The organism is Caldanaerovirga acetigignens (assembly GCF_900142995.1).
GTDB lineage: Bacteria > Bacillota > Thermosediminibacteria > Thermosediminibacterales > Thermosediminibacteraceae > Fervidicola > Fervidicola acetigignens.
In genome coordinates this window covers 230,687-288,357 of record NZ_FRCR01000001.1, presented here as the reverse complement: position 1 = coordinate 288,357, position 57,671 = coordinate 230,687, and the positions used below count along the sequence as shown (strand labels likewise).

The following is a 57,671-nucleotide window of genomic DNA, read 5'->3' as shown; positions in this document are numbered from 1 at the left end:
ACCGCCACCTAAAAGGCAGCTTTCTTTACTAACCATGCGGCTAGCAAAGTCATCGGGTATTACCCCCGGTTTCCCAGGGCTATCCCCGTGTGGTGGGTAGGTTGCCTACGTGTTACTCACCCGTCCGCCGCTAAGGATGCCTCCAGCTTACACCTTCAGCATCCCCCGCTCGACTTGCATGTGTTAGGCACGCCGCCAGCGTTCGTCCTGAGCCAGGATCAAACTCTCAGGTTAAATCCTAATCCTTTAAAGTAAGCTCCACGCTTACTCTTTTACACACCTTTCGGTCAAAACTCTCAGGCGTGGCACTGTTCAGTTCTCAAGGTTCATACCCTCGGCGGAATTCTATTGTATCATCTTTTCCCCTTCTTGTCAACTATCTCATCTTCAGCTTCTTCCGCCGACAGTTCCTTATTATATCGCTCTCGCAGTTTTTTGTCAACCCTGTTTGTTTTTTTAAGACAGTAGTTTATCCTTTAGTTTCAGTGTTTTGTACTATACCATAAATATAATCCATCTGCAATTTAGAAAGATATTAATAAAAAACTCATTTATTAAAAAAAAATTAACATCCTTTAATTCTTCTTTGTTTTTCACAGGTTTAGCTCACTGTTTAAAGTCTAATATTGTTTGAGGCACAGAACCTATAATAATTGTTTCAGCTATAGGGACGCTAGTTTTTATCTCTACTTTTGAACTCAAAAGTGGCTGAACTATTCTTACCTGAGCCGTGATGTCCAGCAATATTTTATGTCTCGTTTGATTAATGCCAGCTTCTTCAAATGCTTCAGAAGTATCTACGTAAGCAGTTCCAACAGGATATAAAGATACGCTAATCGTGGGTCCCATATTTGATAATATTTTACTTCCAGTAATTAAACCTAGAGGTATTTTTATTTTTTCCATACTGATTTCCTTTAAGGTTTTTACTACTTCTAAAGAGGTTTCGGTTTCTATCCGGTTTATTTCTATCGTATTTATTTGGATTAACGTTACCTGGCCGTTGATATCTTTATGTATAGCAATGAGGTCAGTGTACTTAATATTTTTGGTTATCCTTTCCTTCACCGCTTTATTTATGGCCTCCGTTGCTATAATTCTGGCCCTAGCCTCTGCTAATGCCAAAAGGGTAGGTGCTATTTGCCTTTCAATAAATGCAAATATAATAAAATTTAGCATTACAATTAAAATGAGCATATAAGCACTTAGTTTTATAGGGCACCTCCTATTTCTTTTTGTTTTCAACCGTATAAACATAAAAAACCCCTCCTAATCAAAATATGCAGGAGGGGTTGAATTGGTTCATATATTATTTTTGGCATTGATAACTTTCACAAATTTTCGCTTTCCCACTTGTAAAATAAAGGGAGATCTTATCTCAACTTCTGTAGCGTCAATAATTTTTTCACCATTTATCTTTACAGCTCCTTGTTTCAACATCCTTAAAGCCTCACTATTGGACGATGAAAATCCTATAAGGGTTATTAACTTAGGTAACCATATTTTTTCCTCATTTACCTCGAATATCGGAATTTCATCCGGTAGATCTTTTTTTTGAAATATTCTTACAAAGTTCTCCTCTGCTTTCAAAGCTGCCTCACTACCGTGATAAAGTTTTACAATTTCTCTAGCCAGTCTCATTTTTAGATCTCTAGGATTTACTCTTCCTTCCTTTAAGCTTTCTGCTATTTTTTCCAATTCATGATTTTCTAAATCCGTAGCCAACTTATAATACTCAAGCATTATTTCATCGGGAATAGACATTACTTTTCCGTACATTTCATCGGGTGGGTCACTCACTCCTATGTAATTTCCAAGACTTTTGCTCATTTTTCGCTTGCCATCGATTCCGACGAGAATGGGCATGAGCACTGCCACTTGAGGCTCCTGTCCATATTCCTTTTGCAGTATTCTCCCCATTAAAATGTTAAATTTTTGTTCTGTTGCTCCTAATTCGACATCAGCATTAAGGGCTACCGAATCATAACCCTGCATAAGCGGATAGAAAAATTCATGTATAGAGATTGGCCTTCCCTCGGTAAATCTCTTGCTAAAATCCTCTCTTTCTAACATGCGGGCTACGGTGTACTTTGAGGCTAATTTTAATACATCTTCAAAAGTCATTCGACTCAGCCATTCACTATTAAAAACAATTTTTGTTTTATCCGGATCTAAAATTTTAAACACCTGCTCTTTATAAGTTTTTGCATTCTCCATAATTTCTTCCCTTGAAAGTTGTTTTCTCGTTTCTGATTTTCCCGTTGGATCTCCAACCATCCCGGTAAAATCTCCGATTATCAAGACTACTTCATGCCCTAACTCTTGAAACTGCCTCATTTTCTTCAATACCACAGCATGTCCGAGGTGAACATCCGGAGCAGTGGGATCCAAACCTAATTTCACTTTTAAAGGTCTTTTTTCTTCGTAAGATTTTCTCAGTTTATTTAATAATTCTTCCTCCGAAATTATTTCGGCTACATTTTGTCTTAAAAGTTCAAATTGTTCTTCAGGCCTCAATTTTTATCCCTCTTCCATGAAATGTTTTTATTAATTATAACACACTGATGCATTTTCTTCAAAGTTTATATTATATATGGTATAATAATTTAGACATGCTGTTTAATTGTCTAAGATGACTGAGGAGGTTAATTATGAAAATTCCGAGGAAAAAAAAGCTCTTTCTTGCAAAGAGCTTAATACCTTTTTTGATATTTGTTTTTCTTTTATCATGCGGCTCAGCTCTTGGATTGTTTTTATACTACGTAAAGGATACACCTCCGTTTGATCCTCAGAAATTAAAACCTAGCGAGACTTCTATAGTTTACGACTCAAAAGGCAATGTAATTGCCGAACTTCACGGAGGCCAAAATCGAATTCCAGTACCTCTAGATGAAATTCCAGGGCATCTCAAAGAAGCATTTATTGCCATTGAAGACAAAAATTTTTACAAGCATAAAGGTATCAATTTTAAATCCCTCATAGGCGCTGTATGGACAGATATAGTCACTGGAGGATATCGCAGGGGTGCAAGTACTATAACTCAGCAATTGGTTAAAAATGCCTTTTTGACCCATGAAAAAACTCTAAAACGAAAAGCCCAAGAGGCATGGCTTGCAATTCAGGTGGAACGTCATTTTACAAAAGATCAAATTCTGGAATTTTACCTGAACCATATATACTTTGGTCACTCAGCTTACGGCGTTGAAGCCGCTTCTCAAACCTTTTTTGGAAAAAGCGTAAAGGACCTCACCCTTGCAGAAAGTGCCATGCTCGCAGGTATAACCAAAGGTCCTTCAATTTACTCACCCTATATAAATTTCGAAAAAGCAAAGGAAAGGCAAGCCATAGTTTTGAACGAAATGGTCGATATGGGATTTATAACAAAGGAAGAAGCAGAGAAAGCAAAAAAAGAAGAGATAAAACTAGTAGGCCTTGAAAACGCAAAGGCAGACTACAAAGCTCCATATTTTACTGATTTTATAATAACGCAATTAGCAGAAGATCTTCAAAAAGAACTAGGACTTACCGAATCCGAAGCTTATGAAAAAATCTATAACGGAGGATTAAGAATTTATACCACAGTCGACCTAGAAATCCAAGAAGTGGCCGAAAAAGCTTTAGCGGACCCGAAAAATTACCCATATACAAAAAAAGACAAGAACGGCATTCCCCAACCTCAAGCTGCAGTCGTAGTTATAGACCCCCATACCGGGCATATAAAAGCACTGGTAGGAGGTCGCGAACATTATAAAAAGCTAGGTCTGAACAGGGCCTCGCAATCTTACAGGCAGCCTGGTTCTGCCTTTAAACCCATCGTTGTTTATACGGCTGCAATAGACATGGGGTATACAGCCGCAAGTGTCATCGACGATTCGCCGGTTTCTTACGGCAATTGGTCCCCTCAAAACTATACCAGAGACTTCAAAGGGCTCACAACCATACGGAAAGCCATTGCGGATTCAGTCAACGTGGTCGCGGTAAAAGTCCTCGAAAAAATTGGCGTGGACAGAGGAATTGAATATGCCCAGAAATTAGGTATAAAAAGCCTCGTTTTAGAAGGCCGAAAAAATGATAGACAGCTATCAATAGCACTGGGAGGTTTGACTAAGGGTGTTTCCCCTCTGGAGCTTGCATCGGCATACGGAACTTTGGCTAATCAGGGGATACACGTGGAGCCTGTGGCTATATTAAAAGTCGTTGACAAAAACGGAAGAACACTTCTTGAGAACACACCCACAAAGTGGACAGCCGTAAGTCCTCAGGTTGCCTTTATTATGACAGATATGATGCGAAGCGTTATAACAGAAGGAACTGCAAAAAGGCTTGCTGATTTTCCGTTCCCTGTAGCAGGAAAAACGGGAACTACATCGGATAACAAAGATGTATGGTTTGTAGGTTATACACCGTATTTAGTCGCAGCCGTATGGATGGGGCACGATGAACCAACCCCCATGAAGGGGGTCGCAGGCGGATATCAGCCGGCTTTGATATGGAAGCAAATTATGACCGTAGCTCATAAAAATTTACCTAAAGTCGGTTTTTCTAAGCCATCAGGAATCGTAGGACCCATCGCTGTCTGCGAGGATTCGGGCAAGATTCCAACAGAACTCTGCAACAATGACCCACGGGGCTCGCGGATTAGATATGAATATTTCATTAAGGGAACCGAACCTTCGGAATTCTGCGATGTCCACGTACAAAAACCGATAGATATAACTTCAGGATTGTTAGCAACACCGTATTGTCCTCCTGAACAAGTAAAACAAAAAGTTTTCTTGAATAGGCCCCCTTACAAAACATCTCCTGATGGCAAAATACCGTTAGATGCGAAGTATATGCCGCCGACAGAATATTGCAATTTACACACCCAGGAATCATCAAGCGGAAGCAATTTCGAAGAAGGGATTTTGCAACCTGTAGATAGCGGCACTCAGAACAATTCGTCAAATAAAAGCAGTGAAAACCAAGTTAACGGTGGCAGCAATAACACGGGAAATCAGGTGCCTTCAAAAAATCTCAATCAGTCTGAAGACAACGAAAATAGGGCAAGGGACTTCAGATAATGTTTAAAATAAAGTTAAGATAAAGGCAAACAAGGGGAGCGCCAAGCTCCCTTTTTTTGTTCAAAACTATTTTTGATATAAACCATATAATAAGTATTCATCCGAATCAATAACTTTTAATCCATAAGTCGCTAATAAAGCTGCCGTTACTCCCATCCCTTCTTTTAAAGTTCCATCAAATTTCCCATTATAGATAAATCTGCATCCGCAGGAGGGACTTTTCGATTTTAAGATTGCAGTATCGGCACCTATAAGCTCTGCCAATTTTAACATTTCTTTTGCCCCCCTGATAAAATATTCTGTCACATTCTTTCCATCTTTGGTAAGGACTACCGCCTTCCCTTTTATTACTGCAAAACCATCTTCTCCTATTATCTCTGCTGGCATTCTAGGTGTAGGCAATCCCCCGGCTTGCTCAGGGCAAAAAGGCACAGCTTTTTTAATTCTTATCAAATCCTCAAAAACCGCATTGCAACTATTTTCCCCATTGTATCTCGTATTAAAACCTGCAAGACACGCACTAATAATGATCACAGGAATTCCACCACCGTAACCCCAAGTCCGCCTTCGTTCATATTTCCTTGTCTAAATGATTTAATATCTTTTCGCGTCCGCAACATATCATGGATGCCTTTCCTTAGCACTCCCGTGCCCTTACCGTGAATGATAAATGCATTTGGCAACCCTGCAATGCTTGCGTCGTCCAAAAATTTTTCGACTTTCAGCAACGCCTCTTCCAACGTGAGACCCCTTATGTCTATTTCTTTCGAAACTTTCTTTGCCTTTTCCATCGCTAACAGCGAATACGCAACTTCTTTTTTCTCATTTCTTTCATCTTCAATCTTTACAAGACTTGCAAATGGCAAATTTATTCTCATAACTCCAATTTGAACCTGTGCAATTTTATCTTTTTCATCCACTGAAATTACATATCCTTCTTGATTTAGACTTTCTACTATCACCTTATCGCCCGGATGCAAAGGACCAGACATTATTTTTTTCTTTGTAACTTTTATCAGGGAAACTTCTTCATTCCCATAATCTTTTTTCGCCTGTTTTAAAGTCCTCCTAACTTCTTCTGCTATTTTATCTCTAATTTGTTTTGAATCTTGAGTTTCTAATTCCTTTAACCTTTCAAACACCTTTTCTGCTTCTTTCCTTGCTTTTTCAATAATATCTCTCGCTTTTCCCCTGGCTTTTTCTATCATCTTTACTTCCTTTTCCTTAAGCCTTTCCCTTTCTTTTTCGAGTTCTTTCAGTTTAGCAAAAACACTCTCCTTTAATTTTTCAAGTTCTTCTCTATCTTGTCTTATCCGCTTTCGCTCCAATTCGATTTCCTGGAGCAGATCTTCCATTTTTATATCTTCTACTTTTAAGAAGTTTTTTCCGGCTTTTATTATCTCTTCTTTTAATCCCAATCTCTTTGCAATTTCAAACGCATTGCTCTTTCCTGGAATACCTATTGACAGCCTATAAGTAGGGCTTAGAGTTTCAACATCAAATTCTACACTGGCATTTTCCATTCCGCCTCGGGAAAATGCAAATGCTTTCAGTTCGCTATAGTGAGTTGTCGCTATCACTCTAGCTCCTATTTTCAAAAAGTAATCCAATATAGCCATTGCCAGTGCTGCACCTTCTGTGGGGTCCGTCCCGGCCCCTAGTTCATCCAGCAATACCAAGCTTTTCGAATCCGCTCTGTCCACTATCTCTTTTATATTTTTCATGTGCGCTGAAAAGGTGCTGAGTGACTGCTCAATGCTTTGCTCATCGCCAATGTCTGCAAAAATATTGGTAAACACAGACATTTCAGTTCCTTCTTCGCATGGAAGGTGAAAACCGGATTGCGCCATCAGTGCAAACAAACCTACGGTTTTTAACGAAACGGTTTTTCCACCGGTATTAGGCCCGGTTATAACCAATATCGTAAATTCATTCCCCAGATGAATATCGATTGGAACAACTTCTCCTTTCAACAAAGGATGCTTGCCTTTTTTAATGCTAATATATCCTTTCGTATTAAATTGGGGTTCGACACCTTTTATTTCAATGCTGAATTTGGCTTTAGCCAGGATGAAATCTAGGCGTATTACAGCTTCAAAGGTCTCTTCAAGGTATTCGCTGTTCTGTGCTATTTTAGCCGTAAGCTCTTTTAATATTCGCTCTATCTCCTTGTTTTCTTCAATCTCCAACCTTCTTATTTCGTTGTTAATTTGAAGGACGGGCATGGGTTCTACATAAATAGTCAACCCGCTCGCTGACTGGTCATGTACTACTCCGGGAATGCTGCTTCTAAACTCTTGCTTTACCGGAATTACGTACCTGCCGTTTCGCACTGTGATAATAGGCTCTTGAAGGAATTTCAGATAATGGGGCGAATTCACGTAAAACTCCAGCTTTTCTTTTGCTCTCTGTAAAAGTATTCTTTTCTCTTTTCTCAGGCTGAGCAATCTGGGACTTGCGTCATCTGATATTTCTTCCTCGCTCAAAATAATTTTGGAGATCTTTTCCTCGAGGGAAGTAAAGACGTGTAATTTCTCTATGACGCTTTCAACAACCTTGCAATCGGTTAATGATTTATCGTACCACGCCTTTTTTATGAGGCGGGAAGCTCTCATAATCGCAGCAATTGAAAGCAGCTCGCCGGGCGAAAGTATCCCGCCGATAGAAGCCCTTTTTATCGAGTTTCGAATATCGGGCAACTCGTCGACGGGTAAGTTCATCCCCGCTTTTAGCAAAATTACGCCCTCTGTGGTCTCTCGCTGCATTCTTTTTACGATTTGCTCATCCGAAGCAGGTTTTAAATCAAGCAATAATTTTTTTGCCAAATCAGATACGGCGTATTTGCCTGCTATTTGTTTTACTTTGTCGAATTCCAGCAATTTCTCCACCCGTTCGTCCATAAAATACAATCACCCTTTTTAGCTCATTTTCGCTTTTGTCTCAGTATTTCCATCAAGTGAGGAAGCGTGCGGGTGTTTATTACGTCCTCTTTTTCCAACCAAGCCCTCCTTGCCACCCATACTCCGTACTTTATGTCGTTTAATCCTTCCAGCTCATGAGTGTCGGTGTTGATAACGATTTTTACCCCCATTTCCTTTGCCTTTCTCGCAAATTCATCGTTCAAGTCAAGCCTATCTGGAGAAGAATTGATTTCTAGCACGGTATTTGTTTCCGCTGCAGCTTTTAGTACAGCATCGACATCAATTTCATAAGGATCCCTTTTTGCTAACATTCTTCCCGTTGGATGAGCGATTATATTAACATAGGGATTGTAGATGGCTTTTAAGATTCGCCGAGTTAACTTTTCTTTATCTTGACTGAAGCCGCTGTGAATAGAAGCAATTACGATATCAAGCTCTTTTAATATATCGTCGTCGAAGTCCAAAAGGTCATTGCTCAAAATATCAACTTCTATGCCCGATAAAATTCTTATCCCTTTTATTTCGTTATTCAACTTCTTTATCTGTTCCATCTGCTTAAATAAACGCTCTTCATCTAACCCGTGGGCGACTTTCAAAGATTTTGAATGATCGGTAATGGCGATGTATTCGTAACCTTTTTCTCTAGCTTTTATTGCGATTTCCTCAATAGAATTTAATCCGTCGCTCCAATTGCTATGAATGTGAAGGTCGCCTTTTATATCACCAATTTCGAGGGATTTGGGCAGTTTCCGCTTTAGAGCCGCTTCTATTTCTCCCCGGTTTTCCCTGAGCTCTGGAATTACATAGGGCATGTCGAGCAATCCGTAAATTTTTTCTTCACTTTCAGGGTACAATAATTCGCCACTCTTTATCCGGATAACATAGTTCTTTTGAATATCATAACCTTTCTCTCTTGCTACTTCCCTCAACCTGCCAACGTGTTCTTCACTACCCGTAAAATAATGCAAACAGGACCAAAACGAAACGGGCTCTACAATATGAAAATTAACCATAATCCCTAAATCCAACAACACTTTCAACGTTTCTTCGCTTCTTTCCTTGACCTCTTTTATTCTGTGGTAAGTTAACAATCCATCTATTATTTTGCCTGGCTTATTAGAAGAAATTACAATTTCGAGCTTGCTTATTAACTCTTGTTTTCTCCTCAGGTCTCCTGCCGCATCGACTTTTTCAACTGCAGGATTTGATCGCAGCAGTGCCATCATTTCTTCCGCCAGAAAAAGGGCGGTGGGCAAAAGTATTTTACCCATCGTCCCCTTTAGCATTTCTATCCCCTTTAATATGCCTTGTTCAGTCTTCACTCCAATCCCAGGCAATCCTCTTAACTTACGCTGCTTTGCTGCCTGCTGTAGCTCTTCAATTGTGGTTATATTCAACTTTTCATAAATAGTCCTTATTTTTTTTGCCCCCAGGCCAGGAATCTTAAGCATTTCCACTAATCCCTTGGGTACTTCACTTTTGAGTTTTTCGTAATACTCGCACGTTCCGCTATTTATAATTTCCTTTATCTTTTCTTCGAGAGCCTTTCCAATTCCTTCTATACCGGCAAGTGAAGAGGTTTTTACTAAACATTCAACATCCTCAGCAAGATTTGCGATTGCCCGAGCGGCTTTTCGGTAGGCCCTGATTTTAAAAATATTTTCCCCCTTTATTTCCAGCATATCTGCAATATCGGAAAAAATAAAGGATACGAGATAATTTTTCATGTCCTTCCAACTCCGTTTTACCTGCCTTTTTCTTCATCAAATAGCTCTAAAAATTCCTCGTATTCAGCCTTTAGCTTGAAATATTCGTCGGCGATATTTAATGCCGTCAGTACCGCCAAGTTAATGCGGCTAAGTCTAGGGTTAAGTTTTAAAAGCAATTTCATTTTTTGGTCAACATACTTTGCCAGTTGCTTTATGTATTCTTCTGAAGCCGAACCCTTTATATAATAATTTTCTCCGCAAATCTCTACCTTTACCCTTGTGACATCCGGCTCTTTTTCCATCCCTTATCCTCCCGCTCTTTACTCCCTCAGGCGACCATCAAACCTTTCAAGTATGCCTTCAATTATTTTAGCGTGTAGGTCGTTTATTTCTTCATCCGTCAGCGTCCTGTCTTTCGCTCTATAGGTCAATGAAAAGGCAAGACTTTTGCAGCCTCTCGCTATCTGTTCCCCTCTGTAAATGTCGAATAGTTCCACGTTCTCCAACAGCTCTCCACCTATTTCCCTTATGGCTTCCATTATGTCGCCCGCAGCAACGCTTTCCTTTACAACTATAGCCACATCTCTTTCCGCAGCCGGGAACTTGGGAAGCGGCTGGTACTTTACTTCAGTTGCTGCTTTGTCCAGCAATAGTTCCATATCAAGCTCCGCAACATAAACCCTTTTATCTTCCATGTCATAATTTTCCATCACATCCGGATGAATTTCTCCTATATACCCCGCGATTTCGCCCCCTACGGAAATGCTAGCAGTCCTTCCGGGGTGGAAGGCAAAATACTGGTCCGGGTTAAATTTAGGATTATCTATCTTTAACTTTGAAAAGATCGCTTCCACTATTCCTTTCAGGTAATAAAAGTCCAGTTTTTCTTCACAAACTGCAAGACCTATCATTTTCTTTTCTCTGGGCAGTTCTTTTAAAGGCAACTCTTTTGGCAGGAAAACCTTCCCCACCTCGAAAATGCGTATTCTTTTCTGTTTTTGATTTAAGTTGAACTTAACCACTTGGAGGATCCCGTCGAGCAGCGTGGTCCTCATTACGCTGTGTTCTTCACCTAGAGGGTTCATTAACCTTACGGCTTTGCGAACCTCGTGGTCGAACGGCACTTTTAGCTTGTCGAAAGCACTGGGACTGATAAATGAATAAGTGTATATTTCCGAAAATCCTAAATCCGAAAGGGTCTTTTTGATTTCATCTTCTAATTTCTGTCTCTTACTTAGCACGCCACAGGTAGCGATACTGCCCGGCAAAGTCGATGGAAGATTGTCATACCCGTAAATCCTGGCAATCTCTTCGGCTATATCAGCATGTTGAGTTATATCTGTCCGAAAGGTCGGAACTATGACAAAGGTCTTTCCGTCTTCGTCTTCAACGCCCATTCCCAGTCTCCTCAAAATGCCAACCATGCATTCTTTAGAAATATCGGTACCCAGCAAAGCGTTTATTTTATCAACCCTCAGTTGCAACCTTCTTGGTCGAACTACTTTGGTATATACATCTGCGTACTCTTTAACAACTCTACCTGCTCCCAACTTTTCAATGAGCTCGCAGGCTCTCTCAGCCGCTATTTCTGCAAGATTCGGGTCAATTCCTTTTTCATAGCGCAAAGACGCCTCTGTTCTAATGCCCAGTCTTTTTGCCGTGCGGCGGATGTTGGGCCCCAGGAAATTTGCCGATTCCAAAAGTACTGTTCTTGTTTTCTCCGTAACCTCGGTGTTTTCTCCCCCCATTACTCCTGCTAAAGCTATGGGCCCTTTTTTATCTGCAATCACCAGAGTATCTTCTGTTATTTCCCTTTCCTGTCCATCTAATGTAATAAGCTTTTCCCCAGCCTTACCTCTGCGAACTATAATTGAACCGTCACTCAATTTATCATAGTCAAATGCATGTAATGGCTGACCTAATTCCAGCATAACATAATTGGTAATGTCGACAATATTGTTTATGGGGCGAATTCCGCAAAGCTGCAATCTTCTTTGCATCCAGAAAGGAGAAGGCTCTATTTTTACATCTTCTATTATCCTTGCTATGTACCTTTTACAAAGGTCAGGAGCCTCTACTGTCACTTTCACTCTTCTAAAAATCTCGTCAAATTGCATTATTTCCCCAGAAGTCGAAAACGCTACCTTCAAGGGAATGTTGAAAGTGGCCGCAGCTTCCCTTGCAATGCCTAGGATGCTAAAACAATCTGCTCTATTAGGGGTAAGTTCAAATTCCACCACTGCATCTTCAATTTCTATGTATTCCTTGATATCTTTTCCTACTGGAGCATCTTCCGGTAAAACCAAAAGCCCTTTTTTCATATCTTCCCGCAGGCCGTGGTCATCCAATCCTAATTCTTTTGCCGAACAAAGCATCCCCTCCGATTCCATTCCTTTTATATTCTGGACTCCTATCTTTTTACCACCCTCTATTGTGGCTCCGGGCAATGCTACAGCTACCTTATCGCCTTTTTTGATATTCTGGGCTCCCGTTATTACTTGTAAGACCCTTTCTTTTGTATCTACTTTAGCTACCAATAGCTTTTCGGCGTGAGGATGCCTTTTTATCTCCAAAACCTCTCCTATAACCACATTTTTTATATCTCGTCCAACGTATTCGACAGTCTCGACGCTGGATCCTGACATGGTGAGTTTTTCGGCAAATTCTTCCACACTGCCTTTATAATCCACGAATTCTTTTAGCCATTTCATCGGTACCCTCATTTTCCTTTCCTCCCTGCTAAAACTGTTCTAAGAATCTAAGATCGTTTTCGAAAAACAGCCTCATGTCGTTAATGCCGTACTTTAACATGGCTATCCTTTCTATCCCCATGCCAAAAGCAAAGCCCGTAACTTCTTCAGGGTCGTATCCACAATTTTTAAGCACGTTCGGATGAACCATGCCACAGCCTAGAATTTCCAGCCACCCTGTATAAGAACAAATCCTGCATCCCTTTCCATCGCACGCAATACAAGATATATCCATTTCAGCACTCGGCTCGGTAAATGGAAAGTAGCTGGGCCTGAACCTCACCCTCCGTTCCTTGCCGTAAAACATCTTTGCAAAAGTTATAAGAGTGCCCTTCAAATCGGCCATTGTCACCTTTTCTCCAACCACAAGTCCTTCAACTTGGTGGAATACAGGAGAATGAGTCGCATCTACCTCATCGGAACGATAAACTCTTCCTGGAACAATCACTTTGATAGGAGGTTTCTTTTTTTCCATTGTCCTTATTTGCACAGGAGAGGTATGAGTTCGCAAAAGAATCTCTTCAGTTATATAGAACGTATCCTGCATATCTCTCGCCGGATGATCTTTGGGTATATTTAGAGCTTCAAAATTGTAATAATCAAGCTCAATCTCCGGGCCTTCAACAACTTCATATCCAAGGCCGAGAAAGATTTCTTTTATCTCGTCTAAAACCAATGTCAGCGGATGTTTGTGTCCCAAAATAACTTTTGATGGGACCGTAACATCTATTTTTTCCTTCTGAAGCCTTATTTTTTTTGCGATTTCTTTTAGTTCCAAACCTTTTTGAAAAAACTTTTGTTCTAATTCTTCTTTTACCTCGTTCGCTAATTTCCCTATCGTAGGCCTTTCTTCCGGTGAAAGATTCGCCATTCCCCTCAATATTGCAGTGAGCTTGCCTTTCTTCCCTAAATATTTTATCCTAATATCATTCAGTTCCCTTAGGTCTTGCGATTTTTTAATTTCATGCAAAGCTTCTTCTTTTAGACTTAACAATTCTTCCTTCACTTACTTGCTACCTCCTTAAAATCAAATTATAAAAAAGCTTTCGTCCAGGAAAACGGACGAAAGCTCGTCTTCATCACTACCTCCTTAAAAATTAATATTTTGCATTTAAAACCTTATTGCATGAAATAAATCCTGCTTGCAATCAACTTCCTGTATATTAAATAAGCTGTTATCGAACCCGTAGCTTCAAAAATATTCCAAAAAAAGTCGGCGGTCAGCAAAAGACCACTCCCTTTCCCCGCATTTAAGTTTATTATAGCACAGAAGGCCATGTTTTACAAGGGAAAGAGAGCCCTTCTTTGTCTTGCAGCTTCATAAAGTAAAATTCCGCAAGCCACCGCTACATTCAGCGACTCCGCCTTGCCGAAAAGCGGAATTTTTACCTGTTCCGACGGCATATTCAATATCTCCTTTGAAACTCCTTCAGCCTCGCTGCCGAAGACAATAACTACCGGTGATGTATAGTCCGCATCTAGGTAACTTTTTTTCGCACCAAGGCTAGTTACTACTATTTTAGCTCCTTTTATAGATAATTCTTCCAGTACCCTCTGAAGGTCAATTTCTTCCACTACTGGAAGGTGAAAAATGGAGCCCATCGTGGACCTTATCACCTTAGGGTTATATACGTCCACACATCCTTTTCCTGCCAAAATCCCGCTGGCTCCGGCTGCATCCGCTGTTCTTATAATAGTCCCCATATTACCCGGGTCTTTTATTCCATCAAGAGCAACTACTAAAAAGTTACCCTCGTAAAAATTTGCGATTTCAAACTTCTTCATTCTAACAACTGCCATTATACCTTGCGGGGTCTTAGTATCCGACAGAGTTTTGAAGAGATTTTGCGTTATTTTGTATACTTTCACATTCCCAAATCCAGGGAATTTTCCTCCGTATTTTTTTACAAAATCGTCCGACAATACGATGAATTCAACTGCATAATCTGAATTAATAGCTTCCTGAGTAGCCCGTAATCCCTCGATAATAAAAAGTCCTTTTCTCTTCCTATAATTTTTCTGATTTATCAAAGCCTTAATAAGATTTATTTGCCCTTTTGAAAGCTCTTTAAAAGTCATTTTGCCTCCAAATAATCAGACAAGTTTCTCAAGTTTTTCTATATCTTTATTCTGTCCTACTACTACAAGGATGTCTCCCTTTGTTATTAAATCTTCTGCCCCCGGAGAAACTATCACTTCTTCACCGCGTTTTATAGCCATGACATTCAATCCATAGTTTTTCCGCATTTTCAATTCACCTAATGTTTTGTCGTACCACTCTGGAAAAGCCTCTAGCTCAACTATCGAAAATTCGGGCGAAAGCTCGATATAATCGAGAATATTCGATGCCACTAAATTATGTGCTACACGAACTCCCATATCCCTTTCCGGAAAAACCACCCTGTCGGCCCCTATTTTGTATAAAACTCTTCCGTGGAGGTCGTTTTGTGCCTTTGCTATTACGTATTTTATCCCTATCTCCTTAAGAATCAAAGTTACTAAAATGCTCGCCTGTATATCATCCCCGATGCTTACTATACCGACGTCAAAATTCCTAACTCCCAAAGCTTTCAATGTATTTTCATCCGTGGCATCTGCTTGAACAGCATGGGTTATGCTGTCAGCCAATGATTGAACTATTTCTTCACTTATATCAATTCCCAATACATCGTAACCCAGCTTATATAGCGTCTTCGCAACACTTGAACCGAATCTCCCTAAACCTATTACTACAAATTGCTTCACCTAACACCGCCTCCGAGTATTTAACCTACAAGTACTTTCTCCTCAGGATATTTTATAGGAGCAATTTTTTTTCTAGTAGCCAGCGCTAGAGCTACTGTAAGTGGTCCCACCCTACCGCGAAACATGGTGATTATTATGAGCACCTTTCCGACATCGCTCAAGTAAGGGGTGATTCCTAATGACAAACCTACAGTTCCGAAGGCAGATACGGTTTCAAACAATATGAGTATGAAATCTGCTTTTTCGGTCAGCGTTAGCAAGAATGAAACCGTAAATATGAGTAGCAGAGCTACCACAACAATAACACAGGCTTTAAATACATTATCCCAAGGGATCCGCCTATTGTATATTTCTACATATTCTCTAGATGTTATTGCAGTATAGATCATCAACATTAGCAAGAAAAACGTCGATGTTTTCACACCTCCACCCGTAGAACCCGGCGAAGCCCCAATAAACATCAACAGCATAGTAAAGTATTTAGCAGAAAGTGTCATATCAGATTGGTTTATTGTGTTAAACCCTGCTGTCCTAGCAGTTACTGATTGAAAAGCTGCAGCCATAATTTTCCCGAAAGGCGAAAGATTGCCGAGGGTTTTAGGGTTTTCATGCTCTAAAAAATAAATCACAATAAAACCAAATATCAGCAAAATTGCAGTCATTGTGAGAACTATTTTTGAATGAAGGCTGAGTCTATGAAAGCTCCTTGTAGTAAATACGTCGCATATCACTGAAAATCCCAAACCACCAAAAATTATCAGCGCCATAACCACTATATTAATTACGGGATCTTCCACAAAGGGAGTAAAACTACTAAAATCTCCTATGACGTCAAACCCCGAATTATTAAATGCTGACACTGAATGAAAAATTCCAGCATAAATTCCTCTCGAAAATCCATAAATTTTAATGAATCGCAACGAAAGTAAAAAAGCACCTACTCCTTCAAAAAATAGCGTTGTAAAAATGACATACCTAGCAAGCTTTACCACGCCTGCGATGGCTAGTTGATTTAAAGCTTCCTGCATTACAAGGCGCTCTCGAAGAGTTATCTTCTTTCCCAATATCAAAAATATTAACGTGGCCATCGTCATAAATCCGAGGCCACCAATTTGGATTAAAAGCAAAATGATAATTTGTCCAAAAATCGAATACTGTGTATAAGTGTCAACTACCACGAGTCCCGTTACGCACGTAGCAGAAGTAGCGGTAAAAAGTGCGTTTAAAAATCCCACGCTCCTTCCAGTCTTTGATGCTACTGGCAAAGCAAGTAGCAAAGTACCAATTAAGATTACTACGGCAAACCCTAAAACCAAAATCTGTGCCGGTTTTAATCTCAAATTATGACCGAAAGCAACTACTTTGATTTTGATCGCCTCCTAATATCAGACAAAAGCGATCGCCAGTTAACTTAAATTTATTTTACATTTGCTTTAGCTATCTCTACCAATTGATTAAATCCTTCTTTGTCGTGTATAGCCATCTCTGCTAGCATTTTACGGTTAATCTTTATACCTGCTTTTTTAAGGCCGCTAATAAATTTGCTGTACGAAATCCCATTGGCTCTCGCTGCTGCATTAATCCTTGTGATCCAAAGTCTCCTGAAATCACGCTTCTTCAGCTTTCTCCCGATGTATGAATACATCAAGGATTTTAAAACCGCCTGATTGGCCATCCTAAAGCGTTTGCTCTTTGCCCCGTAATATCCTTTCGCTAATTTTAAAATTTTTTTATGCCTTCTTCGAGCTGTAACTCCTTTTTTAACTCTTGGCATCAAATATCCCTCCGTTTACTTATATGGTATCAACTGTAAAATTCGCTTGTAATCTGCCTTGCTCACGAAGGCCGGCTTTCTTAGGCGCCTTTTCCTCTTTTGTGATTTATGAGAAAGAAGATGGCTTTTAAACGCTTTTGCTCTCTTTATTTTTCCCTTTTTCGTCAGATTGAATCTTTTAGCAGCACCTCTGTGAGTCTTCATTTTAGGCATCATAGCTCACTCCTTAGCTGTATTTTGTCTTGGCGAAAGTATCATCACCATATTCCTTCCTTCTATCACTGGGGGTTTTTCTATTACTGCCTTTTCTTTCACACTTTCCGCTAATCTTTTTAGTACATCCTCCCCCAGTTGGGTATGGGTTATCTCTCTTCCCCTAAACCTCACAGTAACTTTTACCTTATTGCCGTCGTCCAAAAATCTAAGAGCACTTTTAACCCTTACTTGAAAATCATGCTCTTCTATGTTTGGGCTCATCCTTATTTCTTTAACACTTATTACTTTTTGATTTTTACGGGCCTCTTTTTCTCTTTTACTTTGCTCGTATTTGTACTTTCCATAGTCCATTATTTTACACACCGGCGGTTTTGCTTGAGGAGCTACCTTGACTAAGTCCAATTGCCTTTCTTGTGCAAGCCTTAAAGCTTCTTTTAACGGCATTATCCCCAGTTGTTTTCCGTCAACATCTATTACTCTAACCTCTCGCGCCTTAATTTCATAATTTACTTCCAGTTCTTTTTCTTTTGTAATACCATTCACCTCCAAAAAAAATTAAATAAATAAAGGGCAGGAAGAATCCACCTGCCCCCTTTTTCTTGTCGGACCTTATAGGCTTTCGCCATAAGGTGAGAAGATGAATTCTTCTACTTTTTTCGCTAAAATATTTGTTTTCGATTACCTAAACTAATATATCATACGGGGTTTTATGATGTCAATTACTTTATAAGTTTTATTCTTTGCTTTTTATCTTTTCTAGTATCTCTTGGATAAACTCTTCTAAACTTCTCGTCCCTACATCGCCTTTTTCCCTTATTCTCACCGACACAGAGCCTTCGGCTTCCTCTCTTTCTCCCACGATGAGCATATACGGGATTTTTTGCATTTGGGCTTCCCTTATTTTATAACCTACTTTCTCATTTCTTTCATCCAATTCTACTCTAATATCATGGAATTCTAGTTTCTTTCTTACTTGTCTTGCGTACTCCAAAAATTTTTGACTTACAGGTATTACCTTTACTTGCACTGGGGCCAGCCAAACCGGAAATGCTCCTGCATAGTGTTCTATAAGGATCCCTATAAAACGTTCAAGGCTCCCGAAAATAGTCCGGTGAATCATTACAGGACGGTGTCTTTCTCCATCCGGACCGATGTACGTGAGGTCGAACCTTTCCGGCATCATAAAATCCAACTGAATTGTACCGCACTGCCAGGTTCGGCCTATGCTGTCTTTCAGATGAAAATCTATTTTAGGACCATAAAATGCCCCATCACCTTCATTTACTTTGTAAGCAAATCCTTTTTTCTCCAAGGCTCTTTGCAAGGCCGATGTGGCTTTTTCCCAAAGTTCATCAGGCCCCATTGAATTCTCAGGCCTAGTTGACAGCTCCACGTGGTAATCAAAGCCGAAAATCTTGTAAATGTAATCTGCCAGTTCAATTACGTCCAGAATTTCCTCCTCAATTTGCGATGGCATGACGTAAATATGGGCATCGTCTTGAGTAAAGCTTCTCACCCTCATCAAACCATGTAAAACTCCCGAAAGCTCATGTCTGTGGACGAGCCCTAATTCAGCCAATTTCAATGGAAACTCTCTATAACTATGGACCTGGCTTTTATATATCAATATTCCACCAGGGCAATTCATAGGTTTTATAGCATACCCTTCTCCGTCTATCTGAGTAAAATACATGTTTGCTTTATAGTGATCCCAATGACCCGACCGTTTCCACAATTCTTCGTTTAATATGATAGGAGTTTTTATCTCCTGATATCCTCTTTTCTGGTGTTCTTTTCTCCAAAAATCTACTAATGTATTCCAGAGTATCATCCCTTTTGGATGGAAAAACGGGAAGCCTGGACCTTCCTCGTGCATGCTAAAAAGCTCGAGTTCCCTTCCCAGTTTTCTATGATCTCTCTTTTTAGCCTCCTCCAGATTCTTTAGGTATTCTTCTAGCATCGATTTTTTCGGAAAAGATGTACCGTAAATCCTCTGCAGCATCTTATTGCGCGAATCGCCCTTCCAGTAAGCACCCGCAAGGGTCGTCAGCTTAAAGGCCTTTATCCTGCCTGTAGATGGTATGTGGGGGCCTGCACATAAATCGAGAAACTCGCCGTTTTTATAAAAGCTTATCTTGGCATCTTCCGGCAGGTTTTGGACCAATTCCACTTTGTAGGGCTCTCCCATTTCTTGCAATTTTTTTATCGCTTCTTCTCTTGTCACTTCCATTCGTATAAACGGCTGATCTTCCGCAATAATTTTTTCCATTTCCTTCTCGATTTTCTCAAGGTCTTCAGGAGTAAAGCTCTCCTCCCTATCAAAGTCGTAGTAAAAACCTTCTTCAATAGCAGGCCCAATACCCAATTTAACATCGGGGAAAAGTCGCTTTACCGCCTGAGCCATTACGTGAGAAGTGCTATGTCTGAACGCGTCCCTTCCTTCTTTGTCCTCAAAGGTCAGAATTTCCACTTCAGAATCCTTATCCACTCTATAACTCAAATCCACAAGTTCCCCATTGACTTTAGCTATTAAAGCTTCTTTTGCCAATCTAGGACTTATGTCCTTTGCTATGTCCATAACTGTAGCACCTTTCGGATAAATTTTTTCCTTATCTCCTTTTAAGAATATCTTTACTTGTTCCTGCATTGCCAACCACCTCACTTCATGTCATTTTTCCTAATAAATCGAAAAACCTCCCATCCCGCAAGGGACGGGAGGTTGCTCCCGTGGTTCCACCCTTATTTTTATACTCTTAAAGCTTTAAAGGTGCCACCTAAGGACTCCGAGACGGTTTTCGGCTTACTATTCTCAGGACCTTTCCAGCTCCCGGCCCCTCTCTGAGAGAACTCGTAAGCCTACTCTTCTCTTCATAGCCCTTGATATTATTCAGCTTTTAGTTAATTATATTCCCCTTTAATCATAATGTCAAGTTTTACAAGGCAATCACCAATGTATTATCTGGCAAAATGCAAAAATATAGCTTGTACGAAGCCAATAAAAAATCCTATGACTCCTCCAAGCAACTCTATCTGTCTTAACTCTTTCTTCGAGAGCTTTACTATTAGTTCTTCGAGCTGTTTTAAGTCGAGAGAGTTCAATTTCTCTTCAACCATTGAGCCTAATTTGAATTTTTCTTTTACTTTTGCTGTAAAATCTTTTTTTAATTCCTCATAAACGATTTCGCCATTTCTGTCTACTGCATCAAGCAAAAAATTTGCCACCGCCGCCTTAAACGTGTTAGGCAAATAAAGTAGCTTTTCATTGATTTTCTGCTCTAATATATCCTTAATCCGCGACAGTATTTGAAACTTTATTTCTTCCGCTGTCAAGCGATTTATTATATCATCTGAGCATATAATTTCTCTTTCTAAAACTTCACCTATATTTTTTGCTAATTCCCTTCTCCTTTTTGGTATAAGTCCTTGAAATTCCACTCCCAAAATTCTCACTGGCTTCAAAGGACGAAATATCAACCTTATTGCTAAAACGTTAGTCTGCCAGCCTATGAAAGCCCCTATTAAAGGCATAAAAACCAACTGTAAAATTGGTAAAATTTCTTTCATCGCCAAAACCTCACATTATCCTACAATAAATTCCATAAAAGGCAACAAATCAACTATAAAAAAAGCCCTTTATAGGGCTTTTTCTCACTGTACAACTTGGCACAAAAATGGTGGGCGCTGTAAGGATCGAACTTACGACCTCTTCCGCGTCAAGGAAGCGCTCTCCCACTGAGCTAAGCGCCCACTTTAAGTGGTGCCGGGAACCGGAATCGAACCGGTATGGGTATTGCTACCCCCAGGATTTTAAGTCCTGTGCGTCTGCCAGTTCCGCCACCCCGGCCTATTTTTTTTGGAGGCGGCACCCAGATTCGAACTGGGGATAAAGGTTTTGCAGACCTCTGCCTTACCACTTGGCTATGCCGCCATTTAAATAAAAATGGAGCGGAAGACGGGACTTGAACCCGCGACCCTCGCCTTGGCAAGGCGATGCTCTACCTCTGAGCCACTTCCGCACAAACTGGTGCCTTGGGGCGGAATCGAACCACCGACACGAGGATTTTCAGTCCTCTGCTCTACCGACTGAGCTACCAAGGCAGGACTGATATGGCGACCCAGAAGGGACTCGAACCCTCGACCTCCAGCGTGACAGGCTGGCGTTCTAAACCAACTGAACTACTGGGCCGCATACCATTTTTGGTGGGCGAAACAGGGCTCGAACCTGTGACCCCGTGCTTGTAAGGCACGTGCTCTCCCACCTGAGCTATCCGCCCTTGCGACACTTCTAAGTATACCTGATAATTAGTTCGCTGTCAAAAACAATGAAATTTCTTTATAACCATTTATTCGATTTATCCATAAATTATCGCGTTTTTTCTTCGATTATCTGGTCAATATGTCTGTCGTCCTTGTCTTTCCCGCCTTTTCGAAATTCGATTAACTTTCTTTTTTATGCATATCTTCTCTGGCCTTCCGCATTAATTTCTTTACCATATGCCCCCCTATTTTCCCAGTTTCTCTAGCGGTTAAGTTTTCCCACCCTCTTTTTTTAATATCATCCTCCAGATTTAGCTCCCGCGCAACTTCAGTTTTCAATTTTTCTAATTCTTTTTCTGATTTTTCTGCGATCTTTTTATTTCTAGACATAGTTTCTCCCTCTTCTTTCCTTATTATTTTTTATAAGTTTGCGCTAGCGTTTCTATTTTTATGTATTTATTTCATAATTTCATACTCTCTTTCAAGATTTCTTCGAGGGATTTTAGTAAAAATTCATTCTGCTCAGGTGTACCAACGCTAAAACGCAGCATGTTTTCAACTTCTTTCCCTTCCGGCTTTCTTACAAGAATACCTTTTTCCAAGAGTTTTTTGTATACAAGGTCTCTTGGAACTTTGAATTTGCACAAGAGGAAGTTGGTACTACTAGGGTATACCGTTATTCCAGGAAGTTCTTTTAATTTGTTTTTTAATTCTTCCCTTGCATTTATTATTTTCTCTTTTACCTCTTTTACCCAATCCATATGCTTTAAAATTTCAACAGCCGCTATTTGGGAAAAGAGATTCACGTTGTATGGTGGTTTCACTTTATATAATTCTTCGATTAAATTTTCATCCGCCACCGCATAGCCAATTCGAAGCCCTGCTAGTGAAAACACTTTAGAAAAGGTTCTAATTATGACCAAATTGGGAAATTGAGAAATCATCTTTATAAAGGTCTTTCCGCCAAATTCAAAATAAGCTTCGTCTATCGCTACTACCCCATTAAAATCTTCTATCAATTCAAGTATATCAAGGTCCCTGAAATAATCACCAGTAGGATTATTTGGGTTACAAATAAACATTACCTGAGACACATCTTTTTTGAAATGACTTTTTATTTTTGATACATCTAACTTCCAACTGCAATGTATAGAATCTTCTTCTAGTAACAAAGGAACGCAAATTACTTTTGCACCAGAAATGACCGAGAAAATTTCATAACTTGGGAAGGAAGGAACGGGTATTATTACCTCCCTACCTGGGCCGGCAAAAGCTAAAACAATGTCATATATAATCTCGTCTCCTCCACTGCCCACAAAAATCTTTTCCGGTCCTATCCCAAGGTACTCCGAGAGAGCTTCTCTAAGTTCATCACAGTTCGGGTCGTAATAATAATTAAAGTTTTCTCCCCTAACTCGCTCGAAAATAGAGTCCTTCAAGGCTTGAGGCAGATCATATGGACTCTCGTTTGCGTGAAGCCTTATCACTTCTTTTACTTTAGCAGGTTTATATGGAAGAAGGTTTACAAGGTCTTCCCTTTTATATTTCACGTTACATACCTCCATTCCTACTTTAAATTATTAAAAACTATAACACGATTTGTGCAAAAAAGTCAACGAAGGGAAGTAAAATAATTGATAGCAAGAAAGAGTTTTGATATAATTGAATTCACCATAAAGATATTTTTTGAGAAAGGAAGTGCTTTATCTTGAAGGAAAAAATCGAGGAAGTTCTAAATAAGATACGCCCCTCGCTTCAGGCAGATGGAGGCGACGTGGAATTGGTTGAAGTAGACGAAGAAAATGGCATTGTTAAAGTTAGGCTAACAGGAAGCTGCTTTGGCTGTCCATTTTCAACCATGACCCTTAAAAACGGTATTGAACAGGTTTTAAAAGAGGAAGTGCCCGGAGTAAAAGAGGTACAAGCAGTTTAAAAAATAATTTATGATACCGCACCGCTTTTTATGCTTGAACTTAAAAAGCGGTGTTTTTTTAATTAACTTGACATTCTAGTTAATATAAAGTATATTATTTACAGAAAACCAACTAAATCGATAGGAATTAAGGGGCGAATCAAATTGAAACTTACGACTAAAGGCCGCTATGGTCTTACCGCCATGTTTGATTTAGCTGTCAACTTCGGGAAAGGGCCTATACCTTTGAAAAACATCGCCGACAGGCAAAATATTTCAGAACATTACTTAGAGCAGCTCATAATGATTTTGAGAAAAGCGGGACTGGTAAAAAGCATCCGCGGCGCTCAAGGCGGCTATATGCTGGCCAAAAAACCTTCAGAAATAACGGTAGGCGATGTTTTAAGGGCCCTTGAAGGGCCGATAGGACTTGTTGATTGCGTTCTGGAACAGGACCCCGTAGAATGTGACAAAGCAGAAAGCTGCATAATGCGGCTAGTGTGGGAAAAAATAAGGGACAGCATAATTCAGGCGGTGGATTCGATAACGCTTCAGGATATGTGCGACGAAGCCGAAAAACGTAAGAACTCATCGGAAAGCTATATGTATTATATTTAGTTTACAAAGAAGAAAATTTCATTTTATCAAAAAAGGGGATGAACTTATGAAAAAAGTTTATATGGACCATGCCGGTACTACTCCGGTAAGGCAAGAAGTCTTAGAAGCAATGCTACCTTATTTTACAGAAAGATTCGGTAACGCTTCGACCATATATTCTTACGGTCGCGAAGCAAAGTCAGCTATAGAAGAGGCCCGAGAAAAAGTTGCTCACCTCATAGGAGCTGATCCCCGAGAAGTATTTTTCACCGCAGGAGGTACCGAATCGGACAACTGGGCAATAAGGGGCATCGCCCATGCAAATAAGGAAAAAGGAAAACACATCATCACAAGCTCCATAGAGCACCATGCAGTACTTCATACTTGCGAGGATTTGGAAAAAGAAGGTTTCAAGGTGACATATCTACCCGTAGACAAATACGGTCTGGTAAAAGTCGAAGACGTACTAAACGCTATCACCGATGAAACAATTCTAGTTACCATAATGCACGCCAACAACGAAATAGGGACTATAGAGCCTATTGCAGAGATCGGAAAAGCACTTAAAAAGCTCGACAAAAAAATATACTTCCATACCGATGCTGTGCAGACTGTTGGGAAAATCCCGGTCAACGTCGATGAACTAGAGGTAGACCTTTTAAGCATTTCAGCTCATAAAATTTACGGCCCTAAAGGCGTCGGCGCTTTATATATCAGAAAAGGCACCAAAATTAAACCTTTCATGACCGGTGGTGCGCAGGAAAATAAAAGACGCGCAGGAACGGAAAACGTCCCGGGTATCGTCGGATTTGGCAAAGCAGCGGAATTGGCCGAAAAAGAACTTATGGAACAATATGAAAAATTGTCTTATCTGAGAGATAAATTAATTAAAGGCATAATGGAAAGAATACCGCACGTAATTTTAAACGGGCATCCCACTCAGAGGTTGCCTCACAATGTAAACGTATGTTTCAAATATATAGAAGGTGAGTCCCTGCTCCTTAATCTGGATATGAAGGGTATTTGTGCATCTAGCGGCTCTGCGTGCACCTCGGGCTCTCTCGAACCCTCACACGTACTTTTAGCGATAGGACTACCTCATGAAATCGCCCATGGTTCTTTAAGGCTCACTTTAGGAAGGGATAATACGGAAGAAGACGTAGACTATGTGCTTGAAGTGCTTCCCGGCATAGTGGAAAAACTGCGCAACATGTCTCCGCTTTTCCCGTCAAAAGGAGGTAACTGAAAATGTACAGCGAAAAAGTAATGGAACATTTTGCGAATCCAAGAAATGTGGGAGAAATCCCAGATGCGGATGGAATTGGAGAAGTTGGAAACCCGGTTTGTGGGGATTTAATGAAGATATATATAAAAGTCAAAGACAACGTAATCGAAAACATTAAATTTAAGACTTTCGGATGCGGAGCCGCCATAGCCACCAGTAGCATGGTTACTGAAATGGTAAAGGGAAAGACTATAGATGAAGCTTTAAAGGTCACGAACAAAACGGTGGCCGAAGCTTTGGGCGGATTACCCCCAGTGAAAATGCATTGTTCAAATCTCGCTGCCGATGCTCTACACGCTGCTATAGAAGATTACAAGAGAAAAAAGGAGAGGAAAGATGTCGCTGAACAAAAATAGAGTGGTGGTTGCCATGAGCGGTGGAGTTGACAGCTCCACCTGCGCTTATTTATTGAAGGAACAAGGCTACGAAGTTATAGGTATCACGATGCAAATCTGGCAGGACCCTTCCGAAGAATACATATACCGGGAAGGGGGCTGTTGTTCCATCGGCGCCGTATATGATGCGCGTAAAGTAGCTGAAAAGCTAAAAATTCCTTATTACGTGCTGAATTTCAAGGAGTTATTCAACGAAAAGGTAGTTAACTACTTTGTGGACGAATACCTGGTAGGAAGGACTCCAAATCCCTGCATAGCTTGCAATAAATACATTAAGTTCGAAGCCCTTTTAAAAAAGGCGATGGAAATCGATGCTTATTATCTAGCCACAGGCCATTACGCCAGAATAGAATACGATGGCGAATCCGGGAGGTACCTTTTAAAGAAGGGAAGGGATAAAACCAAGGATCAATCTTACGCCCTCTACAACTTGACTCAGGAGCAGCTTAAACATCTGCTGCTACCTTTAGGAAAATTCACAAAGAGTCAGATTAGAGAAATCGCCCGTAAAGCCGGTTTGCCCGTGGCAGAAAAGCCCGACAGCCAAGAAATCTGCTTCGTTAATACGAATTACAAAGACTTTCTCAAAGAAAAAGCGATTGAGCGGATAAAACCAGGACCAATTTTGGACACTAGCGGAAAAGTTTTGGGCCAGCATGAAGGAATTGCCTTTTACACCATCGGTCAGAGGCGGGGATTGGGTATTTCGGCTGGAAAACCGCTCTACGTAGTCAAAATTGACCCAAAAAAAAATGCAATAATTGTAGGTGAGGAAAAGGACCTTTTTACCAAAGAATTTCAAGCAGAAAAAATCAATTGGATAGCTTTCGATTCACTCACTCAAAAAATCAGGGCTTACGCAAAAATTCGTTACAACTTTGAAGAAAAACCGGCCGAAATTCATCCTTTAGAGTCCGGCAACGTAAAGGTCGTTTTCGACGAACCGCAAAAATCGGTAACGCCTGGACAGTCGGTGGTTTTTTATGACGGTGATTTGGTCTTAGGCGGTGGAATAATAGCAAAAAAGGGAGAATAACGGCAAAAGCTAAATTTTTACATCAATATGATTGCTGCTTTTTTTAAAGGGGCTTTCCCTTTTTTTATTTTTTTCATCCTTTCTCCTTTCTTTTTCTGAAGTTACCTCAATTTTTTCCGATTTAGTAGGTGAATTAACTTTTCTCTTTTCTATTTCCTGCTGTTTTTGGAACTGCACGCCTAGCATGGTTTGAACCACTTTGCCGGATTCCTGCAGATTCTGATGTTCTTTTGCCACTTCCAAAGTCTTCGGAATAATTACCTGCATGTCAACGGGCCGCAAGAGTTTCACCTTCTTTCATATGGTCTTGACTTTATCTGCCCTTCGCAATTGTAAAAAGTTACGTGCTCGTATTTGTCTTTTAGCCTGATGCTTGCATTACCTATAGTTATGTTTACTCCAGGATAAACCGTATCACTAGCAGAAACTTTAGCAAACGATACGGTTTCGCTTAGTATCGACAGTCTCTCCTTTTCTTCCTCCAATTCTTTCTTTTTTTCTAAAAGCTCACTCTCTGATTCTTTTAACCTCTTAGCCATTTCGATCCTTTCGTGTATCTCTATTCCTCTATTTACCTGTTTTATTATGATTTCTAGGGCTGTCTTGATTTTTGCCAAATTGTTTTCCACGTTTTCAAGTTCTTGGCAGATTTCATACATTCTTCTTTTATATTTGGGATTCACCCCTACCTCCAATACAGTCACTGTTGCCATCGGCGACCCTATAACCTTTGCATTTATTTCCTTTTCGGCTTTTGCGCTGCCTCCTACCAAGAGGCCTTTTTTCCCTTTTACCTCTATTTTGTTTCCCGCTGAAACAAAGCTGTGCATTATTGCTTCATTTACGATTACATCTTTTCCGGCTTCTAAAGTGCAGTTTTCTGCAAATTTTGCCACAATGTCGCCGGCAGCTTTTACCATCGCTTTACCCATGCCTCTTATACCTCTTTTTAAAAAAATCTTCCCTCCTGCAACGAGCTCGGCTGCTTCCACATAACCTTCTACTTCTATATCTCCTTCTGCTTTAACTTTATACCCGCTCTTTATATTTCCGTAGACCTTTACGCTTCCAACAAAATCTATATCTCCTGTCGCCGGCCCCACATCTCCCTTTATTTCCATTACTGGTAGCACGCTAATTCTTTCTCTGTCAATCACCGGATGTCCGTCGATGGCCGAATAGTAAAAATTTCCATCATCCGATAATGTAACATTCTTCCCAGGTCGGAGCCTAACCTGTTTACCATCTTTTGCCTGTATTACCTTGCCGGTTACGGTCTTCCCTGGATTACCCTTTTCCGGAGGAATTATCTCGGCCAGCAATTGCCCCTTTTTAACATTGGTAATAAACCCAAGGTCGTGAAAATCTACCTTCCCATCTTCGGTGATCTTAGGTTTCAATTCCTTGTTAATCTCTACGTGATATATAATTTTCCCATCTTTGCCTTCCTTCGGCTCAATTCCCCTCGCTATTTCGATAGGAGTATCGTAAATGCCCTTTTCTAGCATTTCCCTTATTTTGTCTACATCTATCCCAAATACAACACTATTTTTGTTCAGTTCCTTTAAAACATCATCTATACTGAGGTTTGCCTTACTTGCAGAAGATGAAATTAATGCAAGGGTCGCACTCATTTCATCTTCAGAAATCTTCACGCGAACAAAACACTCCTGTTCAATCTGACTCACATCTTCAGGATAGTTTGTGTCTATTTTTTCCATCAATTCACACCCCCTAATTTCTAAAATAGGCTCTTTTTCTACTAAGGCTTCCCCTCAGTCTCATTATCGCTTTCGTATGTAGTTGAGAGACCCGGGCCGGCGAAATATTTAGAACCATAGATATTTCTTTCAAATTCAATCCCTCGTAGTAATAAAGAGCAACAACAAGTTTTTCTTTGCTCGGAAGTCTATCTATCGCATCCCCCAATAATTTTTTCAATTCCTCTTTCTCCACATAATGTTCCGGTCTTTCATCTTCCTCTGCCACTACTGCCAATACCTCTTCAAGAGACACCACGCTGGTTGCAGCCAATTCTCTGTAAGTCCGTTGCAGTTCGTCTATGGTAATATTTAACTTTCTGCATATGTCTTCATCGCTTACCTTTCCTTCTAACTCTTGCTCTAACTCTGAATAAGCCTGTTGCAGAATCTTCGCTTTCTCTAAAGCCTTTTGAGGTATCCAGTTCAACCTTCTAAGTTCATCGAGCATTGCTCCTTTGATCCTCTTATAGGCAAACGTTTCGAACTTTACTCCCTTTTCTATATCGAATCTGTCAATGGCCTGCAAAAGACCTATGATTCCAGCACTAACGAGGTCATCATAGTCCACAAATGGCGGCAAATTTATGGCCAGCCGGGCTGCTATATGTTTTACTAAAGGAATGTACATTTTTATAATCTTTTCTTTTATTGTAGAATCACCTTTTTTCCTATATTCAAGCAGTAGATTCTCCGCCCTGACTGCCTCCTGCACCCGACCACCTCAAATCATCAAAGTATTTTTATTCCGTGTCCTATGGTTTTTACGGTCAATTTACCCGTTTCGCAGCAAAATTCAATAGTCCTTCCGTAATTGCCTTCAACATCTTCGGCAATTAAATCTATATTTAACTGATTTAATTTCCTTCTTACTGCCTCTACATTTCTCTTTCCTATCATCATTACACTGTTTTCTGACTTCAACTGAAACATCTGAGCTCCTCCTGCTATTTTTGCGACTAGATTTTTGGTGCTTGCCCCTCCATTTTTCAACTCAGCAACTAAATGCTCTATAGCAGTATCAGCAAACTTGCCGGGGTTAAAGTCTTTTTTCCCAGCCAAACTACTATCAGGAAGCATGATATGAGCCAAACCACCTATTTTCCTAACTCCGTCATATAGCGCAACTCCTACACACGAACCTAGGCCAAAAGACACAAGCATTGCTGGTGCTTTGGCTGTCTTATATTCTCCCATCCCCACTCGAATTATTTCCATCAGATGTCCTCACTCCAATTGTGTTCAAAAGTACTTTAAATGTCTTGTCATCATCGGGTATTAGGAAAAAGTGAACCTTTATATCGTTCAAACCTTCTTCAAATTCTGTTTCCAACAAAAATGCAGTATCTCCAATATAGCCATAAAGGCTCAACGGAACACTGAGTATAGCACCTGCCATGTCAACGGCAAGGCATGGCACTGATATTCGCAAAGATAGCCGCGTAAAATCCGCAAGTGCCGCTACGAAAGCACTGGCAATTATGTTCCCCATCTCTTTTAATGCAGACTCTTCTAAAACCGTCAAATCCAATTCTAGCTTTTCTTGCCCCAGCATTATTTTTAACAGATTTAATGTGTCAGAGGGCTGTATTATAAATAAAATATTAAACCCAAGCCCACCTTCAATTCTAAAGAAAATTCCCGTGACCATATTCTCTGGTCCGCCAACCAACTTTGAAACTTCATCAAAAGGCAATACTTTGACTTCCGGAATTTTCATCTTCACTTTTTTTGCTAAAAGCATCGACAAAGCCGTCGCAGCATTTCCTGCACCAATGTTGCCTATCTCTTTAAGAGCATCCAATTCTATCTCTTTGAACATATTTTTAACCTCACATTGCAGCCCGCATCTCTGCTTCGCCGGGCTTTAAAATTTTTTCAAGATTAAGTATTATAAGCAGCCTTTCACCTATTTTCCCTATTCCTTCCAAAAAATCAGAACTTATGTTTCCCGCAACCGACGGAGGCGGTTCGATGGAATCTTGTGCCAATTGAACAACTTCGGTTGCAGAATCCACTATCATTCCTACCGTCAAATCATCCAGCATGACTATAATGATTCTTGTATCGCCCGTAACTTCACCGGTAGCAATGCCGAATTTCTTTTTCAGGTCTATTACCGGAATTATTTCGCCCCTGAGGTTTATAACTCCCTCCACAAAATCCGGTGCTTTCGGGACTCTGGTTATCGGCATCATTCGCTCAATCGTGTTTACCTGCATGATGTCTACAGCGTATTCTTCCTGTCCCAGTTTGAATACAACCAACTGGCGAATTTCTTCCATCCACAATTCCCCCTTGTTTTTTATAGCAATGCATTTATATCCAAGATCAGAGCAACCTGTCCATTTCCCAAAATGGTAGCTCCGGCGATAAATTTTATGTTTTTCAGGAAATTCCCCAGCGATTTAATCACTATCTCTTGTTCTCCCAATAGGTTATCAACGATCAACCCCACTTCTTTATCGCCTTTTTTAACTATCACCACCGTAAGGGTTTCCTCGTCGGATTCACCGGCTGAAATATCCAGTATTTGGTGAAGCCTCAGTATCGGAATAACGTTTCCTCTCAGCAAAATCACTTCACTTTTTTGAACCTTCCTCAATTCTTCTTTTTGAAGAATTACTATTTCCTTAATTGAGCTTAATGGAATTGCGTATTTCTCCTTACCCAATTCTACCATTAGTGCCTGTATTATAGCTAGAGTCAGCGGCAGCCTTATTAAAAATGTAGTACCTTCATCTTTTTTTGTTTTTACCTCCACTGAACCGCCCAGAGATTCGATCTTCGTTTTAACAACGTCCAAACCTACCCCTCTTCCAGAGATATCGGTAACTTTTTCTTTTGTACTAAAGCCAGGTTCAAAAAGGAAATTTAAAATTTCATTTTCTTTCAATTTTTTCCCTTGAACTCTATCCACCAAATTTAAATTTTGAGCTTTTTCTAAAACTTTTTCTAAATCTACGCCACGTCCATCGTCGGACACTTCTATTACTACATTATTGCCATCGTGATATGCCTTGAGTTTCAATGTACCTTCTTGGGGCTTCCCCTTTTTTCTCCTTTCCTCTGGAGTCTCAATGCCATGGTCCAACGCATTTCTTATAAGATGTACCAAGGGGTCCCCAATCTCATCGATTATCGTCCTGTCGAGTTCAGTTTCGGCTCCTTCAATTATCAGATTAACCTGCTTTTTCAACTCTTTTGAAAGGTCCCTGACTACCCTAGGAAATCGGTTGAATACGTTCTCTATTGGTATCATTCTCACCTTCATGACTGCATCGTGGAGGCTTGAAGTAATCCTTGCTAGGTATTCTAGGGCCTCTCGCCTTTTTTGCACGTGTTCAGGAGTCCTATCCTGTTCTTCCAGACGAGTTTTTATTATAATAAGCTCACTGACTAAATTCATCAGGTTGTCTAATCGCTCTATATCAACTCTGAGCGTCTTTGTAGTATTTTTTATTTTGGTTATATCACCGATTTTATCGGATGTAAATGTAATTTGACTTGAACCAGATGATTCGATTTCGCCCGTTTTATTCATTTCAGCATTCATTTTTATTTCTTTTACAGTGACACTTTTTATCTCCGACACGGAATTTACGGCGTCCAAAATTTCTTCTTCTGATTTCGGCGATACCAAATATATATAAAATTCATTTTCGAATTTTTCATCTTCTATATCCTGAACATGAGGTCTAGTCTTAATAATATCACCCAAATTTTCCAGAGCCTTGAAAACCAAAAAAGCCCTAGCTGACTTCAAGAGACAGTCGTCACTTAACCTTATTAGCACCTCCCATATTTTCAAATTCTTTCTCGAAGCTTCTTCCATAATCCGAATTTCGAATTCATTGAAAGTCGCTTCGTCTTCTTTAGAAGGCTCTTTAAAATTCAATTCACTTTCACCTGCGATAAACTTCCTTAATTTGTCAATACTAGAAGTTATTTCTATCTGGCCTTCACTTCCTTCTAAAGAAATATTTTCTATCATTTTTTGAATTAAATCTACACATTCTAGCAGTATATCCACAATAGAACTCGTTACTAAAAATCTGCCGTTTCTTATCTCGTGCAGCAAGTTTTCCATCTCGTGGGTTAATTCTGATATTTTGTTGAACCCCATAGTCCCAGCCATGCCCTTCAGCGTATGAGCAGACCTGAAAATCTCTTCCACCACTTCTTGAGTAGGGTTCTTTTCAAGATTTAACAGATTGCTATTTAAGTTTTCTACGTGTTCCGTTGCTTCCTCTAAAAAGACATTTAAATAACGGCTGTCCATTATCATTAACCTCCTATGATGAAAACTTCTTTTTTTATATACAACCCTTCTGGCGCAGTCTTCTTTGCTCTGCTAAAACGAACTTTATGATTTCGTCCCTTTGCTGTTCGTTTATATCTATAAATTGCACTCCTACATTATACTGCTGGACACGCCTCAATTGGTCCTTTTCTATCCTTACTACCCTTGCCTTCAACTCTAGCTCTTTAAAACCTAGTGGCAACTTTAATTCAACAAAATCTCCTTTCTCTAACTGTCTGCCAAAATAAATCAAAGCGCCGCTTGCACTTAGGTCAACTAAAAAAGCTTTCATCCAATTATCCGAATCAGCAGGCCTTAATTTTATCCTTCTCATCACCTGAACCCTGAAGTAGTTCCTGCGCTGATTTTTTTCTGGCTTTCCATCCAACACCACACCTATGACAGGAATGGGAGCATATTTTTTTTCCACTACTTTCCCTTGGATGTAATAAAAACTGTTGTTCTTTGCAAAATATATTTTGACTGTCTCTTCAGATTCAAGGAAAAAAATCTTACCTTCGAAAAAAGGCATTCCCAAAAAATATCTTTCATTTTCAATATCTTCCACTTTACTCGGTAATAATATCTTTTGTTTGTCTCTTTCCACCTCAATTTCCACTCTCATCCCAATTTCCAAAACCAAGTTCTTCATGAGCTTCCCCCGTCCTTACTTCATCATAAATGATAGTAATCTTTTTATCCAACCGCCGACAGTATGAATATTCGATTTAACGGAGGTTTCTTCTACAAGAAGTTTACTTGCTATATTGATCATGCATTTAGACGATAGGCTGTCAGGATATTTGAGAAAAAACGGCACCTGTTCCATATTAGCTCTAAATACAGCTTTATCCTCCAGTATAAATCCAAGATAATTCAAGGTAATATTCAAAAACTTTTCCGATGCATTTATTAATTTTTGAGCGGTCATTTCGGCAACCTTGTAATTATCTACTTTGTTTACTACAATGTGGATTCTTTTGACATCCTCATGAACCAGCTTTATGACCGCATACGCATCGGCCAAAGCGGTATGTTCTGGAGTAGTTATTACGATTACCTCTTCTGATGCTCTAACGAAATTTATTACATTTTTCGATATCCCGGCACCGGTATCTATTACCATAAAATCTACAGGCACATCGATGCTGCTGAAGGCGTTTATCAAAATACCAATTTCGCTCTCAGATAAATTCGCCAAACTGTAAAGTCCCGACGCCCCCGGTATAATGCTTATTCCCCCAGGGCCGTGTAATATAATGTCACTTATCGATTTATGTCCATTCAAAACGTGAAGCAGGTTAAATTCCGGTGCCATGCCAACTAAAATGTCTACATTGGCCAGTCCCAAATCGGCATCTACTAGGAGAACATTCTTTCCCATATTTTGCAAGGCTATCGACACGTTGACTGCAAAATTTGTTTTTCCCACCCCTCCCTTTCCGCTAGTAACCGCAATAACTCGAACAGAATCGGCCACTTTCAGAGACTTTTTTGCCAAAGTTCGCAATTTACTAGCCTGGTCGTTCATCAACTGCATCCCCCTAAGATAAGGTCTGCAATCTTCGAGCCGGATGCCACTTCTATGTCGTCAGGCACGTTTTGCCCCGCAGTAAGGTATGAGGGACTGCAATTGCTAAAAATTATTGCGTTTAACATTAATCCGTAGCTGTTAGTCTCATCTAGCTTAGTAAAAACAAGCTTTTGATAATTAAGTTCCTTGTAACTTTCGAGAATTTCATATACATCCTTTGCTTTCGTGGTTACACTTATCACCATATGTATTTCTGTAGGCTTTACTATCTCGATTAGACTTTTAATTCTCTTAATTTGCATCTTATTCCGAGGGCTTGTACCCATAGTATCTACTAAAATAAGATCGCAGTCGGAAAGTTTTTTCATAACTCTAGAGGCATCTGAAGGCTCAAACACAACTTCTACAGGAATTTCTAGCAAGTCACCATATGTCCTAAGTTGTTCTACAGCACCCACTCTATAGGTATCGGCTGCCACAAGCCCAACTTTTTTCTCCATATTTAAACTGTACATCGCCGCCAATTTCGCTATAGTTGTAGTCTTGCCCACCCCTGTGGGACCTATAAAAACCACTTTGCTCGGCTGATCCTCTGTGAAATTTATGGGCTCGGTTACCTTAATCATCGTCGCTATTTGATTTTTTAGACAAGTTATTACCGCGCTTTTATCCAATCCATCTTCTGCAACTTGCGATTTCAATCCATCGATCAGTTTATCTATTAGGCTTTGCTCTATTTCAGCATATGACAATTCTTTATATACTTCGTCTAAAGGGGGCGGTAAATCTCCTAATGATTTCCTGTATATCTCCCTTGCAGACAGGCTTTTAAGCAAATCCTTTACCTCGTTAATCTCGTTTTTTATGTCCTCCAGTTCGCGACCATTTTCGCGAACTGGTATTTCGTAACTGATAGGTTTCAATTGGGGCTTTGGCGCCTGGTCAATGTCACTTGCCGCTATAACCTCTACCTTCGGTCTTGAAAGAAAACCAAATATACCACCTTTTTTAATTTGCCTGGCCTGCAAAATTATTGCATCCTTACCAAGTTCGCTTTTTATCTTATAAAGAGCCTCCTGCATATTGTCCGCTACGTAAGTCTTTATTCTCATCTATAACTTCACCGTCCCCAAAGACCTTATCTCAATATTCGGGTCTATTTCCCCGTACGACAGAACAGGAACATTGGGCAAGCTGTTTTCAATAATTTTCCTAAAATGCCTTCTTACAATAGGATTGGTCAAAATTACCGGTTGAATCCCTAGTCTTGCCGCCTGATTTATTTTTTCAACCAAAGAACCTAATATTTTCTGAACCACTTCGGGTTCGATAGAAAGGTAAGTTCCGTTTTCAGTCTGTGATATTGAATTCGATATGTATTCTTCCAAGTCCCTGTCTAAAGTTATAACATTGGCTTTTTTGTCAGGGAAAAAGCGAGAGGTTATCAATCTTTTTAATCTTTGTCTTACATATTCCGTCAGAAGTTCGGTATCTTTCGTAAGGTTTGAATAGTCGCCTAAGGCCTCAAGTATCGTGACCATGTCTCTTATCGGAATATTTTCCCTCAACAGATTGGAAAGCACCTTTTGAATTTCTCCCAAAGTCAAAATCTTAGGCACCAGTTCTTCTATAAGGGAGGGGTACTGTTCTTTTAAGTTATCGAGAATATTTTTAACGTCCTGCCTTCCAATCAACTCGTGAGCATATCCTTTTATCACCTCAGTTAAATGGGTTGCCAATACCGAAGCGGAGTCAACCACAGTGTACCCCAGCATCTGCGCTTTTTCTTTTTTCTCAGGAGTGATCCATTTAGCAGGTAGACCAAAAGCTGGTTCCCGAGTCTCAATGCCTTCAACCTCTACAATCCCCCCGGAAGGGTTCATTACCAGGTAGTGGTCAACCTTAAGTTCACCCCTTGCAGCTTCTACCCCCTTGATTTTTATAACATATTCGTTGGGTTTCAACTGAATGTTGTCTCTCAACCTAACCATAGGTACTATAATACCTAGATCTAACGCGCATTGGCGTCTTATCATGATGATCCTATCCAGCAAGTCTCCTCCTTGATTTACATCGGCTAGTGGAATTATATTGTAGCCAAATTCTACTTCTATTGGGTCAACCTGCATAAGCGAGAGCAGATTTTCGGGTTTCCTCATCTCTTCTAATTCCTTTTCTTGCTTAATTTCCTGTTCTTTTATCCTCTCTTTTTCAGAAATTCTTCGCATTGAAAAGCCTATAAAACCGATTACGCTCGCCAGAATTAAAAAAGGTAGATGAGGAAGCCCTGGCACTAAGGCAAAAAAAGCGAGCAAACCTGAAGTCATAAAAAGGACTCTTGGATAGTAAAGAAGCTGTTTTACAAGTCCTTCACCCAGATTGCCTTCACTCGCCGCTTTTGTAACAACGATGCCGGTGGCAGTGGATATAAGAAGTGCCGGGATTTGACTGACTAGTCCGTCTCCTACGGTCAAGAGGGCATATCGGTTCAGTGCCGTAACGGCGTCGAGCCCCTGGAATACTATTCCTGTTATCAAACCACCGATGATGTTTATAATGGTAATTATGATGCCCGCTATTGCATCACCTTTGACAAACTTGCTGGCACCGTCCATGGCACCGTAAAAATCAGCTTCTTTCTGAATACTTATTCTTCGTTCTCTAGCTTCCATTTCTGTTATCAAACCTGAATTAAGGTCAGCATCAATACTCATCTGCTTTCCGGGCATCGCATCGAGTGTAAACCTTGCGGCCACTTCCGCGACTCTTTCAGCACCTCGCGTAATCACTATGAACTGAATTACAACAATTATTAGGAAAATGATAAAACCTACCAAGATGTTTCCCCTAATTACAAAATTTCCGAATGACTCTATGACCCTCCCTGCATACCCATTTAAGAGAATCAACCTGGTCGAAGATACGTTAAGGGCTAACCGGAAAAGCGTCGCGATCAGCAATAGCGTTGGGAACGTCGAAAAATTGAGGGGCTTTTCAACATTCATGGCCACCAAGAGAATTACGAGTGAAAAGGTTATGTTAAAAGAAAGTAAAATATCGAGTAAACTCGAGGGAAGTGGTATGACCATCATAACAACTACAACTACGGCCAAAATAGCAACAGCTATATCATAAGACTTCAACCGCTCACCCTCTTTCCTTTCAAACTGTAGACGTAAGCCAGTATTTCTGCAACGGCATTGTATAATTCTTCCGGAATTGCTTCTCCCACTTCTACCGATTTATACAAGGTTTGAGCAAGAGGTTTATTTTCCACAATCGGAATCGCTTCTTCTTCTGCCACTTCTTTTATCTTTTCAGCAATTAATCCCGCTCCCTTTGCAAGTACTACAGGCGCATCGTTAACCGTCGCATCGTAGCCTAAGGCTACTGCTATGTGGGTAGGATTTGTTATTACTACGTCCGCCTTTTTTACGTCCAGCATCATTCTCCGCCGTAAAATCTGCCGCTGGGCCTGACGTATTCTTGATTTAATTTGAGGATTACCTTCTACCTCCTTAAATTCTTCTTTGATATCTTCTTTTGACATCATAAGACTTTTTTCATATTCATACCACTGGTAAACATAATCGAAAACCGAAAGAATAAGAAGTGCTGCACTTGTCTTTAGTCCAGCTTTAAAAATCAAATTTAAAAAGTAACCTATCGACTCTCCTAAGCTCATATCCAGAATTAAAGGTGCAGTATTTTTTAATTCATTAAAGGCGCCAAAGAAAAGATAGATAATAAGGGTTAATTTAATTACCGACTTTGCAAATTCAACAAGGCCTTTTTGGGAAAATATCCTTTTAAAGCCTTCTACAGGGTTTATTCTTTCGATTTTCGGAGATAGCGGCTCCAAGCTAAATACAAAACCAACTTGAGCCAAATTGGTTACAATGCCCGTCAAAACCATACCCATGCCTATCGGAAGGATTGTTTTGATAAGAAGAACCGTTGAGGAATATAATACATCATAAAGGGCATCAAAGGAAAAGTCCTTCTTCAAAAAATTTTGTCCAATAACATCTTCCAAATAGGAAGCTATATTTTCGAGAAGGAAGCTGCCGCAAATTCTAATTAAGACCAGCCCTATTAACAGCCCTAAGGCTGAACTGAGTTCCCGACTCGAAAAAACCTGCCCCCGCTCCCTGGCTTTTTGCCTTTTCCGGGGAGTTGCCCTTTCTGTCTTTTCCTGAGCAAAAAGTTGCAGATTCATGGCTTTTTCGCCATTCCTTGAATTATTAACTTCAATATTTCGTAACTGTCGGTGAATAAGATTTCCAACGACGTTAATAATGTGGGAAGAATTATTATTAGGAATAAAATCCCGATTACAATTTTAAACGGAAGTCCTACTATGAACACGTTCATATGAGGCACAGTCCTTGCCATTATGCCCAAAGCAAAATCCGCAAGAAATGTGGAGAAAATAAGAGGAAGGCTCATTTTTACCCCTGCTTCAAACATACCATAAAAGCTTTCTAAAATAATGTAAAGTAGATTCTTAGTTAAACCCGATGCCCCGAGAGGCAGAACTTCAAAACTTCTAATCAGCATGCCCAACAACACATGATGACCGTTGATGCTAAGAAATATAAGAATAGTAAGTATGTAAAAGAAATTTCCCAGAATCGGAACTTGAGTATTAATTTGCGGGTCTAAAACGCTGACTATGCCAAATCCCATTTCGAAATCAACAATTTCACCCAAAATATACACCGCAGAAAACATTATAAATACTATGAATCCCATCAAAAAGCCCACAGCAGCTTCCTTTACAAAAAGAGCCACTGTTTCCCAAACAGAACCTTGAATTACATTTTTGCTTACAATAGGATAGATTATTGAAGTTACAAGAGCTGCCAATCCCGCCCGAGCCTGAAACGGAAATTCGCGCCGGCCGAAAAAAGGTGCTACGGCAAAAAATCCAAAAATTCTTGTGAGAACCATCAAAAAAATTGTTATTTGTTCTTCCATTTTTCTCCCGCCGATTTAATAGATGAAGTGAGGAATATCTCGAATTAATGTTTCAGTAAAATTCACGATTATACCGAGCATCCAAGGACCACATAAGAGAAGAGCTGCAATAATTGCCAATATCTTAGGTATGAAGGTAAGTGACTGTTCCTGTATTTGCGTGGTTGCCTGAAAAATACTAATCAAAAGCCCTACCGCCATCCCGACACCTAAAATAGGCGCTGATACCAGTAGCAATACGCTCAAAGCTTCTCTCGCTAGGTAAATCACCGTTTCCTGCGTCATTGCTAATTCTCACCTCAATTGAAACTCGATAAAAGCGAGCCTATTACGAGATTCCAGCCATCCACCATCACAAAAAGCAAAATTTTAAACGGAAGTGAAATCATTACAGGAGGCAACATCAACATGCCCATCGACATGAGTGTACTTGCCACAACCATATCTATCACTAGAAAAGGGATGAAAATCATGAAACCCATCTGAAATGCAGTTTTCAATTCGCTGATAATAAAAGCAGGAATCAAAACATAAGTTGGGACATCATCCAAAGTCTTTACCTGCTCTTGCATCTTAGCGTAGTGCAAAAAAAGCGCTAAATCTTTTTCCCTGGTCTGCTTAAGCATAAAATCCCTCAAAGGTTTTTGCGCTCTCTCGAAAGCCTCCTGAAAACTTATTTCTTCTCTCAGATAAGGCTGAAAAGCATTTTTGTTTATATCCGAAAAGACAGGAGCCATTACAAAATAAGTTATAAAAAGCGCAAGTCCTATGAGAACCTGACTTGGCGGAACTTGCTGGAGACCTAAGCTGTTTCGCACAAAAGAGAGAACTATTATAATCCTGATGAATGAAGTCATCATTAATAGGATGGAGGGAGCGAGGGAGAGCACGGTAAGAGCCGCAATTATTTGCAGAGTCAGTGACACTTCCCCCGGTGTATTGGTTGTCCGAATGAAATCAAAAAATGGCAATGGCGCTTCAGGAGCAGCATATGCTTTTACGGGATTTGAAAACATAATTGTCAACAATATAGCTAGGCTCCAAAAACTTCTAATTTTTTTTATATCATTCATGATTTATCATCACCGTCTTTAGCCGCAGAAAGACTTTTAAATTTCTTGAGGAAATATTCAAGCTGCATACCAAAAGTTTTGCTTTGGATGCCCGATTTTTCAGCTTCCTCTATCAATTCGGCTGTTTTTTTATCAAGCTCTCCTATTATGTTTATTCCTTTATCCGATATACCAAGGACTTTCACACCTGCCGGAGATTTAATTATCAATAAGCGGTTTTTTGAATCAAGATATAACGCATCTAAGACTTCCATATACTTGCTCTTCCAATTAGAAGGTTTAGCATACTTCGCCATCCATCGCAAAGCCAATATCGCAAGCGAACATACCAGAACTAGGGAGCCTATATAGATAGCAAAGCCGAAAATTCCTTTTTGAATTAAGCCTGTCTGCTTACCCGTAACAGGCTCTTCGAAATTGTAACTTTTAAGATTTTTCACATCAACTGGCGATTCTTTATTGGTTTCATCGGCAATCGTAGTTGAACTGTCAATCATGGAATAAAGAACAATTAAAATGATGAAGATCCAATAGAAAATTTTTGGCTTCATAGAGATCTTTACCTTCTTCACGAAAGTGCTTTTTTTACAGCTTCTACCACTCTATCAGGCTGAAAGGGTTTTACTATGAAATCCCTCGCTCCAGCCTGTATAGCATCAATGACCATTGCCTGTTGACCCATAGCCGAACACATGATTATCCTTGCATCCGGGTCGATAGCTTTTATTCTCCTTACCGCCTCAATTCCATCCATTTCCGGCATAGTTATATCCATAACTACAAGACCAGGCTTAAGCGCCTTATACTTTTCCACAGCAACAGCACCATTTTCAGCCTCCCCTACCACTTCAAATCCATTTTTGGTGAGAATATCTTTTATCATCATCCTCATGAATGCTGCATCATCTACGATCAAAATTCCCGCCATTTTGATTCCTCCTTAATCTTTTACTGTAAATAATCAATTTTTTCATTGGAATTTATGATTTCTGTAATTCTCACTCCAAAATTTTCGTCAACAACCACGACCTCTCCTTTCGCTATGCGTTTGCCGTTTACCAGTATATCTACCGGCTCTCCCGCCATCTTCTCTAGTTCTATAATGGAGCCTGGACCTATTTCAAGAATCTCTTTTATCTTCTTGACAGCTCTTCCCAGTTCCACCGAAATTTCAAGCGGAACATCCATGATGAGGTCTATGGAGGATTTCCTGCTCGCAGTTGTCTTATCGTCGAGGTCCTCAAGTTCTATAGGCTTAACCTCAATTTTCCCCTTTTCTCTTTTCTCCTCAGATAATTGTTTTTGCTCTTCTTTATTTTCTTCAGAGTTATTTATTTCTTGCCTTTCAATATTTTCCGTATTACTCGCAGGACTTCCGGATGATACTTCGTATAATTCCTTTACCATTTTCTTTGCAAACGGAACCGACATTAAAAGCATTATTTGGCTTTTTATTAATTCTCCCACCTCCATCTGAAACGAAACCTTCACTATTTTCTCTTCTTTTTTAAAATAATTTGCAAGGGAGTCATCAGCAAAGCTGATTCGCTGGAGCTTCGGAGGTGAAATGTTAATGTTCCTTTTTAACAGTGTAGATAATGACGTCGCAGAAGAACCCATCATCTGATTCATTGCTTCGCCCACAGCGCTGAGTCTTAAATCATCCAATTCTATATCAGTGTTAGTACCATCTCCTCCCATCATTAAATCAGCAATAACTTTAGCATCTTCTTCCTTTATGATAAGAATTGTGCTCCCTTCAATACCTTCCGTATAATCAACTATTACGGCTATAAAGGGAATCGTAAATTTCTCTTGCAATTCTTCGATAGTAGTAACAGTCACATTTGGAGTCGTGATTATGACCTTGTTCCTCAATAACGTAAAAAGCGTAGTAGCAGATGTACCTATAGATATATTCCCTATTTCTCCTAGAGCATCTTTTTCCTCCTGAGTAAGGACCTCTTCCTCGCTTTTTTTTGAAAGCGTTTTGGCCAGGAGTTCATTTATTTCCTCTTGGGATAAAATTCGGTTTTCATCCATCATTTGCTTCATCCCTTTCGCTCGCAACTTTTGTAACCCTAAGTGCAAGACGTCCGTTTCGTTTGCCCATTATTCCTTTATACTTGAGAACCCCATGCACGAAAATATCAATTTCACCGTTTGCACGCTTATCCAATTGTATAACATCCCCCACATCTAGGTTTAGAAAATCTCTAACCGAAATCTTAGTTCTTCCGATTTCAGCCCTTATTTCCGCACTGACTTTTTCTAACTTCTCAGCAATTGTCTTTGTAAAACTTACACCGCTATCCCTTTTGCTGGTGGAAAGCCATACCTTTGCTGACAACTTAGGTAAAACGGGTTCTATAACTATATATGGTAGGCATATATTTATCATCCCTTCAGTCTCTCCAACCTTTACGCTAATAGTAATGAGAGCAACCGCTTCATTCGGAGAAACCAACTGAATGAACTGAGGATTAGTCTCAAGTTTATCAAAGGAGGGGTCAAGCTCTTGTATATCTTGCCAAGCTTCTTTTATGAGTTTTGCAAGTTTCGAATATAGCTTCTGCAGGATGTTTGCCTCTATCTCGGTCGGCTCTCTGGGTCTGTCCCTATATTCACCACTTCCTCCGAGCAGCCTCTCCACAATTGAAAAAGCTAAATATGTGTCTATTGTCAGTATTATAGCACCTCTCAACGGTTTAAAATCAAGTATTCCGATAATCGAAGGATTTGGAATTGAGGATATAAATTCCGAATATGGCATTTGGTCTACACTAGATGCGTTCACTTGGACAAGAGCCCTAAGCTGTGCCGAAAAGTAGGTTATAAGTTGCCGTGCAAAGTTTTCATGGATAAGGTGCATAGTACTGAGCTGTTCTTTAGAGAACTTGTTCGGCTTCCTAAAATCGTAAACTTTTATTCTCTTTTCATAAGCCTCTTTTTTTATTTCTTCTGCCTTTATTTCTCCTGCTGTCAGCGCGTTAATAAGAGCGTCTATCTCGCTTTGCGAAAGTATTTCGGCCAAGCTTTTGACCCCCTCATCAGTTTACTATTTCAGTTTACTATAATATTCGTAAAATACACCTCTTGTATTTTCCCGTTTTCAATCAATTTGTTTACCGTATCTTTTATTTCTTTTTTCAATGCTTCCATCCCTTTTGAATCTTTTAAGGAGTCGTATGTCTTAGAACGAAGAACGCTATAGATCCTATCCTTTATCTGAAATTCTTTTTTTTTCAGTTCCTTTTCAGCTTCTTTGCCGTCAATAAGGCATACAATCGAAACCTTCACATAACCTCTATCCGCTAAATTTGTAAGGTAATCTCCCAATGAATAGGTGATGAATTGATTTTCCAGAGCTTTTTTAGAATTATCTGCCAATATCTTTTTGGCAATAACGTAAGTAACAGTGGTACTTATTAATAATACCAAAATTACAACTACCAAGAGTTTTAATGTCGAGCGCAATTTATTGGCCATGTATTAACCTCCATTCACTTAGGTTCCTGTGCTATTGATGAAGAACTCAGTATAATTATTTCAACCCTTCTATTTCTAGAACGATTTTGAGCTGTATCGTTAGGCACAATAGGATGGTATTCTCCGTAGCCCGCGGCTGAAATTATCTGAGGAGGAATTTCGTGCTTTTCTACAAGATACCTCAAAACGTTGACCGCTCTTGCCGTAGAAAGTTCCCAGTTTGAAGGGAACTCTTTAGTATGTATCGGTACATTATCAGTATGGCCTTCTACCCTTATGGGGCGCTGGCTCTGCTTTAACACAGGCGCTATTTTGTCCAATAAACGTATAGCTTCACTTTTCAAATCTGCCTTCCCCGAATCAAAAAGAGCCCCCTCCATGAACCTCACTGCAAGTCCTCTTTCATCAATACTAACCGTTACCCCCTTATAACCACTAGCTTCAATAATTTCTAATATTTGATCACCCAATTTCCTCAGTTCTCTTTCCTGCTGCTCCCCAGTAAATAAATTTTCACCGGCAATGCCCTCTTCCACAAACTCTCCCCTAATGAGCGATTTTCCACTTTCCAATATGCCAAGTGAACCTTGCACTGATGTTATGGCTAGGTCGAATTTTTTTGCATCCACATTAGAAAGCGCAAACAGCAGTACAAAGAATATCAATATCTGCGTAATAAGGTCGCCGTATGTAGTCATCCATTGGGGAGCACCAGGCGGCGGTACATCTTCGGATCTTCTTCTTTTAGCGCCAGGCAAGACTCTCACCGCTTTCCGCGCCCTCTTTATCCTTTTCCTTAAAGGACTTTCTAAGCTGTGGCGACAGGAACGCCTTCAGTTTTTCCTCTATTATTCGCGGATTTTCACCAGCCTGTATCGAAAGGATTCCTTCTATCATTATTTCCTTTAAGAGTATTTCCTGTCGGCTCCTGACTTTTAGTTTCCCAGCGATTGGGTTAAAAATAAAATACGCAAGGAAAGCACCGTAAAATGTTGTAATAAGCGCAACCGCCATCCCCGGCCCTACCGAACTCGGGTCGTTTAACTTGCTGAGCATTTGAATAAGACCGATTATGGTGCCCAACAACCCATAAGATGGCGCGAGCGAGCCCATCGTTTCGAAAATGCTCTGCCCTTCTTTGTGCCTCTCTTCGAGAAAAGCAAGTTCTGTCTCCAATATGTTTTTGACAAGATCCGGATCCGTGCCGTCTACAACCAGCATAACCCCACGCTTCATGAAATCGTCTTCCAATTGTTCTGCAGTTTCTTCTAGTGCCAAAAGGCCTTCTCTCCTCGCTATGTCAGCGAGTCTCACAACGGTCTTTATTATTTCTTCAGCACTCAGACTCTTTTCAATAAAAACATTTTTCAATATCTTCAAAACTCCGATAAACTTCGAAAAGGGAAAATTAATCAAAGTTGAAGCAATAACTCCTCCAAGAACTATCATCAAAGAAGGAACATTTATGAAAGCTTTAAGGTCTCCACCCATGTAAATAGCCCATAAGAAAAGCCCGAGTCCTCCTACAATGCCTATCAACGTTGCCCTATCCATTAACTTCACATCCCCTTACAATCCTTCTTTTGTATGCTACAATTTTTTCCACAACTTCGAGAGGTGATTCTTTTACTATATAAGTCTTTTCATTTGTAAGTTTTATCACTGTATCTGGTGTCGGCTCTATTATTTCTATTAAGTCGACATTAAGGAAGAATTTTTTTCCGTTGAGCCTTGTAAGTTCTATCAAGCAAGGCTTCACCTCTTTTCAAAAAGCTTTATCTGGGCCCGGGATTTACCCCGGGCCTAATTATAAATTTGGAGATTACCTTTTTATGTTCACAAGCTCCTGCAGCATTTCATCCGATGCAGAAATTATCCTAGAATTGGCCTGAAAACCCCTTTGAGTGACTATCATGCGGGTAAATTCTTCAGCCAGGTCCACATTGGACATCTCGAGGGAACCGGGACTAATCGTGCCACGCCCTCCGGTTCCTGCCATTCCAATCTGGACTTCCCCCGAATTGTTGGAAGCCATGTAGGCATTGCCTCCTGCCTTTATAAGCCCCGCCGGGTTATCAAAAACCGCTAAAACCACCTGAGCAAGTTCCATGTTCTGCCCATTGTCAAAAACCCCTGTTATTATACCTTTAGAATCCACCGAAATTCCGAGCAGCGTTCCCGCGGCATAGCCATCTTGATAGGAAAGATCCACAGTTGTTTCTTTCGCATACTGTGTCACCGCAGAAAAATCCAGTGAAAGAGAGATTGGCTCGGCACCATTAATCGCAAGTTCTACTTGATTTATTGTACTTTGATCGGTATCAAGGCTACCGACTTGATCGAACACTAGGCTTCCTTGATTATTGGTTATGTTAGATACTGTCGTATCCGATGAATCATAATTTATTACATAATCCCACCTGTTTAAATCCGCTTTAGTAAAAGTAATAATAAGATTGTGGGCATTACCTTTTGAATCGTATACCCTAAACGGGATATTGTACTGGGCACCCATGCTGTCTGCATCATTTAAATTTTTCGCAAATCTCACTTCACCTGTAGCCTTAGCAGGCATCATCATTCCTTTTTGTATCCTTATGGATGTTATATTCTGCGGGGTCTTTTCGGATGTGCCCTGCCATCCCATCACTTTTAGGCCGTTAGAGGTATTTACGAAGTTACCCTCTTCATCAAAACCGAAATTTCCTGCCCTTGTATAGTAATAGTTCAGGCCATCTGAAAGGATAAAAAATCCGTCTCCTTCAATGGCAAGATCCGTCATGTTCCCCGTGGCCTCGAGGCTTGAAGGTGTGTGGAGCGTATCTATGGATGCTACCGTCATCCCAAGCCCCACCTGCATGGGGTTGGTCCCACCCCTATTTCCCTGGGCAGACGACGCTCCTTTTATCGTTTGGTATAAGGCATCTTGAAAAGTAACGCGGCTCTTTTTAAAGCCCACGGTATTTACATTGGCTATGTTATTTCCGATAACATCCATCATTGTCTGGTGATTTCTCAGGCCTGTCACGGCCGAGAACATCGAGCGCATCATGGTTTATTCCTCCTCCTAGACTTATCATCAGCGCCTTTACTCCCTCGGTCGTTCGGGAGTCCCGAGCCCCCTTAAAAGGTCCGGCTCACATTATCACGGCACCGTCAATATTTGTAAATAAATTCTCCTTTAAGTTAGGTCCATCCACCGCCGTTATGATAGTCCTGTTTTTGATACTGACAACGAAAGCTATATCGTTTATCAGGATTAGCGATTCCCTTACCCCTTTTTTCTCTGCTTTTTCTACCGCTGCGTTTAGCTTTTCCAACTGCTCAGACGTCAGATTTATATTCCGGGACGTCATCCTAAGCATGGCGTGTTTAGAAACTTTAAGCTCCCTGCCCAGCTTTTCTTCCAGGATTTTTTGAAAATCTCCGGTCGTTTTCCCTACTTCCTGCCTGGGCTTTCCTTGCCCTGCCGGTTCTATTTTATTTATCGGCAAATTTAAGGACAATTTCATATACTCGTTCATTTTCACCACCACCTAATGTAGCCAACTTTAGCTTACCTCAAACACATCTCCTACCGAAACCAGTCGTTCTTCATCGCCGACGATAAGTTTTAACTCTGCCTGCCCAAATGAAATTCCTTTTACTACTCCAGCCGCAAAGCCATTTTCATCGACGGCTTTCACATTTTTCCCAATAAGGCTTATGGCAGAAACTATGGAAATCTGCTTGTTAAGGTTCTGAAGCTGTTCTAATGTCGAAAAAGTAGCAAGTTGGGCTATATATTCTTTACTTTCTAGAGGTTCAAGGGGATTTTGAAACTTCAATTCGGTTATCAACAGCTTTAAGAAGTCATCCTTAGAAAGGGCTGATTTCTTCGTCGTGTAATCGCCGCTATTTCCCATTATTCCTAAAATCCTGCCGCTTTCAATAATATTCAAGGCCTCGCCCCCTTTCACACTATGTAATTTATTATACTAAAACCATCCGAAATCCCGTAAAGAGCTTTATCTTGAGTTACTTCTCCAATGGGTTTTTCTATCATCCCTCTTACTCCTTCACTAGTTTTAAGGACCTTACGGTAATGGCTGTTATTATACCGATCATTTTCGTATTTTTCGCCTTGTTGCCGCATATCAAATTGCATAGGAAAATCGTAAATTTTTATATCGCTTAACTCATAACCCTGTTTTGCCATTTGACCTTTTATTTCTTGAATGCTCGACTGCAGGAGTTCTTTCATTATCGCATTTTTAACGAAAAATTCTGCCTTTACTTCACCCTTATCCTGTGCGATTCTCACCATCATTTCACCCAGATATTCCGGCTTTATCTTTATTTTTATTTCTTTCATCGATCCCTCTTTCACGGCGACTTGAACTTTCTCAACTAGTTCATCGAATATCGCATCTTTTATAAACAGGATTTTTTCTTTGTAGTTATCTGGGATTAACTTTTCATTTTTTTCGAAAACGACATTAATTGTATTTGTTTTTTCTGCCGAAGGGATTTGTAAAATGATTTCAAAAGTTTCTACGTTAATCTCAGGCACTTTTGGTACTCCTCGTGATACTCTTTGTCCATCTTTTTCCATTACTACTTTCTCAAAATCTAATATTTCCCCTTTTTTTTCATTCATAAGTTTGATCTCTTTTGGCACCTCTTTTTGTTTTACTGCCCTGTCTTTCATCGCATTTGATACCCTTGTGTTTTCATAAGATGTCGAATTATTCATTAAAGTAGATTTTGTATTTACAATTATTACCTCGTTTTTTCCTTTATATGCATTCGCTGTGTTATCTTTTGGAACTTCTATCGGTGAGGGAAAAGACCTTTTTTCGGAATCTAACAACATATTAACTTCTCTTGCTTTATCGCCGATTATTTCCGCAATTTTAAATTCTGCTGCTTCGTTATTAATGGTGTCCGGTTCGCCCAACTCTAACTTGATTGCATTTAGTTTCTCACCGCAGGGCAATAAGTTTAATAACTGCATTAGTAGGACAAAATTATCAGGCGACTCATCATCCTTCCCCGAACCTTCAACATTTTTGGCCTCTTCCAGGAGAAGTTCAAGCAGTTGGTCAAAATTTGAATAATATTCCATATAGGCAATTTTTGCTTTCTGTAATTGTGAAGGAGTATAAAATTTATTCTCAATTACCGGAGCGCTAATAGCAGTAACTATCTGGCCTGTCACCTTTTTTCACCCCCTTTCTACAGTTTTTAAATTCTAAAATTACTGTTCACCCGAGAGTTTTTTGGTCAATGCAGCCGCTTTTTTTGGGTCCATATTTGCTAAAATTTCAGCTACAGCTTCTTTTTTCATATTCTTGAAAATCCTTATCACCACTTCATCTTCCAATGTTTCCATGATAGTTGCAGCCTTATTGGGGGCCATTAACTCATAGTACTGGGCAATATTTTTAATGTCATCCAACGTTTGTTCAACTCTCGCTTTTTCTTGATTTAGCTTTGCCTCTCTTTCATTAAGTTCCCATTCCTTTTTTTCCAACTCCTTTTGCTTTTTATTTATCTCGCTAGCCTGCCTGTTTAATTTTTGCCATTCGGCATCGAGTAAGCTTTTTTCTTTTTCTAATTGCTCCACAAGACTCTGTTCGTTTGACGAACTTTTAACTAAACGAGCACCTACAAAAGGAATCCTTGTCATCATACTGCTTAAAGGAAGACTTTTCGACCTGGATATTAAAAACCACCCGGCAAAAATTATCGCCAAAATTAGCAACACGATTAAACCAAATATTGCTATTTTGAACTGAGAACTTTTATTTTCAACACCCACTATTACTACTCCTCCCCTCCTCGCCTGATGTAAGCGAGTGAGGCAATATCGTCCAAAATTTTTTGTTCCTCCCGATTCAGCTCTATAAGATAATTAGCGTACTTTTTCTCTTTTAATTTTTCTATTACCTGTCTTTCTCGTCTTGCTGCCAAATACAACCTCGATATTTCTTTCGATTTCATAATAGCCGCATTAACCTTTGATTCTTGATTTTTCACCCTCTCATTTAAGGCATTAATACTCGACTCGTAAAGTATTAATTCAGATGCTTTCAGCGATCGCTGCAATTTTTTTTCCATCACCTGCTTTATATCGTTCTTTTTCTCTTTTAAAGCTAAAAGCTCCTGCTTTTCTCTTTCAAGAACCTTGTGAGCCTCTATTAGCTGATGCTCCCTAATTTGTTCAATTTTTTGCTTTATTCTCAATGCAGTATTCAAATTAAATTTAAAACGCTTCATTTTGATTTTCTACTCTCCTTCAAAAATCCTCTTTAATTGCCGCAGAGTCTCTTCAAAATCTACTTTTTCGTCCACATCCTGGATTAGAAACTTTCTTATTTCATCGATATATCTCAAAGCTTCATCGATTTTAGGATTGCTCCCCTTAATATAAGCACCAAGGTTAATAAGGTCTTCTGATTCGTTGTATATGGAAAGCAGGCTCTTTAGTTTAGCAGCAAGTTCCTTATGACTTTCGGAAATAACGTCATTCATAAGCCTGCTTATACTTGATAAAACGTCAATAGCAGGATAGTGGTTTTTATTTGCAAGAGCCCTTGAAAGCACGATATGTCCGTCTAGAATACCCCGGACACTATCTGATATCGGTTCGTTTAAGTCATCGCCATCTACCAAGACCGTGTAAATTCCCGTAATAGAGCCTTTGCTCGATGTACCTGCTCTTTCCAGCAACTTAGGTAAAACGGCAAAAACCGAAGGAGTATAACCTCTTGTCACGGGCGGTTCACCTGATGCTAGACCCACTTCCCGCTGCGCCATGGCAAACCTCGTAACAGAATCCATCATCAAAAGTACATCGAGCCCCTTGTCCCGAAAATACTCAGCAATAGCCGTAGCCGTAAAAGCTGCCTTAGTCCTTACAAGCGGAGGTTTATCCGATGTGGCAACGACCACAACGGACTTTTTCAATCCGTCTTCTTTCAAATCCTTTTTTATAAAATTGTTTAGTTCCCTTCCCCTCTCGCCTACGAGGGCTATGACATTTACATCTGCCTTTGTGTTTCTTGCAATCATGCCCAATAGGGTGCTTTTCCCAACCCCACTTCCTGCAAAGATACCTATCCTTTGGCCCCGTCCACAAGTTATTAGAGCGTCTATGGCCTTTATCCCCAGCGGTAAAGGGGTGTCTATCGGAGCTCGGTCTACCGGATTTGGAGGAGAGTTATACAGCGGATAATAATCACGGCTTTTTATAGGCCCTCTTCCGTCAATCGGATTGCCCAATCCATCCAAGATTCTGCCCAGCAGCTCGTCTCCAACCGGAACCATTAATTTTTTACCTGTTGCCTCCACTTCTTCACCTGGCGCAATGCCATCCATATCTCCAAGTGGCATCAATATTATCTTTTCGTCATGAAAACCTACCACTTCAGCTAAAATCTTTTTCCCGGGCCTGCGGGAAAGTCTTATCTTGCAAATCTCTCCAATTTCTGCAGGAGGGCCCTGGGACTCTATTGTGAGGCCTACAATTTTAGATATTTTCCCTTTTATTTTCAAAGTATCTGCCTCATCTATAATTGTCTTGTAGTTTTCGAAAAAACTTTTATTCATATAGAACTTCCATTTCAACCAATTCTGCCCTTAGGTTTTCAAGCTGGGTGCGTAAACCAGCATCTATTTCAAAACAGTTTCCTAGTATTATGCACTCACCATCAGAAAGCGTCGGGTCCATAACAAAATTGACTTTTCTTTGCCTCGCCATTTGGCTGATTTCTTTTATTTCTCCTTCAAGTCTTTGAAAATCCTTTTCGCTTATCCTAACCAACACGTCTTTTTCCTGCCCTATTTTCTCAAAGGCAGACTTAACTATTCCAAGTATATATCTGCTATCTACCTTGGCATGCTCCATTAATATTTTTTCGGCAATGTAAAAGGCTAGTTTTAAGCATTCCTTTTCCATAACATTCAAATACTCTTTGTTTTGATTTAAAAGGTTCTCCCTCAATCCATTGAACTGCTCCAAATATTTTTCAAAGAGGGTCCGCACTTTTCTTTCAGCATCTTCCTTCCCTTTCCTAAAGCCATCTTCATAACCTTTTTCGAAAGCTTCTTTTTCTATCTTTTCTTGTTTTTCCATAGCCTCTTTTATAATTGCTTTACTTTCTTCCTTTGCTTTTTCGATTATTTCTGATGCTTTCTGAGCAGCATCGTCAATAAGTTTGCTAGCCTTACTCTTGTAAAACGCTTCAAGCGAAAAGCAGACCCTATCCTTTATGGTATTCTCGGTTTTTAAGGTTCGAAAATGTAAATCCTTTATTTTATATGGAGTTTCCCTTGAAACCTCGACACCTTTCAAAACTTTAGACAATTATGTCATCGCCTCCTCCGCGGGAAATAATTATCTCACCTGCATCCTCTAGCTTTCTTATGACATTCACAATCTTTTGCTGGGCTTCTTCTACATCTCTGAGCCTTACGGGACCTAAGTATTCCATGTCCTCCTTTATCATTTCGGCCTGGCGTTTTGACATATTGCTGAATATCTTATTTTTCACCTCTTCACTCGCTCCTTTGAGCGCCAGCACCAGGTCTTGGTTATCTACTTCCCGCAATATCCTTTGGACCGACCTGTTGTCAAGTGTCAATATGTCTTCAAATACAAACATCCTCTTCCTTATCTCTTCTGCCAATTCCGGATTTTCCATCTCAAGGGCTTCTATTATGTTCTTTTCTGTGCTGCGGTCTACCCCGTTTAAAATGTTTACTATAGCCTGTATTCCGCCAACATTGGTATAATCCTCAACTACTATCGAAGAAAGTTGCCTTTCCAAGACCTTCTCCACTTCCATGATGACTTCGGGCGAAACCCTTTCCATTGTAGCAATTCGTTTTGCTATATCTACCTGTTTTTCCGGCGGCAGCGACGAAAGAAGCATTGCGGCCTTTTCTGGTTGAAGGTACGCCATTATCAGGGCTATGGTCTGCGAATTTTCGTTTTGTATAAAATTCAAAAGCTGGGAGGGGTCGGCCTTTCGAACAAAATCGAAGGGCCTGACCTGCAATGTCGAAGTTAACTTGTTGATGATTTCAAAAGCCTTCTGGGTGCCCAACGCCTTTTCTAATATTTCTTTTGCGTATTCTATCCCACCCTGAGCTATGTAATCGTTTGCCACCATCATTTGGTAAAATTCTTCGAATACGGCTCTCCGTTCCTCATCTCTCACTTTTCTCAAACTTGCAATGTCTATCGTCAACTGCTCTATCTCTTCTTCCTTCAAATAGCGATATATTTTCGAAGCCACTTCAGGCCCCAGAGCAACCATGAGTACAGCCGCTTTTTGTCTTCCGCTAATTTTAGACAAGGGCATTACTAACACCTCTTATTCTTCGTTTAACCAAGTTCTAATGATTTTTGCAACTTCTTCGGGTCGCTGCCTAGCAAGCCGTTCAATGTTTTTAAATAACTCTTCTTTTTCATCGATTTCTACCGATGCAGCCTGTTGGGCTTCCGTGAGTTTTTGTGCAAGTTTTTCCTCTTCCATTTGGAGCTTCCGTCGCATCAAATTCCGGTACAAAACAACAAGTATTGCGACAAAAGCTAGAACTGTTACGATAATTATTACCATCTGTCTTTGCCTGCTTCGGGCTTCCTCACTCAACTGCCTCGAAAGCATGTCAGCAAGCTGCGTGTCAAAAGCCATCCCTTCTACCGTTATCTGGTCCCGCTGTATATCATAACCAACTGCGTTTCCGACTAGAGCAACTATTTTTTCTTTTTCATCATCAGTCAGTTCCCTGTTTATGACAACCGAAACAGTAAGCTTTCTAACGGCTCCAGGTGCAACCGCAATATTTTCCTTCGATTCGTTTAATTCATAGTTGCGGATTATTTCGCTCTTTTGATAATCAGAAGTTCCTCCTTGGTTTTGCTGCTGATATGTCCCTATGTTACTTCCCGCTCCTGGTTCTCCCTGCGGAACGTTACCTTGCCCTGAAAAATATTCCCTCAATTCCTGGACACTTCTGAGCAATCCTTCGTTAATTTCCGGATTCGGTGGGGAAAACATCCGGTTTTCGACCGTTTTTTTATCAAAGTTAAGCTGGGCGTTTACCCGTACAGCCACATTACCCGGACCGAATATCTGCTCAAGAAGCGACTGCACACTGGATTGCAGCCGTTTCTGAAAATTTTCCTGAATGGCAAGCTGAGCGTTAACTAATTCCTTCGCATTCTCCTCTTCTGAAAGAGGTATATTTGATAATATCCTCCCGTGTTCATCTACAATCGTAATGTTTTCCGGCTTAAGTCCTTCAACAGAGTGGGCAATTAGATTTATGATACCCCTTGTTTCCTCTCCAGTGAGTTCTCTCCCTGGTTTAATTTTCAGAAAAACCGCTGCCGACGGTTCTCGCTGGGCATTTGGTTCTACGAAAAGGCTCTTCTGCGGTTGAACGATATGTACGCGAGCTGTCTCTACCTGCTCCATTTCCTCTATTGTCCTTGCCAGCTCACCCTGCAGAGCCTGGGTATATTGAATCTGTTTTTCCCATTCTGTAGTCCCTAGCCTGGTTTTGCCAAAGATGTCGCTGAAACCTATCTGTCCATCCTTTGGCAGACCTTCTCTTGCAAGTTCCAGCCTTACTTTATAGACATCTTTAGCATTGGTGAGAATTGTTCTCCCTCCATCAGTAAGCCGGTAAGGAATTTTCATATCATCCAGCTTTTTTACAACTTCTCCGGCATCTTTTTCGTCTAAGTTTGAATAAAGTACAACGTAATTCGGCCTTGTCATGAAATAACCCAAAATAGTCACCACCAAAACAACAAGGACCGCGCTCAACCCAAGCCTTATTTTCTGAGCCTTGCTCTTTGATTCCCAAAACTCCTTCAACTTTTGCCTTATATTATTAATAAATTCCATTAAATTCCACCTTCGCCTGTTATATCTGCATCCTCATAATCTCCTGGTAGGCTTCTATAGCTTTATTTCTCACTTGTATTGCCAGATCTAGAGAAAGTTTAGCCTTTTCTGCAGCGATCATCACTTCATGGACGCCTATATCTTCTCCGGCAAGCATTTTCTTTAATATATCATCGTAATTTTTTTGATAACCGTTGATCGTCTCAAAAGCCTTTTTCAATAATTCACTGAAGGAATTGTTGTTTTTGTCGTCCGCAGGCTGGGCATATAAATTGCCGATTGACTCTCCGACCCTCCCCACTTGCACTGCGTTTACCTCCCTTTTCCCTCGTCAATATTCATTACGCTTTTCCTATCTCTAACGCTTTACTAATCATGCTTTTTACCGAATTTATAGCCGTCACATTAGCTTCATAACTTCTTGTCGCCGATAGCATATCGACCATTTCCGTTACGATATTTACATTAGGCATCCTCACGTATCCGTTGACATCGGCATCGGGATGCGACGGGTCGTATATCAGCCTGAAAGGTGCATAATCTTCCTCTATAGCCACTACCCGAACTCCTTCCCCAGCAGCATTTAACAGCTTGTTTTGGAAGAGTTCTCTAAAATAAGGCTCGAACCTTTTTTCCTGAAAAATAACCCTTTTTCTCCTGTAAGGGCCTCCCTGTTCGGTACGTGTGGTATTCACATTAGCTATGTTGCTCGAAATCACATCCATCCTGAGCCTTTGTGCTGTTAGGCCTGATGCGCTAATCTCCATCGCTCTAAACATACTCATAACTTTTTATCTCCTTCCCTCGGTAATTGCCGACCTCAATAAAGAAAACTCCCTTTGAACCTGCTCGGCTAATATATTGTAAGATAAAGCATTCCTCGCAAGGTCGACCATTTCCTTATCTATGTCCACGTTATTTCCGTCGTTTCTCAAGGTTCTGTCGTTTTGGATAATAATCTTCGGCTTTACATCTCTCACCGACCATATATTTTGAATATGCTTCTCGTTGGTAGTGGAAAGGGGAAGCTTGGAACTGTTTTCCTTTAAATAGTTTTTCAGCAAATCTTCAAATATCACGTCAGACCTTTTGAAGTTAGGAGTATCTACATTGGCAATGTTGTTAGCCAGCACTTCGTGCCTTAACCATTTTACATCCATATATTTCTTTAAAAGATCTGGCATTTCGAAAATATCCATCACGCACTTCACCTTCTTTTTTCGACAATATATGCGTTTTAATCTCTTAACTTCGCCAAAAATTTATATTTTCCTGCTTTTACCTCAAAATTTAAAAATATTTAATAGGGCCATAAATCGTCGAAATAGGGAAAACTTGTCTTGTTATGTCACATTATAACACACATGGATATTTTTGTATATGATACTTTGGGACTACCAAAAAGTAAAAAAATGCGTGAAATGAAATTTCACGCATTTTTATGAGCGAACTTTTTTTAGTTCTTCCAGCAGTTTATCATTTAAGACTTTTATATATGTTCCTTTCATTCCCAGCGACCTTGATTCTATAACTCCTGCGCTCTCTAGTTTTCTCAGCGCGTTTACTATTACAGAGCGAGTTATTCCAACCCTATCGGCGATTTTGCTTGCCACCAGCAATCCTTCGCTTCCGTCCAACTCTTCAAAAATATGCTGCACTGCTTCTAGTTCTGAGAACGACAGGGTACCTATGGCAAGCTGCACCACCGCTTTCTTCCGTGCTTCCTCCTCTATCTCTTCAGTCTTCGACCTTAATATCTCCATTCCTACAACCGTTGCGCTGTACTCCGCAAGAACCAGGTCATCATCGGTAAATTTGTCACCGAACCTAGCAAGGACTAGAGTGCCTAACCTTTCCCCTCCTCCGTTTATAGGCACAATAGTCACCAATTTCCCAGGGTGCGGACATCTCTGGGTGCTGTCAAACACGCACTCGAGTTCCTCCTGAGGTATATTCGGCATCGTCTCATGAATTTCCAGCAACTTGTCATTGTACTCTTTTGGGAACATCTTCTCTTCCAGGACTTTGTTTTGTATGACGTCACAGTCGTATTCGTTAAGGAGCGCATATCCCAAAACCTTTCCTTTTCGGCTAGCCACATACGCATTGGCATTTAAAACTTCGCTCAATATTTTGCATACTTCGCTGAAATCTACAGGATAACCCGCAGATCTTTGCAGTAATTTGTTGATTCTCCTCGTTTTTTCTAGCAAATCGCTGCTCATTTTATATTTCCTCCTTTTCCGATTTTTTTAAAATTAATTGTATCACAAAATATACATGCTTAAATCCTTATCTTTGACTATATCTTTTAGTTTTTCATCGACGTAATTTTTGTCGATGACAAATTCAGTGCTGCTTTCTTTGATTTCGGAAGCGTTGAATGATATATCTTCCAATAGCTTTTCCATAATGGTATGTAGTCTCCTTGCACCAATATTTTCAGTATGCTGATTGACATGTACCGCTATACTTACTATCTCATCAATAGCATCTTCTGTAAAATGGATTTTTATTCCTTCAGTTTCCAACAAAGCCTTATATTGTTTTATTAGAGAATTCTTGGGTTCTATTAAAATTTTCTTTAAATCTTCCTTTGAGAGGCTCTTCAATTCTACGCGAATCGGAAATCTTCCCTGTAACTCGGGTATGAGGTCCGAGGGCTTAGAGATGTGAAAAGCTCCTGCAGCGATAAACAGAATATGGTCGGTCTTTACGGGTCCGTACTTTGTCATGACCGTGCAGCCTTCCACAATCGGAAGAATATCCCTTTGAACGCCTTCTCTTGACACATCGGGGCTAGTCCCGTGCTCTCTTCCGGCTATCTTGTCGATTTCATCTATAAAGATGATGCCCGTTTCTTCTGCTCTTTTTATTGCCTCCGATATGACTTCATCCATATCTATGAGCTTTTGAGCCTCTTCCTGGGTCAATATCTTCCTTGCGGTTTCGATAGTGACCCTTTTTT

General features: G+C 40.2%; 63 protein-coding genes, 7 tRNA genes and 1 rRNA gene (2 of these 71 running past the window's edge). 6 read left to right on the top strand and 65 right to left on the bottom strand.

The genetic code is table 11. The features are described 5' to 3' along the window. The 3 genes from BUB66_RS01580 to tyrS form a co-directional block, all read right to left on the bottom strand. Nucleotides 1–234: ribosomal RNA gene (locus BUB66_RS01580) — 16S ribosomal RNA — on the bottom strand; its annotated part reaches 85 nt to the left of the window's first position; the annotation flags it as partial. 372 nt (nt 235–606) lie between these two features. Then, nucleotides 607–1,257, bottom strand: a complete 651-nt coding sequence (gene yunB, locus BUB66_RS01575; protein WP_073253582.1) for a sporulation protein YunB — start codon at nt 1,255–1,257, stop codon at nt 607–609. 45 nt (nt 1,258–1,302) lie between these two features. Then, nucleotides 1,303–2,517: a tyrosine--tRNA ligase gene (gene tyrS, locus BUB66_RS01570; protein ID WP_073253579.1), complete on the bottom strand. Its 1,215-nt coding sequence runs from the start codon at nt 2,515–2,517 to the stop codon at nt 1,303–1,305. Between the two features lie 134 nt (nt 2,518–2,651). Between tyrS and BUB66_RS01565 the strand changes: the two genes are divergently transcribed. Then, nucleotides 2,652–5,063: a transglycosylase domain-containing protein gene (locus BUB66_RS01565; protein ID WP_084098538.1), complete on the top strand. Its 2,412-nt coding sequence runs from the start codon at nt 2,652–2,654 to the stop codon at nt 5,061–5,063. A 66-nt stretch (nt 5,064–5,129) separates the two neighbouring features. Here the strand turns inward: BUB66_RS01565 and BUB66_RS01560 are convergent, their stop codons facing one another. The 24 genes from BUB66_RS01560 to hisC all read right to left on the bottom strand — a co-directional run bounded on the left by BUB66_RS01560 (nt 5,130) and on the right by hisC (nt 22,985). Beyond that, entirely contained in the window at nt 5,130–5,597 is a 468-nt protein-coding gene (locus BUB66_RS01560; RefSeq protein ID WP_073253576.1) for a 2-thiouracil desulfurase family protein, read from the bottom strand. Next, the gene (locus BUB66_RS01555; RefSeq protein ID WP_073253573.1) at nt 5,594–7,963 is read right to left on the bottom strand and encodes an endonuclease MutS2; all 2,370 of its coding nucleotides are present in this window, start codon (nt 7,961–7,963) and stop codon (nt 5,594–5,596) included. Before BUB66_RS01555 ends, BUB66_RS01560 begins: the two co-directional genes overlap by 4 nt. 23 nt (nt 7,964–7,986) lie before the next feature. Further along, complete coding sequence (polX, locus tag BUB66_RS01550; protein ID WP_073253569.1) at nt 7,987–9,711, bottom strand: DNA polymerase/3'-5' exonuclease PolX; 1,725 nt, start codon at nt 9,709–9,711, stop codon at nt 7,987–7,989. Nucleotides 9,712–9,728: 17 nt separating this feature from the next. Beyond that, nucleotides 9,729–9,995, bottom strand: coding sequence for a cell division protein ZapA (locus tag BUB66_RS01545; RefSeq protein ID WP_073253565.1), 267 nt, complete (start codon nt 9,993–9,995; stop codon nt 9,729–9,731). A gap of 18 nt (nt 9,996–10,013) precedes the next feature. Further along, nucleotides 10,014–12,416, bottom strand: coding sequence for a phenylalanine--tRNA ligase subunit beta (gene pheT, locus BUB66_RS01540; protein ID WP_073253562.1), 2,403 nt, complete (start codon nt 12,414–12,416; stop codon nt 10,014–10,016). A gap of 16 nt (nt 12,417–12,432) precedes the next feature. Next, the gene (pheS, locus tag BUB66_RS01535; RefSeq protein WP_073253559.1) at nt 12,433–13,449 is read right to left on the bottom strand and encodes a phenylalanine--tRNA ligase subunit alpha; all 1,017 of its coding nucleotides are present in this window, start codon (nt 13,447–13,449) and stop codon (nt 12,433–12,435) included. 113 nt (nt 13,450–13,562) lie between these two features. Beyond that, entirely contained in the window at nt 13,563–13,721 is a 159-nt protein-coding gene (locus tag BUB66_RS11975) for a YqzL family protein (RefSeq protein ID WP_143156173.1), read from the bottom strand. Between the two features lie 3 nt (nt 13,722–13,724). Next, complete coding sequence (locus tag BUB66_RS01525) at nt 13,725–14,522, bottom strand: TrmH family RNA methyltransferase (RefSeq protein ID WP_073253556.1); 798 nt, start codon at nt 14,520–14,522, stop codon at nt 13,725–13,727. A 15-nt stretch (nt 14,523–14,537) separates the two neighbouring features. Then, complete coding sequence (locus BUB66_RS01520) at nt 14,538–15,188, bottom strand: potassium channel family protein (RefSeq protein WP_073253553.1); 651 nt, start codon at nt 15,186–15,188, stop codon at nt 14,538–14,540. Nucleotides 15,189–15,208: 20 nt separating this feature from the next. Then, nucleotides 15,209–16,528 carry a TrkH family potassium uptake protein gene (locus BUB66_RS01515; RefSeq protein WP_073253550.1) on the bottom strand — a complete coding sequence of 440 codons (1,320 nt, stop codon included), beginning with the start codon at nt 16,526–16,528 and terminating at the stop codon, nt 15,209–15,211. Between the two features lie 77 nt (nt 16,529–16,605). After that, nucleotides 16,606–16,962 carry a 50S ribosomal protein L20 gene (rplT, locus tag BUB66_RS01510; protein ID WP_073253547.1) on the bottom strand — a complete coding sequence of 119 codons (357 nt, stop codon included), beginning with the start codon at nt 16,960–16,962 and terminating at the stop codon, nt 16,606–16,608. Between the two features lie 15 nt (nt 16,963–16,977). Next, nucleotides 16,978–17,175 (bottom strand): 50S ribosomal protein L35, encoded by a 198-nt coding sequence (gene rpmI, locus BUB66_RS01505; protein ID WP_073253545.1) that lies wholly within the window; start codon nt 17,173–17,175, stop codon nt 16,978–16,980. Nucleotides 17,176–17,181: 6 nt separating this feature from the next. Further along, nucleotides 17,182–17,727 (bottom strand): translation initiation factor IF-3, encoded by a 546-nt coding sequence (gene infC, locus BUB66_RS01500; protein ID WP_073253541.1) that lies wholly within the window; start codon nt 17,725–17,727, stop codon nt 17,182–17,184. A gap of 184 nt (nt 17,728–17,911) precedes the next feature. Next, on the bottom strand, nt 17,912–19,825 hold the full coding sequence (gene thrS / locus BUB66_RS01495; protein ID WP_073253539.1) for a threonine--tRNA ligase: 1,914 nt from the start codon (nt 19,823–19,825) through the stop codon (nt 17,912–17,914). A gap of 308 nt (nt 19,826–20,133) precedes the next feature. Then, complete coding sequence (locus tag BUB66_RS01490) at nt 20,134–20,742, bottom strand: DUF445 domain-containing protein (RefSeq protein WP_073253536.1); 609 nt, start codon at nt 20,740–20,742, stop codon at nt 20,134–20,136. A 108-nt stretch (nt 20,743–20,850) separates the two neighbouring features. Then, nucleotides 20,851–20,925, bottom strand: a tRNA-Val gene (locus BUB66_RS01485). An 8-nt stretch (nt 20,926–20,933) separates the two neighbouring features. After that, a tRNA-Leu gene (locus tag BUB66_RS01480) sits at nt 20,934–21,022 on the bottom strand. Between the two features lie 10 nt (nt 21,023–21,032). Continuing rightward, nucleotides 21,033–21,106 (bottom strand) — tRNA-Cys (locus BUB66_RS01475). Between the two features lie 13 nt (nt 21,107–21,119). Continuing rightward, nucleotides 21,120–21,194, bottom strand: a tRNA-Gly gene (locus BUB66_RS01470). A gap of 6 nt (nt 21,195–21,200) precedes the next feature. Then, a tRNA-Phe gene (locus BUB66_RS01465) sits at nt 21,201–21,276 on the bottom strand. Nucleotides 21,277–21,286: 10 nt separating this feature from the next. Then, a tRNA-Asp gene (locus BUB66_RS01460) sits at nt 21,287–21,364 on the bottom strand. Between the two features lie 12 nt (nt 21,365–21,376). Then, nucleotides 21,377–21,452, bottom strand: a tRNA-Val gene (locus BUB66_RS01455). A 163-nt stretch (nt 21,453–21,615) separates the two neighbouring features. After that, nucleotides 21,616–21,825, bottom strand: coding sequence for an alpha/beta-type small acid-soluble spore protein (locus BUB66_RS01450; RefSeq protein ID WP_073253533.1), 210 nt, complete (start codon nt 21,823–21,825; stop codon nt 21,616–21,618). Between the two features lie 71 nt (nt 21,826–21,896). Then, nucleotides 21,897–22,985, bottom strand: a complete 1,089-nt coding sequence (hisC, locus tag BUB66_RS01445; protein ID WP_244269705.1) for a histidinol-phosphate transaminase — start codon at nt 22,983–22,985, stop codon at nt 21,897–21,899. A 158-nt stretch (nt 22,986–23,143) separates the two neighbouring features. Between hisC and BUB66_RS01440 the strand changes: the two genes are divergently transcribed. The 5 genes from BUB66_RS01440 to mnmA all read left to right on the top strand — a co-directional run bounded on the left by BUB66_RS01440 (nt 23,144) and on the right by mnmA (nt 26,660). Further along, nucleotides 23,144–23,368, top strand: coding sequence for a NifU family protein (locus BUB66_RS01440; RefSeq protein WP_073253525.1), 225 nt, complete (start codon nt 23,144–23,146; stop codon nt 23,366–23,368). A 144-nt stretch (nt 23,369–23,512) separates the two neighbouring features. Next, the gene (locus BUB66_RS01435) at nt 23,513–23,965 is read left to right on the top strand and encodes an RrF2 family transcriptional regulator (RefSeq protein ID WP_073253522.1); all 453 of its coding nucleotides are present in this window, start codon (nt 23,513–23,515) and stop codon (nt 23,963–23,965) included. Between the two features lie 46 nt (nt 23,966–24,011). After that, nucleotides 24,012–25,190, top strand: coding sequence for a cysteine desulfurase NifS (gene nifS / locus BUB66_RS01430; RefSeq protein ID WP_073253519.1), 1,179 nt, complete (start codon nt 24,012–24,014; stop codon nt 25,188–25,190). 2 nt (nt 25,191–25,192) lie between these two features. Next, a complete protein-coding gene (gene nifU / locus BUB66_RS01425; RefSeq protein WP_073253516.1) occupies nt 25,193–25,585 on the top strand; it encodes a Fe-S cluster assembly scaffold protein NifU in 393 nt (130 codons plus the stop codon). Continuing rightward, nucleotides 25,572–26,660 carry a tRNA 2-thiouridine(34) synthase MnmA gene (mnmA, locus tag BUB66_RS01420; protein ID WP_188092862.1) on the top strand — a complete coding sequence of 363 codons (1,089 nt, stop codon included), beginning with the start codon at nt 25,572–25,574 and terminating at the stop codon, nt 26,658–26,660. Before nifU ends, mnmA begins: the two co-directional genes overlap by 14 nt. Before the next feature lie 9 nt (nt 26,661–26,669). On the opposite strand, the gene BUB66_RS01415 is transcribed toward mnmA, so the two are convergent. The 38 genes from BUB66_RS01415 to hslU all read right to left on the bottom strand — a co-directional run. Then, the gene (locus BUB66_RS01415; RefSeq protein ID WP_143156172.1) at nt 26,670–26,951 is read right to left on the bottom strand and encodes a hypothetical protein; all 282 of its coding nucleotides are present in this window, start codon (nt 26,949–26,951) and stop codon (nt 26,670–26,672) included. Beyond that, nucleotides 26,948–28,381, bottom strand: a complete 1,434-nt coding sequence (locus BUB66_RS01410) for a flagellar assembly protein A (RefSeq protein ID WP_073253507.1) — start codon at nt 28,379–28,381, stop codon at nt 26,948–26,950. The genes BUB66_RS01415 and BUB66_RS01410 overlap by 4 nt, the downstream gene beginning before the upstream one ends. Nucleotides 28,382–28,394: 13 nt before the next feature. Further along, complete coding sequence (locus BUB66_RS01405) at nt 28,395–29,135, bottom strand: FliA/WhiG family RNA polymerase sigma factor (RefSeq protein ID WP_073253504.1); 741 nt, start codon at nt 29,133–29,135, stop codon at nt 28,395–28,397. Nucleotides 29,136–29,152: 17 nt separating this feature from the next. Then, nucleotides 29,153–29,638: a chemotaxis protein CheD gene (locus BUB66_RS01400; RefSeq protein ID WP_073253503.1), complete on the bottom strand. Its 486-nt coding sequence runs from the start codon at nt 29,636–29,638 to the stop codon at nt 29,153–29,155. Further along, entirely contained in the window at nt 29,604–30,242 is a 639-nt protein-coding gene (locus BUB66_RS01395) for a chemotaxis protein CheC (protein ID WP_073253500.1), read from the bottom strand. The genes BUB66_RS01400 and BUB66_RS01395 overlap by 35 nt, the downstream gene beginning before the upstream one ends. A gap of 10 nt (nt 30,243–30,252) precedes the next feature. Beyond that, on the bottom strand, nt 30,253–30,705 hold the full coding sequence (locus BUB66_RS01390; protein ID WP_073253497.1) for a chemotaxis protein CheW: 453 nt from the start codon (nt 30,703–30,705) through the stop codon (nt 30,253–30,255). A gap of 20 nt (nt 30,706–30,725) precedes the next feature. Beyond that, the gene (locus tag BUB66_RS01385) at nt 30,726–32,702 is read right to left on the bottom strand and encodes a chemotaxis protein CheA (protein ID WP_073253494.1); all 1,977 of its coding nucleotides are present in this window, start codon (nt 32,700–32,702) and stop codon (nt 30,726–30,728) included. A gap of 34 nt (nt 32,703–32,736) precedes the next feature. Further along, nucleotides 32,737–33,375, bottom strand: a complete 639-nt coding sequence (locus BUB66_RS01380) for a flagellar brake protein (protein WP_073253492.1) — start codon at nt 33,373–33,375, stop codon at nt 32,737–32,739. A gap of 15 nt (nt 33,376–33,390) precedes the next feature. Continuing rightward, nucleotides 33,391–34,254 (bottom strand): MinD/ParA family protein, encoded by an 864-nt coding sequence (locus BUB66_RS01375; RefSeq protein WP_084098535.1) that lies wholly within the window; start codon nt 34,252–34,254, stop codon nt 33,391–33,393. Continuing rightward, complete coding sequence (gene flhF / locus BUB66_RS01370) at nt 34,254–35,369, bottom strand: flagellar biosynthesis GTPase FlhF (protein ID WP_073253486.1); 1,116 nt, start codon at nt 35,367–35,369, stop codon at nt 34,254–34,256. The genes BUB66_RS01375 and flhF overlap by 1 nt, the downstream gene beginning before the upstream one ends. Then, a complete protein-coding gene (gene flhA, locus BUB66_RS01365) occupies nt 35,370–37,400 on the bottom strand; it encodes a flagellar biosynthesis protein FlhA (protein WP_073253483.1) in 2,031 nt (676 codons plus the stop codon). Beyond that, the gene (gene flhB / locus BUB66_RS01360; RefSeq protein ID WP_073253480.1) at nt 37,397–38,476 is read right to left on the bottom strand and encodes a flagellar biosynthesis protein FlhB; all 1,080 of its coding nucleotides are present in this window, start codon (nt 38,474–38,476) and stop codon (nt 37,397–37,399) included. The genes flhA and flhB overlap by 4 nt, the downstream gene beginning before the upstream one ends. Next, nucleotides 38,473–39,237: a flagellar biosynthetic protein FliR gene (fliR, locus tag BUB66_RS01355; RefSeq protein WP_073253477.1), complete on the bottom strand. Its 765-nt coding sequence runs from the start codon at nt 39,235–39,237 to the stop codon at nt 38,473–38,475. Before fliR ends, flhB begins: the two co-directional genes overlap by 4 nt. 15 nt (nt 39,238–39,252) lie before the next feature. Continuing rightward, the gene (gene fliQ / locus BUB66_RS01350; RefSeq protein ID WP_073253474.1) at nt 39,253–39,522 is read right to left on the bottom strand and encodes a flagellar biosynthesis protein FliQ; all 270 of its coding nucleotides are present in this window, start codon (nt 39,520–39,522) and stop codon (nt 39,253–39,255) included. A 14-nt stretch (nt 39,523–39,536) separates the two neighbouring features. Beyond that, complete coding sequence (fliP, locus tag BUB66_RS01345) at nt 39,537–40,253, bottom strand: flagellar type III secretion system pore protein FliP (protein WP_425291860.1); 717 nt, start codon at nt 40,251–40,253, stop codon at nt 39,537–39,539. Nucleotides 40,254–40,306: 53 nt separating this feature from the next. Continuing rightward, entirely contained in the window at nt 40,307–40,861 is a 555-nt protein-coding gene (locus BUB66_RS01340) for a FliO/MopB family protein (RefSeq protein WP_073253471.1), read from the bottom strand. 17 nt (nt 40,862–40,878) lie between these two features. Further along, nucleotides 40,879–41,238 (bottom strand): response regulator, encoded by a 360-nt coding sequence (locus BUB66_RS01335; RefSeq protein ID WP_073253468.1) that lies wholly within the window; start codon nt 41,236–41,238, stop codon nt 40,879–40,881. Between the two features lie 20 nt (nt 41,239–41,258). Then, the gene (gene fliY, locus BUB66_RS01330) at nt 41,259–42,353 is read right to left on the bottom strand and encodes a flagellar motor switch phosphatase FliY (protein ID WP_073253658.1); all 1,095 of its coding nucleotides are present in this window, start codon (nt 42,351–42,353) and stop codon (nt 41,259–41,261) included. After that, a complete protein-coding gene (gene fliM, locus BUB66_RS01325) occupies nt 42,346–43,344 on the bottom strand; it encodes a flagellar motor switch protein FliM (protein ID WP_073253465.1) in 999 nt (332 codons plus the stop codon). The genes fliY and fliM overlap by 8 nt, the downstream gene beginning before the upstream one ends. Nucleotides 43,345–43,373: 29 nt before the next feature. Then, nucleotides 43,374–43,799, bottom strand: a complete 426-nt coding sequence (locus BUB66_RS01320) for a flagellar basal body-associated FliL family protein (RefSeq protein ID WP_073253462.1) — start codon at nt 43,797–43,799, stop codon at nt 43,374–43,376. Nucleotides 43,800–43,813: 14 nt separating this feature from the next. Beyond that, complete coding sequence (locus tag BUB66_RS01315) at nt 43,814–44,566, bottom strand: OmpA family protein (protein WP_143156171.1); 753 nt, start codon at nt 44,564–44,566, stop codon at nt 43,814–43,816. Further along, the gene (locus tag BUB66_RS01310; RefSeq protein WP_073253459.1) at nt 44,544–45,353 is read right to left on the bottom strand and encodes a motility protein A; all 810 of its coding nucleotides are present in this window, start codon (nt 45,351–45,353) and stop codon (nt 44,544–44,546) included. Before BUB66_RS01310 ends, BUB66_RS01315 begins: the two co-directional genes overlap by 23 nt. Beyond that, a complete protein-coding gene (locus BUB66_RS01305; protein WP_073253456.1) occupies nt 45,346–45,546 on the bottom strand; it encodes a flagellar FlbD family protein in 201 nt (66 codons plus the stop codon). Before BUB66_RS01305 ends, BUB66_RS01310 begins: the two co-directional genes overlap by 8 nt. A gap of 75 nt (nt 45,547–45,621) precedes the next feature. Continuing rightward, the gene (locus tag BUB66_RS01300; RefSeq protein ID WP_073253454.1) at nt 45,622–46,851 is read right to left on the bottom strand and encodes a flagellar hook protein FlgE; all 1,230 of its coding nucleotides are present in this window, start codon (nt 46,849–46,851) and stop codon (nt 45,622–45,624) included. Between the two features lie 85 nt (nt 46,852–46,936). Then, on the bottom strand, nt 46,937–47,323 hold the full coding sequence (locus BUB66_RS01295) for a TIGR02530 family flagellar biosynthesis protein (protein WP_084098529.1): 387 nt from the start codon (nt 47,321–47,323) through the stop codon (nt 46,937–46,939). A gap of 27 nt (nt 47,324–47,350) precedes the next feature. After that, nucleotides 47,351–47,740: a flagellar hook capping FlgD N-terminal domain-containing protein gene (locus tag BUB66_RS01290; protein ID WP_244269701.1), complete on the bottom strand. Its 390-nt coding sequence runs from the start codon at nt 47,738–47,740 to the stop codon at nt 47,351–47,353. 14 nt (nt 47,741–47,754) lie between these two features. Further along, nucleotides 47,755–48,999, bottom strand: coding sequence for a flagellar hook-length control protein FliK (locus BUB66_RS01285; RefSeq protein ID WP_073253448.1), 1,245 nt, complete (start codon nt 48,997–48,999; stop codon nt 47,755–47,757). A 39-nt stretch (nt 49,000–49,038) separates the two neighbouring features. Then, nucleotides 49,039–49,602 (bottom strand): MotE family protein, encoded by a 564-nt coding sequence (locus BUB66_RS01280; RefSeq protein ID WP_073253445.1) that lies wholly within the window; start codon nt 49,600–49,602, stop codon nt 49,039–49,041. 5 nt (nt 49,603–49,607) lie between these two features. Continuing rightward, nucleotides 49,608–50,060: a flagellar export protein FliJ gene (fliJ, locus tag BUB66_RS01275; RefSeq protein WP_073253442.1), complete on the bottom strand. Its 453-nt coding sequence runs from the start codon at nt 50,058–50,060 to the stop codon at nt 49,608–49,610. A gap of 9 nt (nt 50,061–50,069) precedes the next feature. Beyond that, nucleotides 50,070–51,392: a flagellar protein export ATPase FliI gene (gene fliI / locus BUB66_RS01270; protein WP_073253439.1), complete on the bottom strand. Its 1,323-nt coding sequence runs from the start codon at nt 51,390–51,392 to the stop codon at nt 50,070–50,072. Beyond that, on the bottom strand, nt 51,385–52,149 hold the full coding sequence (locus BUB66_RS01265; RefSeq protein ID WP_084098526.1) for a FliH/SctL family protein: 765 nt from the start codon (nt 52,147–52,149) through the stop codon (nt 51,385–51,387). Before BUB66_RS01265 ends, fliI begins: the two co-directional genes overlap by 8 nt. After that, nucleotides 52,142–53,149 carry a flagellar motor switch protein FliG gene (fliG, locus tag BUB66_RS01260; protein WP_073253436.1) on the bottom strand — a complete coding sequence of 336 codons (1,008 nt, stop codon included), beginning with the start codon at nt 53,147–53,149 and terminating at the stop codon, nt 52,142–52,144. Before fliG ends, BUB66_RS01265 begins: the two co-directional genes overlap by 8 nt. A 12-nt stretch (nt 53,150–53,161) precedes the next feature. Beyond that, the gene (gene fliF / locus BUB66_RS01255; RefSeq protein ID WP_073253433.1) at nt 53,162–54,703 is read right to left on the bottom strand and encodes a flagellar basal-body MS-ring/collar protein FliF; all 1,542 of its coding nucleotides are present in this window, start codon (nt 54,701–54,703) and stop codon (nt 53,162–53,164) included. 19 nt (nt 54,704–54,722) lie between these two features. Further along, nucleotides 54,723–55,004 (bottom strand): flagellar hook-basal body complex protein FliE, encoded by a 282-nt coding sequence (fliE, locus tag BUB66_RS01250; protein WP_084098549.1) that lies wholly within the window; start codon nt 55,002–55,004, stop codon nt 54,723–54,725. 40 nt (nt 55,005–55,044) lie between these two features. Beyond that, complete coding sequence (gene flgC, locus BUB66_RS01245) at nt 55,045–55,488, bottom strand: flagellar basal body rod protein FlgC (RefSeq protein ID WP_073253427.1); 444 nt, start codon at nt 55,486–55,488, stop codon at nt 55,045–55,047. Nucleotides 55,489–55,494: 6 nt separating this feature from the next. Beyond that, nucleotides 55,495–55,914, bottom strand: coding sequence for a flagellar basal body rod protein FlgB (gene flgB, locus BUB66_RS01240; protein WP_143156170.1), 420 nt, complete (start codon nt 55,912–55,914; stop codon nt 55,495–55,497). A gap of 228 nt (nt 55,915–56,142) precedes the next feature. Further along, nucleotides 56,143–56,928, bottom strand: coding sequence for a GTP-sensing pleiotropic transcriptional regulator CodY (gene codY, locus BUB66_RS01235; RefSeq protein ID WP_073253422.1), 786 nt, complete (start codon nt 56,926–56,928; stop codon nt 56,143–56,145). A gap of 42 nt (nt 56,929–56,970) precedes the next feature. Continuing rightward, a protein-coding gene (gene hslU / locus BUB66_RS01230; protein ID WP_073253419.1) for an ATP-dependent protease ATPase subunit HslU crosses the window boundary here: on the bottom strand, nt 56,971–57,671 show its 3' portion. 703 nt of this gene lie beyond the right edge of the window; only the last 701 of its 1,404 coding nucleotides appear in the window; the start codon falls outside the window, past its right edge; its stop codon occupies nt 56,971–56,973.

Bases quoted from the DNA above. Each gene is read 5' to 3' on its own strand.
- BUB66_RS01545 (WP_073253565.1), bottom strand. From the start codon at position 9,995: ATGGAAAAAGAGCCGGATGTCACAAGGGTAAAGGTAGAGATTTGCGGA.
- BUB66_RS01400 (WP_073253503.1), bottom strand. From the start codon at position 29,638: ATGGAAATAATTCGAGTGGGGATGGGAGAATATAAGACAGCCAAAGCA.
- BUB66_RS11975 (WP_143156173.1), bottom strand. From the start codon at position 13,721: ATGGCCTTCTGTGCTATAATAAACTTAAATGCGGGGAAAGGGAGTGGT.
- fliI (WP_073253439.1), bottom strand. From the start codon at position 51,392: ATGAATAAAAGTTTTTTCGAAAACTACAAGACAATTATAGATGAGGCA.
- nifU (WP_073253516.1), top strand. From the start codon at position 25,193: ATGTACAGCGAAAAAGTAATGGAACATTTTGCGAATCCAAGAAATGTG.
- fliY (WP_073253658.1), bottom strand. From the start codon at position 42,353: ATGGATGAAAACCGAATTTTATCCCAAGAGGAAATAAATGAACTCCTG.
- BUB66_RS01310 (WP_073253459.1), bottom strand. From the start codon at position 45,353: ATGGATAGGGCAACGTTGATAGGCATTGTAGGAGGACTCGGGCTTTTC.
- BUB66_RS01375 (WP_084098535.1), bottom strand. From the start codon at position 34,254: ATGAACGACCAGGCTAGTAAATTGCGAACTTTGGCAAAAAAGTCTCTG.
- yunB (WP_073253582.1), bottom strand. From the start codon at position 1,257: ATGTTTATACGGTTGAAAACAAAAAGAAATAGGAGGTGCCCTATAAAA.
- fliG (WP_073253436.1), bottom strand. From the start codon at position 53,149: ATGCCCTTGTCTAAAATTAGCGGAAGACAAAAAGCGGCTGTACTCATG.
- flgC (WP_073253427.1), bottom strand. From the start codon at position 55,488: ATGAGTATGTTTAGAGCGATGGAGATTAGCGCATCAGGCCTAACAGCA.
- nifS (WP_073253519.1), top strand. From the start codon at position 24,012: ATGAAAAAAGTTTATATGGACCATGCCGGTACTACTCCGGTAAGGCAA.
- fliP (WP_425291860.1), bottom strand. From the start codon at position 40,253: ATGTTTTCAAATCCCGTAAAAGCATATGCTGCTCCTGAAGCGCCATTG.
- BUB66_RS01335 (WP_073253468.1), bottom strand. From the start codon at position 41,238: ATGGCGGGAATTTTGATCGTAGATGATGCAGCATTCATGAGGATGATG.
- BUB66_RS01395 (WP_073253500.1), bottom strand. From the start codon at position 30,242: ATGTTCAAAGAGATAGAATTGGATGCTCTTAAAGAGATAGGCAACATT.
- fliR (WP_073253477.1), bottom strand. From the start codon at position 39,237: ATGGAAGAACAAATAACAATTTTTTTGATGGTTCTCACAAGAATTTTT.
- polX (WP_073253569.1), bottom strand. From the start codon at position 9,711: ATGAAAAATTATCTCGTATCCTTTATTTTTTCCGATATTGCAGATATG.
- flhF (WP_073253486.1), bottom strand. From the start codon at position 35,369: ATGAGAATAAAGACTTACGTAGCGGACAATATGCAGGAGGCTCTTTAT.
- BUB66_RS01490 (WP_073253536.1), bottom strand. From the start codon at position 20,742: ATGAAAGAAATTTTACCAATTTTACAGTTGGTTTTTATGCCTTTAATA.
- BUB66_RS01295 (WP_084098529.1), bottom strand. From the start codon at position 47,323: ATGAACGAGTATATGAAATTGTCCTTAAATTTGCCGATAAATAAAATA.
- rpmI (WP_073253545.1), bottom strand. From the start codon at position 17,175: ATGCCTAAAATGAAGACTCACAGAGGTGCTGCTAAAAGATTCAATCTG.
- BUB66_RS01385 (WP_073253494.1), bottom strand. From the start codon at position 32,702: ATGGACAGCCGTTATTTAAATGTCTTTTTAGAGGAAGCAACGGAACAC.
- rplT (WP_073253547.1), bottom strand. From the start codon at position 16,962: ATGCCAAGAGTTAAAAAAGGAGTTACAGCTCGAAGAAGGCATAAAAAA.
- fliJ (WP_073253442.1), bottom strand. From the start codon at position 50,060: ATGAAGCGTTTTAAATTTAATTTGAATACTGCATTGAGAATAAAGCAA.
- thrS (WP_073253539.1), bottom strand. From the start codon at position 19,825: ATGCAGGAACAAGTAAAGATATTCTTAAAAGGAGATAAGGAAAAAATT.
- BUB66_RS01450 (WP_073253533.1), bottom strand. From the start codon at position 21,825: ATGTCTAGAAATAAAAAGATCGCAGAAAAATCAGAAAAAGAATTAGAA.
- codY (WP_073253422.1), bottom strand. From the start codon at position 56,928: ATGAGCAGCGATTTGCTAGAAAAAACGAGGAGAATCAACAAATTACTG.
- fliQ (WP_073253474.1), bottom strand. From the start codon at position 39,522: ATGACGCAGGAAACGGTGATTTACCTAGCGAGAGAAGCTTTGAGCGTA.
- BUB66_RS01390 (WP_073253497.1), bottom strand. From the start codon at position 30,705: ATGGAAGAAATTCGCCAGTTGGTTGTATTCAAACTGGGACAGGAAGAA.
- BUB66_RS01525 (WP_073253556.1), bottom strand. From the start codon at position 14,522: ATGACTTTTAAAGAGCTTTCAAAAGGGCAAATAAATCTTATTAAGGCT.
- BUB66_RS01320 (WP_073253462.1), bottom strand. From the start codon at position 43,799: ATGGCCAATAAATTGCGCTCGACATTAAAACTCTTGGTAGTTGTAATT.
- flhB (WP_073253480.1), bottom strand. From the start codon at position 38,476: ATGAATCTGCAACTTTTTGCTCAGGAAAAGACAGAAAGGGCAACTCCC.
- BUB66_RS01300 (WP_073253454.1), bottom strand. From the start codon at position 46,851: ATGATGCGCTCGATGTTCTCGGCCGTGACAGGCCTGAGAAATCACCAG.
- pheT (WP_073253562.1), bottom strand. From the start codon at position 12,416: ATGAGGGTACCGATGAAATGGCTAAAAGAATTCGTGGATTATAAAGGC.
- BUB66_RS01555 (WP_073253573.1), bottom strand. From the start codon at position 7,963: ATGGACGAACGGGTGGAGAAATTGCTGGAATTCGACAAAGTAAAACAA.
- fliF (WP_073253433.1), bottom strand. From the start codon at position 54,703: ATGGAATTTATTAATAATATAAGGCAAAAGTTGAAGGAGTTTTGGGAA.
- BUB66_RS01340 (WP_073253471.1), bottom strand. From the start codon at position 40,861: ATGAAGCCAAAAATTTTCTATTGGATCTTCATCATTTTAATTGTTCTT.
- BUB66_RS01380 (WP_073253492.1), bottom strand. From the start codon at position 33,375: ATGAAGAACTTGGTTTTGGAAATTGGGATGAGAGTGGAAATTGAGGTG.
- BUB66_RS01410 (WP_073253507.1), bottom strand. From the start codon at position 28,381: ATGGAAAAAATAGACACAAACTATCCTGAAGATGTGAGTCAGATTGAA.
- BUB66_RS01565 (WP_084098538.1), top strand. From the start codon at position 2,652: ATGAAAATTCCGAGGAAAAAAAAGCTCTTTCTTGCAAAGAGCTTAATA.